General features: G+C 29.9%; 53 protein-coding genes (1 of these 53 running past the window's edge). 23 read left to right on the top strand and 30 right to left on the bottom strand.

Features of this window, described 5'->3' with window-relative positions:
* The 3 genes in view from Q1A46_RS18725 to Q1A46_RS18715 are tightly spaced (at most 19 nt apart) and all read right to left on the bottom strand, a layout consistent with a single transcriptional unit that may run on beyond the window.
* Positions 1 to 361, bottom strand: partial view of a sugar MFS transporter gene (locus tag Q1A46_RS18725; protein WP_299682693.1) — the start only. The gene continues 956 nt to the left of window position 1, outside the view; the window shows 361 of its 1,317 coding nt (coding positions 1-361); it begins with the start codon at positions 359 to 361; its stop codon lies off the left edge, out of view.
* A gap of 3 nt (positions 362 to 364) precedes the next feature.
* The gene (locus Q1A46_RS18720) at positions 365 to 1,360 is read right to left on the bottom strand and encodes an isoaspartyl peptidase/L-asparaginase family protein (protein WP_299682691.1); all 996 of its coding nucleotides are present in this window, start codon (positions 1,358 to 1,360) and stop codon (positions 365 to 367) included.
* A 19-nt stretch (positions 1,361 to 1,379) separates the two neighbouring features.
* Positions 1,380 to 4,328 (bottom strand): GH92 family glycosyl hydrolase, encoded by a 2,949-nt coding sequence (locus Q1A46_RS18715; protein ID WP_299682689.1) that lies wholly within the window; start codon positions 4,326 to 4,328, stop codon positions 1,380 to 1,382.
* A gap of 39 nt (positions 4,329 to 4,367) precedes the next feature.
* Here Q1A46_RS18715 and Q1A46_RS18710 point away from each other — a divergent pair, with 39 nt between their 5' ends.
* Both Q1A46_RS18710 and Q1A46_RS18705 read left to right on the top strand, forming a co-directional pair.
* The gene (locus tag Q1A46_RS18710; protein ID WP_299682687.1) at positions 4,368 to 6,653 is read left to right on the top strand and encodes a beta-N-acetylhexosaminidase; all 2,286 of its coding nucleotides are present in this window, start codon (positions 4,368 to 4,370) and stop codon (positions 6,651 to 6,653) included.
* Positions 6,653 to 7,360 (top strand): copper homeostasis protein CutC, encoded by a 708-nt coding sequence (locus tag Q1A46_RS18705; protein WP_299682684.1) that lies wholly within the window; start codon positions 6,653 to 6,655, stop codon positions 7,358 to 7,360. The genes Q1A46_RS18710 and Q1A46_RS18705 overlap by 1 nt, the downstream gene beginning before the upstream one ends.
* Before the next feature lie 161 nt (positions 7,361 to 7,521).
* On the opposite strand, the gene Q1A46_RS18700 is transcribed toward Q1A46_RS18705, so the two are convergent.
* The 12 genes from Q1A46_RS18700 to dapA form a co-directional block, all read right to left on the bottom strand.
* Entirely contained in the window at positions 7,522 to 8,457 is a 936-nt protein-coding gene (locus tag Q1A46_RS18700) for a UDP-glucuronic acid decarboxylase family protein (RefSeq protein WP_299682681.1), read from the bottom strand.
* Complete coding sequence (locus Q1A46_RS18695; protein ID WP_299682677.1) at positions 8,458 to 9,462, bottom strand: glycosyltransferase family 2 protein; 1,005 nt, start codon at positions 9,460 to 9,462, stop codon at positions 8,458 to 8,460.
* Positions 9,459 to 10,235, bottom strand: a complete 777-nt coding sequence (locus Q1A46_RS18690) for a DUF3050 domain-containing protein (protein ID WP_299682674.1) — start codon at positions 10,233 to 10,235, stop codon at positions 9,459 to 9,461. The genes Q1A46_RS18695 and Q1A46_RS18690 overlap by 4 nt, the downstream gene beginning before the upstream one ends.
* Before the next feature lie 69 nt (positions 10,236 to 10,304).
* Complete coding sequence (locus Q1A46_RS18685; protein WP_095071387.1) at positions 10,305 to 11,117, bottom strand: enoyl-ACP reductase; 813 nt, start codon at positions 11,115 to 11,117, stop codon at positions 10,305 to 10,307.
* 18 nt (positions 11,118 to 11,135) lie between these two features.
* Positions 11,136 to 11,651, bottom strand: coding sequence for a tetratricopeptide repeat protein (locus Q1A46_RS18680; protein WP_299682665.1), 516 nt, complete (start codon positions 11,649 to 11,651; stop codon positions 11,136 to 11,138).
* A gap of 6 nt (positions 11,652 to 11,657) precedes the next feature.
* The gene (recN, locus tag Q1A46_RS18675) at positions 11,658 to 13,310 is read right to left on the bottom strand and encodes a DNA repair protein RecN (protein ID WP_299682662.1); all 1,653 of its coding nucleotides are present in this window, start codon (positions 13,308 to 13,310) and stop codon (positions 11,658 to 11,660) included.
* A gap of 83 nt (positions 13,311 to 13,393) precedes the next feature.
* On the bottom strand, positions 13,394 to 14,299 hold the full coding sequence (locus tag Q1A46_RS18670; RefSeq protein ID WP_299682659.1) for a DUF4835 family protein: 906 nt from the start codon (positions 14,297 to 14,299) through the stop codon (positions 13,394 to 13,396).
* 48 nt (positions 14,300 to 14,347) lie between these two features.
* Positions 14,348 to 15,559, bottom strand: a complete 1,212-nt coding sequence (gene coaBC / locus Q1A46_RS18665) for a bifunctional phosphopantothenoylcysteine decarboxylase/phosphopantothenate--cysteine ligase CoaBC (protein WP_299682657.1) — start codon at positions 15,557 to 15,559, stop codon at positions 14,348 to 14,350.
* Positions 15,560 to 15,562: 3 nt separating this feature from the next.
* Positions 15,563 to 15,889 (bottom strand): DNA-directed RNA polymerase subunit omega, encoded by a 327-nt coding sequence (locus tag Q1A46_RS18660; RefSeq protein ID WP_095071373.1) that lies wholly within the window; start codon positions 15,887 to 15,889, stop codon positions 15,563 to 15,565.
* Between the two features lie 2 nt (positions 15,890 to 15,891).
* On the bottom strand, positions 15,892 to 16,716 hold the full coding sequence (locus Q1A46_RS18655) for an outer membrane protein assembly factor BamD (RefSeq protein WP_299682651.1): 825 nt from the start codon (positions 16,714 to 16,716) through the stop codon (positions 15,892 to 15,894).
* 154 nt (positions 16,717 to 16,870) lie between these two features.
* A complete protein-coding gene (locus Q1A46_RS18650; RefSeq protein WP_299682648.1) occupies positions 16,871 to 17,896 on the bottom strand; it encodes a hypothetical protein in 1,026 nt (341 codons plus the stop codon).
* Positions 17,897 to 18,016: 120 nt separating this feature from the next.
* Positions 18,017 to 18,892, bottom strand: a complete 876-nt coding sequence (dapA, locus tag Q1A46_RS18645; protein ID WP_299682645.1) for a 4-hydroxy-tetrahydrodipicolinate synthase — start codon at positions 18,890 to 18,892, stop codon at positions 18,017 to 18,019.
* Positions 18,893 to 19,111: 219 nt separating this feature from the next.
* On the opposite strand from dapA, the gene Q1A46_RS18640 reads away from it, so the two are divergent.
* Positions 19,112 to 19,495, top strand: a complete 384-nt coding sequence (locus Q1A46_RS18640; RefSeq protein ID WP_299682642.1) for a DoxX family protein — start codon at positions 19,112 to 19,114, stop codon at positions 19,493 to 19,495.
* Here the strand turns inward: Q1A46_RS18640 and Q1A46_RS18635 are convergent.
* The 6 genes from Q1A46_RS18635 to Q1A46_RS18610 all read right to left on the bottom strand — a co-directional run bounded on the left by Q1A46_RS18635 (position 19,484) and on the right by Q1A46_RS18610 (position 26,428).
* The gene (locus Q1A46_RS18635) at positions 19,484 to 20,143 is read right to left on the bottom strand and encodes a lysoplasmalogenase (protein ID WP_299682639.1); all 660 of its coding nucleotides are present in this window, start codon (positions 20,141 to 20,143) and stop codon (positions 19,484 to 19,486) included. The two genes, Q1A46_RS18640 and Q1A46_RS18635, sit on opposite strands and share 12 nt — an antisense overlap.
* 7 nt (positions 20,144 to 20,150) lie before the next feature.
* On the bottom strand, positions 20,151 to 20,801 hold the full coding sequence (locus Q1A46_RS18630; RefSeq protein WP_299682636.1) for a lysoplasmalogenase family protein: 651 nt from the start codon (positions 20,799 to 20,801) through the stop codon (positions 20,151 to 20,153).
* A 12-nt stretch (positions 20,802 to 20,813) separates the two neighbouring features.
* Positions 20,814 to 22,811, bottom strand: a complete 1,998-nt coding sequence (gene ligA, locus Q1A46_RS18625; protein WP_299682633.1) for an NAD-dependent DNA ligase LigA — start codon at positions 22,809 to 22,811, stop codon at positions 20,814 to 20,816.
* Entirely contained in the window at positions 22,812 to 23,372 is a 561-nt protein-coding gene (locus tag Q1A46_RS18620; RefSeq protein WP_299682629.1) for a DinB family protein, read from the bottom strand.
* 104 nt (positions 23,373 to 23,476) lie between these two features.
* Complete coding sequence (locus Q1A46_RS18615) at positions 23,477 to 24,919, bottom strand: glyceraldehyde-3-phosphate dehydrogenase (RefSeq protein WP_299682626.1); 1,443 nt, start codon at positions 24,917 to 24,919, stop codon at positions 23,477 to 23,479.
* Positions 24,920 to 25,042: 123 nt separating this feature from the next.
* Positions 25,043 to 26,428 carry a trypsin-like peptidase domain-containing protein gene (locus Q1A46_RS18610; protein ID WP_299682623.1) on the bottom strand — a complete coding sequence of 462 codons (1,386 nt, stop codon included), beginning with the start codon at positions 26,426 to 26,428 and terminating at the stop codon, positions 25,043 to 25,045.
* A 136-nt stretch (positions 26,429 to 26,564) separates the two neighbouring features.
* On the opposite strand from Q1A46_RS18610, the gene dapF reads away from it, so the two are divergent.
* The 4 genes from dapF to Q1A46_RS18590 all read left to right on the top strand — a co-directional run bounded on the left by dapF (position 26,565) and on the right by Q1A46_RS18590 (position 29,668).
* Complete coding sequence (gene dapF / locus Q1A46_RS18605; RefSeq protein WP_299682620.1) at positions 26,565 to 27,341, top strand: diaminopimelate epimerase; 777 nt, start codon at positions 26,565 to 26,567, stop codon at positions 27,339 to 27,341.
* Positions 27,341 to 27,868, top strand: a complete 528-nt coding sequence (locus Q1A46_RS18600) for a GNAT family N-acetyltransferase (protein WP_299682617.1) — start codon at positions 27,341 to 27,343, stop codon at positions 27,866 to 27,868. Before dapF ends, Q1A46_RS18600 begins: the two co-directional genes overlap by 1 nt.
* Positions 27,858 to 28,883, top strand: a complete 1,026-nt coding sequence (gene mltG, locus Q1A46_RS18595) for an endolytic transglycosylase MltG (RefSeq protein WP_299682614.1) — start codon at positions 27,858 to 27,860, stop codon at positions 28,881 to 28,883. Before Q1A46_RS18600 ends, mltG begins: the two co-directional genes overlap by 11 nt.
* Before the next feature lie 221 nt (positions 28,884 to 29,104).
* Positions 29,105 to 29,668 (top strand): peptidoglycan-binding protein LysM, encoded by a 564-nt coding sequence (locus Q1A46_RS18590; RefSeq protein ID WP_231970291.1) that lies wholly within the window; start codon positions 29,105 to 29,107, stop codon positions 29,666 to 29,668.
* Between the two features lie 36 nt (positions 29,669 to 29,704).
* Here the strand turns inward: Q1A46_RS18590 and Q1A46_RS18585 are convergent, their stop codons facing one another.
* Genes Q1A46_RS18585 through dnaA form a run of 3 tightly spaced genes read right to left on the bottom strand, consistent with a single transcriptional unit; the run spans position 29,705 to position 32,294 of the window.
* Positions 29,705 to 30,409: an SAM-dependent methyltransferase gene (locus Q1A46_RS18585; RefSeq protein ID WP_095071356.1), complete on the bottom strand. Its 705-nt coding sequence runs from the start codon at positions 30,407 to 30,409 to the stop codon at positions 29,705 to 29,707.
* Positions 30,410 to 30,411: 2 nt separating this feature from the next.
* The gene (locus Q1A46_RS18580; RefSeq protein WP_299682598.1) at positions 30,412 to 30,858 is read right to left on the bottom strand and encodes a low molecular weight protein-tyrosine-phosphatase; all 447 of its coding nucleotides are present in this window, start codon (positions 30,856 to 30,858) and stop codon (positions 30,412 to 30,414) included.
* 11 nt (positions 30,859 to 30,869) lie between these two features.
* The gene (dnaA, locus tag Q1A46_RS18575; RefSeq protein WP_299682595.1) at positions 30,870 to 32,294 is read right to left on the bottom strand and encodes a chromosomal replication initiator protein DnaA; all 1,425 of its coding nucleotides are present in this window, start codon (positions 32,292 to 32,294) and stop codon (positions 30,870 to 30,872) included.
* 180 nt (positions 32,295 to 32,474) lie between these two features.
* On the opposite strand from dnaA, the gene Q1A46_RS18570 reads away from it, so the two are divergent.
* The 6 genes from Q1A46_RS18570 to Q1A46_RS18545 all read left to right on the top strand — a co-directional run bounded on the left by Q1A46_RS18570 (position 32,475) and on the right by Q1A46_RS18545 (position 39,363).
* Positions 32,475 to 32,873 (top strand): thioesterase family protein, encoded by a 399-nt coding sequence (locus tag Q1A46_RS18570; protein ID WP_299682592.1) that lies wholly within the window; start codon positions 32,475 to 32,477, stop codon positions 32,871 to 32,873.
* A 19-nt stretch (positions 32,874 to 32,892) separates the two neighbouring features.
* On the top strand, positions 32,893 to 33,465 hold the full coding sequence (locus tag Q1A46_RS18565) for a cob(I)yrinic acid a,c-diamide adenosyltransferase (protein WP_299682589.1): 573 nt from the start codon (positions 32,893 to 32,895) through the stop codon (positions 33,463 to 33,465).
* Positions 33,466 to 33,563: 98 nt separating this feature from the next.
* Positions 33,564 to 33,785 carry a DUF2795 domain-containing protein gene (locus Q1A46_RS18560; RefSeq protein ID WP_075343250.1) on the top strand — a complete coding sequence of 74 codons (222 nt, stop codon included), beginning with the start codon at positions 33,564 to 33,566 and terminating at the stop codon, positions 33,783 to 33,785.
* A gap of 116 nt (positions 33,786 to 33,901) precedes the next feature.
* Complete coding sequence (gene secA / locus Q1A46_RS18555) at positions 33,902 to 37,252, top strand: preprotein translocase subunit SecA (RefSeq protein ID WP_299682583.1); 3,351 nt, start codon at positions 33,902 to 33,904, stop codon at positions 37,250 to 37,252.
* Positions 37,253 to 37,463: 211 nt separating this feature from the next.
* Positions 37,464 to 38,342, top strand: a complete 879-nt coding sequence (locus tag Q1A46_RS18550; RefSeq protein WP_299682580.1) for a UDP-2,3-diacylglucosamine diphosphatase — start codon at positions 37,464 to 37,466, stop codon at positions 38,340 to 38,342.
* 1 nt (position 38,343) lies between these two features.
* Positions 38,344 to 39,363 (top strand): glycosyltransferase family protein, encoded by a 1,020-nt coding sequence (locus Q1A46_RS18545; RefSeq protein WP_299682577.1) that lies wholly within the window; start codon positions 38,344 to 38,346, stop codon positions 39,361 to 39,363.
* Between the two features lie 12 nt (positions 39,364 to 39,375).
* Here the strand turns inward: Q1A46_RS18545 and Q1A46_RS18540 are convergent, their stop codons facing one another.
* Positions 39,376 to 40,041, bottom strand: coding sequence for a uracil-DNA glycosylase (locus Q1A46_RS18540; protein WP_299682575.1), 666 nt, complete (start codon positions 40,039 to 40,041; stop codon positions 39,376 to 39,378).
* A 34-nt stretch (positions 40,042 to 40,075) separates the two neighbouring features.
* Between Q1A46_RS18540 and Q1A46_RS18535 the strand changes: the two genes are divergently transcribed.
* Complete coding sequence (locus tag Q1A46_RS18535; protein ID WP_299682572.1) at positions 40,076 to 42,286, top strand: DNA mismatch repair protein MutS; 2,211 nt, start codon at positions 40,076 to 40,078, stop codon at positions 42,284 to 42,286.
* A gap of 10 nt (positions 42,287 to 42,296) precedes the next feature.
* Here the strand turns inward: Q1A46_RS18535 and Q1A46_RS18530 are convergent, their stop codons facing one another.
* From Q1A46_RS18530 to Q1A46_RS18520, 3 genes are all read right to left on the bottom strand, one after another.
* Positions 42,297 to 43,445, bottom strand: coding sequence for a hypothetical protein (locus Q1A46_RS18530; protein WP_299682569.1), 1,149 nt, complete (start codon positions 43,443 to 43,445; stop codon positions 42,297 to 42,299).
* A 170-nt stretch (positions 43,446 to 43,615) separates the two neighbouring features.
* Positions 43,616 to 46,330, bottom strand: a complete 2,715-nt coding sequence (locus tag Q1A46_RS18525) for a TonB-dependent receptor (protein WP_299682566.1) — start codon at positions 46,328 to 46,330, stop codon at positions 43,616 to 43,618.
* Between the two features lie 33 nt (positions 46,331 to 46,363).
* A complete protein-coding gene (locus Q1A46_RS18520; protein ID WP_299682563.1) occupies positions 46,364 to 47,191 on the bottom strand; it encodes a GLPGLI family protein in 828 nt (275 codons plus the stop codon).
* Positions 47,192 to 47,351: 160 nt separating this feature from the next.
* Here Q1A46_RS18520 and Q1A46_RS18515 point away from each other — a divergent pair, with 160 nt between their 5' ends.
* From Q1A46_RS18515 to Q1A46_RS18495, 5 genes are all read left to right on the top strand, one after another.
* A complete protein-coding gene (locus tag Q1A46_RS18515) occupies positions 47,352 to 48,611 on the top strand; it encodes a hypothetical protein (protein ID WP_299682560.1) in 1,260 nt (419 codons plus the stop codon).
* A 33-nt stretch (positions 48,612 to 48,644) separates the two neighbouring features.
* On the top strand, positions 48,645 to 49,202 hold the full coding sequence (locus Q1A46_RS18510) for a TetR/AcrR family transcriptional regulator (protein WP_197697497.1): 558 nt from the start codon (positions 48,645 to 48,647) through the stop codon (positions 49,200 to 49,202).
* A 63-nt stretch (positions 49,203 to 49,265) separates the two neighbouring features.
* Entirely contained in the window at positions 49,266 to 50,012 is a 747-nt protein-coding gene (locus Q1A46_RS18505) for an SDR family NAD(P)-dependent oxidoreductase (RefSeq protein ID WP_299682555.1), read from the top strand.
* A 10-nt stretch (positions 50,013 to 50,022) separates the two neighbouring features.
* On the top strand, positions 50,023 to 50,331 hold the full coding sequence (locus Q1A46_RS18500) for a carboxymuconolactone decarboxylase family protein (RefSeq protein ID WP_299682552.1): 309 nt from the start codon (positions 50,023 to 50,025) through the stop codon (positions 50,329 to 50,331).
* 50 nt (positions 50,332 to 50,381) lie between these two features.
* Positions 50,382 to 51,446: an NAD(P)/FAD-dependent oxidoreductase gene (locus Q1A46_RS18495; protein WP_299682549.1), complete on the top strand. Its 1,065-nt coding sequence runs from the start codon at positions 50,382 to 50,384 to the stop codon at positions 51,444 to 51,446.
* 330 nt (positions 51,447 to 51,776) lie between these two features.
* Here the strand turns inward: Q1A46_RS18495 and Q1A46_RS18490 are convergent, their stop codons facing one another.
* Together Q1A46_RS18490 and Q1A46_RS18485 are read right to left on the bottom strand one after the other, a co-directional pair.
* Positions 51,777 to 52,001 carry a hypothetical protein gene (locus Q1A46_RS18490; protein ID WP_299682546.1) on the bottom strand — a complete coding sequence of 75 codons (225 nt, stop codon included), beginning with the start codon at positions 51,999 to 52,001 and terminating at the stop codon, positions 51,777 to 51,779.
* A complete protein-coding gene (locus tag Q1A46_RS18485) occupies positions 51,988 to 53,376 on the bottom strand; it encodes an MATE family efflux transporter (RefSeq protein ID WP_299682543.1) in 1,389 nt (462 codons plus the stop codon). The genes Q1A46_RS18490 and Q1A46_RS18485 overlap by 14 nt, the downstream gene beginning before the upstream one ends.
* A gap of 90 nt (positions 53,377 to 53,466) precedes the next feature.
* Here Q1A46_RS18485 and tpx point away from each other — a divergent pair, with 90 nt between their 5' ends.
* The 4 genes from tpx (at position 53,467) to Q1A46_RS18465 (ending at position 57,536) form a co-directional block, all read left to right on the top strand.
* Entirely contained in the window at positions 53,467 to 53,964 is a 498-nt protein-coding gene (tpx, locus tag Q1A46_RS18480) for a thiol peroxidase (protein ID WP_299682540.1), read from the top strand.
* Positions 53,964 to 54,350: a diacylglycerol kinase gene (locus Q1A46_RS18475; protein ID WP_299682537.1), complete on the top strand. Its 387-nt coding sequence runs from the start codon at positions 53,964 to 53,966 to the stop codon at positions 54,348 to 54,350. The genes tpx and Q1A46_RS18475 overlap by 1 nt, the downstream gene beginning before the upstream one ends.
* A gap of 37 nt (positions 54,351 to 54,387) precedes the next feature.
* Positions 54,388 to 56,859 carry a DNA translocase FtsK gene (locus tag Q1A46_RS18470; RefSeq protein ID WP_299682534.1) on the top strand — a complete coding sequence of 824 codons (2,472 nt, stop codon included), beginning with the start codon at positions 54,388 to 54,390 and terminating at the stop codon, positions 56,857 to 56,859.
* A 74-nt stretch (positions 56,860 to 56,933) separates the two neighbouring features.
* Positions 56,934 to 57,536: an outer membrane lipoprotein carrier protein LolA gene (locus tag Q1A46_RS18465; protein ID WP_299682532.1), complete on the top strand. Its 603-nt coding sequence runs from the start codon at positions 56,934 to 56,936 to the stop codon at positions 57,534 to 57,536.
* Positions 57,537 to 57,671 lie beyond the last annotated feature (135 nt).

The raw sequence follows: 57,671 nt of genomic DNA, 5'->3' as shown, positions 1-57,671 counted from the left end.
CTACTTGTAAAACTGTAATTCCACCAGCTAATGTGAAATACCCCAATAAGAATACTGAAAAACTTCTGTAAGAAGAAGCCGGATAAAATAACAAACAACCTAAAGCCATTATTGTTAACCCTAAAACAATTCCTTTTTTGTAGCCAATTTTACTTAATAGTTTACCTGCAGGAACAGAAACGAAGAAGAAAGCTGCAAAAAATGCAAACTGAACTAATACTGTTTTTGCATAAGACATTTCGAACACATCTTTTAAACGAGGAACTAAAGAATCTACCAATACTGTGATAAATCCCCATAAAAAGAATAAAGTGGTTAAAAATATAAAAGCTGTTTTGTAAGATTTATTGGTTGTTGTCATAAATTATGGTTTGTCTTTTAAATAAAAATCTGATTTAATGTTTTTGTATCCGTTATTATCAAACTTGCTATAACTAAACCATTCGTGAATAGCATAACTTCCTATTTCTCCTTTCTTATTCATTGCGATGTAACAAACTTGAAAATTTTTAAAATCGCTATTAGGCTTTGTTACAATTCTTTTAATCGCTTCTTCACAAGCTTGTTGTGGTGACATTCCTTGTCGCATTAATTCTACAATTAAAAAACTTCCTACTGTTTTTAAAACTTCTTCACCTAAACCTGTAGCTACAGCTCCGCCAACTTCATTATCGATAAATAATCCAGATCCAATAATTGGTGAATCCCCTATTCTACCTCTTAGTTTATAAGCTAAACCACTTGTTGTACATGCTCCTGAAAGATTTCCTTCGGAATCCATTGCTAACATTCCAATGGTATCGTGATTTTCAATATTAATTATCGGTTTGTATTCTGATTTCACTTTCCATTCTTCCCAAGCTTTTTTAGAATCTTCTGTTAAAAGATCTTCTTTTGGAAAACCTTTTGAAACCGCAAATTGCTCAGCTCCTTTCCCTGATAATAATACGTGAGGTGTATCTTCCATAACCTTTCTAGCTACAGAAATTACATGCTTAATATTTTCTACGCCAACTACAGCTCCATAATCACCTTTTTCATTCATAATACAAGCATCTAAAGTCACAAAACCATCTCGGTCTGGTAAACCTCCAATTCCTACAGTTTGATTCTTAGGATTTGCTTCTTCTACTCTACATCCTTGTTCAACCGCATCTAGAGCTGTTCCTCCGTTTTGTAAAACTTTGGCTGCTGCGTTAACAGCTTCTGGTGTATTCCAAGTAGCTATTACTAAAGGTTTATTTACAGTGGTAACTGTTTGAACTTTTACTGGCTCTTCAGGTTTCTTTTCTGTTTTACAACCTGTGATTAAGACAGTAGCTAACAAACCTACACTAAATAACGTTGCTTTATTTATCATTTTTCTTCCTTTAGTTCTATTATTTTATCATTATTTCATCAATAAATATCCAAGACTTACCATTATGCTTGTATCCTAAATGCCATTCTGGTAAATCACCTAATTTTTTAGCTATAACTTTTACATATCTCACATTACTTCCTTTCAAATGCATTGTTACTTCTTTGATACTTGTATTTTCTTTAGGTTTTGCTGAATCAATTTTTAAATCAGCTACTTGCTTGTACGTTTTTCCATCTACAGAAGTATAATATGAAACTGATGTTGGTAAGAATATCCAACTACGTTGATCTTCTAAATAATTTGTACTAATACTTTCAACCCATTTTTCTTTTCCTAAATCGACAGTTGCAATTACATCAACATTAGAATATCCTTGCCAAGTTCCAGTTCTAAAATCTCTCGCTCCTTTTATTCCATCTATTAGTGCATTATCACCTCCAGCATTATATTGATTTGCATATGCTCTTTCTAAAGAAATTTTAATATTTGGATCAATTTTCACAAAGTTTGTTTCAATAACTGCACTTTTAGTATCGCCTATTTTTGCATAAGCTGATAACTTTGTTTTTTCTGAAAGTTGAATTGGTTGCTCGTATTTTTTAAATTCTCCATCATTTAATTTAAAATACACTTCAGCATTTGTATCAGCATTCGCTAATACAACTTGGGTATTTCCTTTAAATGCTACTTCTCCTTTTTCTATGAATGGAGCAGGAACAATTAAATGATCTTCTATACTACTCTTTGGTAAAGCATTTTCTTGAGTTCCCCAATTACTTGGTGAATTTGTCATTTCAAATTCTAAAGAACCTCCGTTTACAATTTCCTCATGTGTAATAAAAGTTCGATCTAAAGTTTTACCATTTAATCTTGCGTTTTTAATGTATTTATTTTCATCGCTGATTCCTTCAGCAACTACTGTAAATGTTTTACCGTTTTCTAAATGAATTGTAGCTTTTTTAAGTAATGGTGTACCAATGATATATTCATTAGAACCTGGCGTAACAGGATAAAATCCTAACGAACTAAAAATATACCAAGCACTCATTTGTCCGCAATCTTCATTTCCAGAAATACCATCTGGAGCATTGGTATACTGTTCTGTAAGAATTTGATATATCTTCTCTTGTGTTTTGCTTGGTTTCCCTACATAATTATATAAATAAGCCATATGATGACTTGGCTCATTTCCGTGTGCATACTGACCAATTAATCCGGTAATATCTTTTTGATGACGACCTGAAGTATTTGATTCAGCAGCAAAAAGTGTATCTAAATTCTTTTCTAAAACAGAAGCTCCGCCTAATAATTTAATATATCCTGAAATATCATGAGGAACATAATTACTGTATTGCCAAGCATTCGCTTCAGTATAATTAAAGTTTACTTCATACGGATCGAAAGGTGCAAACCAAGTATTTCTAAATCGTCCTCTCATAAATTGCGTTTTCGGATCGAAGATATTTTTGTAATACTGTGCTCGTTGAATATATTCTTTATAATCTTCTTCTTTTCCCATTTGTTTAGCCATCTGAGCGATTGTCCAATCGTCGTAAGCATATTCCAATGTTTTAGAAACCGATTCACTTTCTTCTTCCACAGGAATATATCCTAAAGACTTGTAAGACTTTAATCCTAACTTATCTCTTGTAGCAGAATGTTTCATTGCTAGCAACGCTTTTTCAGCGTCGTAATCTTTAATTCCTTTTAAATATGCATCCGCAATTACTGGAACGGCATGATAACCAATCATACAACCTGTGTAATTTGCAGATAGATCCCAAATTGGCATAATACCACCTTCGTCATACTTTGCTAAAAATGTATTGATGAAATCATTTGTTCTATCTTGCTCAATAATCGTATATAATGGATGCGTTGCTCGATAGGTATCCCAAAGAGAGAAAACTGTATAATAATCGAAATCTTTCGTTTCATGAATTTTTAAATCCATTCCTCTGTAACGACCGTCAACATCTTGATATAAATTCGGAGCAATCATTGTGTGATACATCGATGTATAGAAATTGACTTTATAATCTTCGTTATCACTTTCAACAACTATTTTTCTTAATTGCTTTTCCCAAGTTTCTTGAACTTCTTTTTTAACTATTGAAAAAGTTTTATTTCCTATTTCTTGTGCTAAATTCTTTTTCGCTCCCTCAATATCTACTGCAGAAATTCCTATTTTAACATAAACTGGTTCGTTATTTGGGTTAATAAATTTAAATGAGGAAATTCCTTTAACAACTTTAATATCCTCTATAGTTGATATTTTACTATCTATTTTAACAGGACTCAAAGAGTGCGAAAATTCTATGTAATAAAAAAGTTTTTGATTTGTAGCCCAAGCTTTCGAAAAGCGGTGTCCTTTTATAATTTTATTATTTTTAATCTCAAAATTTATGTTTCCTTCTAATAATTGATCACGATGTTCAATATCTACTGTGATAAATTGGTTTTCAGCAGAAGGAAATTGATACTTATGCATTCCACTACGTTTAGCAACAGTAAGTTCAACATCAATATTTGTATCATCTAAATGTACTTTGTAAAATCCTGGCTCTGCTTTTTCTTTATCATGTGAAAATTTAGAACGATAACCTTCTTTACCATCTGCTCCATTATTAAAAGTTACTTTATTTGTTGGCATCAATAAAATATCGCCATAATCAGAAACACCAGTTCCGCTTAAATGTGTGTGCGAAAATCCGTAAATATATTCATCAGAATAATGATAACCAGAACAACCATCCCAACCATCTAAGCGTGTATCTGGACTTAATTGCATCATTCCGAAAGGCATTGTTGCTCCTGGATATGTATGTCCGTGACCACCAGTTCCTATAAAAGGATTAACATAAGTTAATAACGATTTTGTATCTTGTGCAGGAGAAATTTCTCGCTTTTTACAACTAATAATTGAAAAAATAACTAGTATAAATAGCAGTTTACTAAAATTCATTTGGTTTTGTTGTTATTTTGAAAATTCTAAGATAATAAAATGAAATCGTATCTGTTTTTAGGAATCCTATGTTTTTGTCTTTTTAACTGTAAACAAGAAAACTCAAAGAAAACTCCTATTCCTCCTAATATTATCCCAATACCTTTAAAACAAGAACTAAAAGAAGGTACTTTTAATCTTACAAAAGACACATATGTTAATGGTGAAACCCAATTTAATAGTGTTATTCGCTACTTAAGATCTTATTTTGATGATCAATTGCAATTACATAGTAATACTCCTACAGCTCAAAATGAAATAAAATTTGTTACCAATACTAACATAACAGATGAAGAAGGTTATTCTCTTGATATAAATGAAAACTCAATAATAATTAGATCTAAAACAAGTAAAGGCGCTTTTTATGCTGTTCAAACTTTATTACAATTAATACCTGTGGTAAATAATGGGGAAGAAATTCCTATTCAGTGTATACATATAAAAGATAAACCTCGGTTTCAATATAGAGGAATGCATTTAGATGTAGCTAGACATTATTTTTCTGTAGCTTTTATAAAAAAATATATTGATTTAATCGCTTCATTAAAGTACAATACGTTTCATTGGCACTTAACTGAAGATCAAGGTTGGAGAATTGAAATAAAAAAATACCCTAAGTTGCAAGAAATTGCTGCTTATAGGGATGAAACTTTAATTGGACACTATAACGATCAACCACAAAAATTTGATGGTAAAAAATATGGTGGTTATTACACTCAAGAAGAAATTAAAGATATTGTTGCTTATGCTAGTGAACGTTTTGTCACTATTATTCCTGAAATTGAAATGCCAGGACATTCACAAGCTGCCATTGCTGCTTATCCGGAATTAGGTTGTACAGATACTCAAGTAAAAGTTGCTACAACTTGGGGAGTTTTTGATGAAGTATATTGCCCTACAGAAACTACATTTAAATTTTTAGAAGATGTTATCGATGAAGTAGTCACTTTGTTTCCTGGAAAATACATTCATATAGGTGGCGATGAAGCTCCAAAAACAAAATGGAAAACTTCAGAATTTTGTCAGCAATTCATCAAAGAAAAAAATTTGAAAGATGAACATGGCTTACAAAGTTACTTTATCACTCGAATGGAAAAATATATTAACAGTAAAGGAAAACAAATTATTGGCTGGGATGAAATCTTAGAAGGTGGTTTAGCTCCAAATGCAACTGTTATGTCTTGGAGAGGAATTGAAGGTGCTGTAAAAGCTGCAAAAGAAAAACATAATGTTATACTTACTCCAACTTCTCATTGTTATTTTGATTATTATCAATCAGAGAACGAAAATGAACCTTTGGCAATTGGCGGGTATTTACCTTTAGAAAAAGTGTATCATTTTAACCCAATTCCTAAAGATTTAACAAAAGAAGAAGAAAAATATGTTTTAGGCGCACAAGGAAATGTTTGGACTGAATACATGAAAACTCCTGAAAAAGTGGAATATATGGTTTTTCCTAGAGCAATTGCATTATCAGAAGTGCTTTGGAGTAGTGAAATTCAAAAAAAATATACTAATTTTATAGCGAGATTAACATATTTTCAACAAAGATTTAACCAAAAAGATATCAATTACGCAAATCATTTACATGAAATTAACGGTATATTGTTAGATAAAGAAGGTAAAATGATGTATCAACTTTCTACTTCTAATAATCGAAAAATTATGTATACAATTGATGGTAGTACACCTAACTCGAACCTATCAACAGTATATACAAATCCTATTGAAATAAATACTAGTACAGCACTAAAAGCATTAGTATTTGACAATGAAGGGAATACTATTAGTCCGCTTTTTTCAACTAATATTAATTTGCATAAAGCTGTAGGTAAAAAAATAACATTAGATACAAAACCACATCCATCTTACAATGCTGGTGGATCTAAAGCTTTAATTAATGGTATTTCTGGTAGTAACAAAAGATATGGTGACAAAGAATGGTTAGGCTTTTCTGGAAAAGATGTTAAAATCACAATAGATTTAGATACCCTTACCCCTATTAATGCTATAAAAATTCGTTTTCATAACGGAAATGGACAATGGATTTACGCTCCTAAGAAAATTAAATTTGACTTCGTTAATGCTGATAATATAAAGGAACAGCAAGATTTTATCCCCATAAAAAATCGAGATTCTTTATTGTGTAATGTACATGTGAAATTTAATAATGTAAAAGCTTCAAAAATTTATATTGACATCCCTAACTACGGAATTATTCCTGAAGGTAAGCAAGGTGCTGGATATAAAGCTTGGACTTTTATTGATGAAATAATTATCAACTAATGAAACTAGAAATTTGTGCTAATTCATATCAATCTGCTATTCATGCTCAAGAAGCTGGTGCTCATAGAATTGAATTGTGTTCTGAATTACAACTAGGAGGTATTACACCATCTTACGGATTATTAAAACTGGTAGCAGATAACTTAAATATTCCTTCTTTCGTTTTAATACGACCTAGAAGTGGAGATTTTAACTTTTCTCCAATAGAATATAAAATTATGAAGGAAAATATACTGCTATGCAAAGAGCTTGGTTTTTCTGGAATTGTCTCTGGTGTATTACATAGTGATAACACTATAAATATGGAACGTACAAAAGCATTAATAGAATTAAGTAGACCACTTCCTTTTACTTTTCATAGAGCTTTTGATATCACTCCTGATCCTTATGAAGCAATTGAACAACTTATTGATTTAGGTGTAGATCGTGTCTTAACATCTGGACAAAAAGATACTGCTGAGGAAGGTTTAACTCTAATTAAAGATTTACATGAGAAATACGGTGATAAAATTACCATTTTAGCAGGCAGTGGAATTAATCCTAACAATGTTGAATTATTTAAAGAAATAGGTTTGGAAGAAATTCATACTTCAGCTTCTAAAAAAGTAAAATCTGAAAATAAAAAAGCCCATTGTTTTGGAAAAGCTGATCAAACCATTTCTAATGATCAAATCATTAAGGATTTAATGAATAGGATTTTTAATTAAATCACTTAGATCTAATTCCACACATCTATAATTACTAAAGGCATATAATGATACATCAACCCCACTTTAAATTCACCTTAAATTATTGAATTACAAGAAAATAAAAAGAAAATTACTATTATCAGATACTTTTTAAACAAACTTAAAGTAATAGTTTAAATTTAAATCACACCTTTAAAATAATCTATAACCTTAAGTAATCCTTCATCTAATGGAATCCTAGGTTCCCAATCATTCAATGTCTTCTTGGCTAAAGAAATATCAGGTTTACGCTGCATTGGATCATCTTCTGGTAAAGGCTTGAAAATTAACTGCGATTTAGAATTGGTGATATCTATAATTTTTTTGGCTAAATCTAGAATAGAGAACTCTCCTGGATTACCAATGTTTATTGGACCAGTTACAGAATCATCAGTATTCATCATACGAATCATTCCTTCAACTAAATCATCTACATACTGGAAACTTCTAGTCTGACTTCCATCTCCATAAATAGTAATGTCTTCTCCTTTTAAAGCTTGTACAATGAAATTAGAAATTACTCTACCATCATTTGTATTCATTCGAGTTCCATAAGTATTAAAAATTCGAATAATTTTAATTCGAACATTATTTTGCTTATGGTAATTCACAAATAAAGATTCTGCGCATCTTTTCCCTTCATCATAACAAGATCTTAAACCAATAGGATTTACATTTCCCCAGTACGATTCTGGTTGTGGATGAATTTTAGGATCTCCATAAACCTCACTCGTTGAAGCTTGTAAAATTTTTGCATCAATTCTTTTTGCTAATCCTAACATATTTGTTGCTCCAACAACAGATGTTTTAATCGTTTTAATAGGATCATGTTGATAATGAATTGGTGAAGCAGGACAAGCTAAATTATATACTTCATCTACTTCTGCATAATAAGGTTCAGTAATATCGTGACGAACTACTTCAAAATAAGGATTGTTTAAAAGGTGAATTATATTTTTTTTACTTCCAGTAAAGTAATTATCTAAACTAATTACTTCATTACCTTCATTTAATAATCGCTCGCATAAATGTGAGCCAATAAAACCTGCTCCTCCTGTAACTAATATTCTTTTCACCTACTTAAAAAATAATTTTGGAAATTGTGTTTCCGGATTTCTATTTAATAAGCGAATGTAAAAAGTAGATTTCAAAAAAGCCAATCCGTAGCCAAAAAATTGAATAAATACTGCATAAATAGATAAAAATCCAACTTTAATACTTTTGTTTAAAATTGTAGAGTGTACGAATAGAAGTAATAAATAACTTCCTAAAGGTATTAAAGCAATAGGGCTTACAAATATTCCTCCTAGTAAAGATAAAGCTGTAAAAAGAACAAATAAAGTTGGAAACCAAAATGTTAATTTAGCTGTAACTGGATGCCATTTGGTTAAAATTGGACGCACTAGGCCAAATTTTTTGACTTGTGTATGAAATTTCTCCCAAGAAATTCTTCTTTTATGATATACATATGCATCTGGTAAAAAACCTGTAGTAAACCCTTTATTTACTATTCTTTGAGATAAATCTGGATCTTCACCAGGATGAATTTTAGAGAAACCTTTTGTTACTTCAAAAGCTTCTTTAGAAATTCCCATATTAAAACTTCTTGGTTCAAACTTTTGAACTTTTACTTTACCACCTCGTATTCCTCCAGTTGTAAAGAAAGAAGTCATTACATAATTTATTGCTTTTTGAAGATCTGTAAAACTTTCATGTGCAGCATCTGCTCCACCAAAACAATCTAAATAATTTTCGGAAAGAAATTTATCAATCGTAGATAAATAATGACTTGGTAATATTACATCAGAATCTAAAATGATGAAATAATTTCCCCAAGCTCTTTTCATACCATAATTTCTCGAATCACCTGGACCACTATTTGGTTTAAAAAAATAGCTAATATTTAATTGAGAAGTATATGTATTCACTATAGTCTCTGAAGATTCTGTTGAACCATCTTCAACAATTACTATTTCATACTTCTTTTTAAAATCTTGCTGAGTTAAGCTTTCTAGAAGTTCTTGTATTTCATCAGGACGATTATAAACTGGTACAACAAGTGATATCCTTATTTCACTCATACTAAAACAGATTTCTTAATTTTTTCTTCAATTCCATTCCATAAATTAATGCGCATTTGCATTGATTTTCTGGCATATTCTAAAACATCATTCCATTTTTGTTCATCATTTCCACATAACTCACTTATCATTTGTAAAGATAATGGTCCGTGCTCATCTCCATCTAATTCTATATGTCTTTCTAAGTAATATTTAAGTTTTGTAAACTTTTTATCACCATCTAACTCTGCCTTTTTGATGATTTCTAAAAACATATCTGGAATAATATCCTCTCTACCAAACGTAAAACATGCAGCAATAATATGTGGTTGATTAACTTTTATGACATCGAAAGTAAACGCTACAAATTTTTGAGTTGTTTCACTTATTTCGAGTTTTTTTAAAGTATTTATTACAGAATTGATATCAGTAATTTCTTCAACGAATGTATCTATTTCAGAAGTATTAGCTCCTACTTCATTCATAGCATCTAGATACATTTCAAAATGACTTTTAGGCTCACCTAATTCATTTATATCTGTTTCTTCTCCATGCACAATTTCATTTATAAATCTTGCCGTAACTGAATTTTTTACTGGTAACCAAGGGACATTTGTATTTGTTAAATGGTACTGTAATGCTTTTAGTAACGACATAAAATCCCAAACAGCAAATACATGCTCTTCCATAAAAGTTTTAATATCTTCTATATCCTTTAAAGTAGCATATAAAGCATGAACTTGTAATTCTTTTCTTAAATCTTCTAGTTGATTTTCTATAAATTCTATGCGCATTTTGTGGTAAGTTTTTACAAAAAATGCAAATCTAACGATTTGCATTTTGAGTATTTGATTTAAAGTACTTTATTCTTCAGTAAAACGCTCCATAACAGCATCACTAACACCTACATTAGAGAATCCTCCATCATGAAATAAGTTTTGCATAGTTACTTTTTTCGTTAAATCAGAGAATAATGAGATTGTATAATCAGCACATTCTAAAGCTGTAGCATTTCCTAATGGAGACATTTTTTCAGCATAACTGATAAAACCATCAAATCCTTTAACTCCTTGTCCAGCTGTAGTTGGTGTTGGAGATTGAGAAATCGTATTTACACGAACATTATGATCTCTTCCGAAGAAATATCCAAAGCTTCTAGCAATTGACTCTAAGAAAGCTTTATTATCTGCCATATCATTATAATCAGGAAATACTCTTTGCGCTGCCATGTAAGTTAAAGCTACAATACTTCCCCATTCATTCATTGCTTCTTTATTGTATAAAACGTTCATTGTTTTATGAAAAGAAACTGCAGAAACGTCCCAACCTTTAGTTGTAAAATCGTATTTAGGATCTGTATAAGCACGACCTTTACGTACATTAACAGACATTCCTATAGAGTGTAAAACAAAGTCTAATTTCCCTCCTAAAATTTCCATAGACTTTTCAACTAAATTCGTTAAATCTTCCATAGAAGTTGCATCTGCAGGAATAATTTCAGAACCAGTTTTTTCTGCTAATTCTTTTAATTGTCCCATACGTAATGCAATAGGTGCATTTGTTAAAACAAACTCTGCTCCTTCTTCATGAGCTCTCTCAGCTACTTTCCATGCTATAGAGTTTTGGTCTAACGCCCCAAAAATAATTCCTTTCTTACCTTTTAATAAGTTATACATAATTTAGTGTTTATTATCTTATTGGTTAATTAATTTCAATCTTTGTATTAGACTCATTTTTTTTCTTACTCTGTTTATTGAAGCATAAATAGAGTCTAATGTTTTATTATTTAGTGTTTCTTTAATTGCTAACTTATAATACTTATGAGCATTCATGATCTCTCCTTTTAACTCATAAGCTTGTGCCATTTTGTTAAAAACTGTAGACTTATCTGGTGTTAATAATTGTCTTACTTTGTTGCCAAATGTAATCATTTCATCATTAAGATTCATATCGATTAATAGATATGAATAATTACTATATGCTGCATGATAATCTGGGGCAAATTTAATAGCTAACTCTAAGTGTTTTTTAGCCTTAGGATAATTATTAAATTTCAAATTATATAACCAACCTAAATGATTGTGTGCTCTACCATAATCTGGGAATTCTGCCAAAAGATCAATAAGCATTTCTTTTGCTTCTATAATTCTATTTTCATCAATCAATTGATCGGCTTCAAAGAATAAATTTTCTGCTCTATTATCACTCATAACTTCTTAATTTAATAATTCTTTAGCATGAATTAAAGCGCTATCAGAGATATCTTTACCGCTTAACATTTCTGCTATTTCTACAATTCGTTCTTCTTTGGTTAATTGCTTTAAATTAGAAGATGTTACTCCATCTACTTCTTCTTTATATACTTTAAAATGTGATACTCCTTTTGAGGCAATTTGAGGTAAATGGGTAATAGCAATTACTTGCATATAATTCCCCATTTTTTGCATAATATCTGCTATTTTATTTGAAACTTCCCCAGAAACTCCTGTATCTATTTCGTCAAAAATAATAGTTGGTAATTTCGTGTTTTGAGATAAAATCTTTTTTACAGATAACATTATTCGAGACAACTCTCCTCCTGAAGCTACCTTTTTTAGTTCTCCATAATTACCACCTTTATTTGCAGAAAATAAAAACTGTAATTCATCTTTACCGTTAAACAAGTATTTTTCTGTAGGTTGTACAGCTATAGAAAAAGTTGCATTTGGCATTCCTAATTCAGAAAGTAAAAACTCTAATTCTTTTTTTAATTTAGGAATAGACTTTTCTCTAGCTTCTGTTATTAACTCAGCAACACTATCTAATTTAATAGCTACTTCATCAATCTCTTTTTGTTTACTGGTTATAATTTCTGAAGCATTTTCAACTGAATTTACTTTAACAGCCAAGCTTTCAAAAATGGTCAATAACTCATCAATAGTTGCTACTTGGTGTTTCTTTTGTAAACTATACAGTAATTGAAGTCTATCGTTTATAGTTTCTAATTCACCAGGATTAAATTCGACTGTTTCATTAGAATTTTCTAGCTCTGTAACAACATCATCTACTTCAATTTTTACACTAACAATTCTTTGATAAAGTGCTTCATACTCTTTAGAAAAACCACTTATTTTTTGTAAATTATTTTCTAAAGAACTTAATAAATTTTGAACTCCAAACTCCTCACCTGTTGTGATTTGAATTGCTTCAGATAGATTTAATTTAATATCCTCTACATTATTTAAAACATCTAGTTTTTTTTCTAACTCTTCCTGTTCATTAAGTTTAAAGTCAGCTTCTTCTAATTCTTTAAATAAGTGTAAATTATATTCGTATTGTTGCTGTTCTTGTTCTTGGTTTTCTTTAAGCTTCTTAAGTTCTGAAACTAATACATTGTATTGTTTTAAACCTCGTTTGTATGAAGCTATTTTTTTATCATTCTTTGCTAAGGCATCTAAAATCGAAAACTGAAAATCTACATCAGACAACTGTAAGGTTTGATGTTGAGAATGAATATCTATTAACTTAGATTTTAATTGACTTAAATTACTAAGATTAACTGGAGTGTCATTTACAAATGCTCTTGATTTCCCCGAAGGAAGAATTTCTCTTCTAATGATTGTATTTTCTTCATAATCTAGATCATTTTTTGAGAAAAAGCGTTCTAATTTATATGCTGCTAAATTAAATTCAGCTTCAATAATACACTTAGTATCGCCTTTTTTTAATGAAGATAAGTCTGCCCTGTTTCCTAAAACTAAACCTAAAGCTCCTAAGAGAATAGATTTACCAGAACCAGTTTCTCCTGTTATAATAGAAAGACCTTCAGTAAAATCAATAGATAACTTATCTATTAACGCATAATTTTGTATGAATAATTTTGCTAACAAATTCCAACATTTAGAGCCTATAAAAATACGGAATTTAAGTAAAAGAGAAGTGGGAAATTTCTTAGTATAATCTTAAAAGAAATCTAAGATTTAATTTCTTTCCACTGACTGCTTAAAGTTGGTGATATTCGTTGTAAAGTTTCCTTTATTTTATTCTCCATCCCAATAGTTTTTCCTTGAGAAAAAGTTTCTCTTATCTCATTCGATTTAGCATCAAGAAAAACTCTGATCATGTAATTACCAACAGTAATATTGAATAATTTATCTAATTGAAGAATACTATTTGCAATATTTTGTTTTGCTTCTCTCTCTTTATCTGCAAATAAATCGAAACCTTTTCTGTGATATTCATAATAAATAGAACGTAAAGTTCCGAATTTAGATGACAACAAACTATCTATTAAAGCAAAACGGTTTTGTTCTCCTATTTTATTTTCCCATCCAGATTCACCACCTTGTTGAGCCTGAAGCATTACGTTTTCAGCTTGTTTAAAATAATTTTCTCCTCCTCTTAAAGCAAACGTATCAGCATCTACACCCAATATAACATAAACATAAAATACGATTGTAGAAACTAAATTAGAATCAAAAGAATTCGGATTGAATAACAATTGCTCAAACTCGTTATATTGAAAGTTTAAATTCGTATCATTAATATTTAATAAAGGAGTTTCATAAGAAGAATTATAAACTGGTCTTGAAGATTGAACTTGTAATGTAGCGGTAAAATTATTTGAATTTTGCTCATTAATAATAATCGTAAATGCACAATTGATTCTTTCTTGAGAAGAGAACTTCTTATTCGTCCATTTTGTTTGATTAATAAATTCCGTTAATGATTGCTCTAAGGTACTAAATATTTGTTTGTTTGTACTTTGAACTCTATCTGCATTAACAACAACTACAGCATTTAGTTCTTCTTGAGCTATTATTGTTATAGATGACAATAATGCTACGAATAAAAAAACAAGTCTTTTTTTTGCAATCATAATACTAGGTAAATATTAAATTAATATCGTTTGAAATAACAAAAAACTTTAATTACTTAGCTTTTCAATGATTTCATTTATGATATCTTTGGCTACTTCTTTTTTAGATTTTAGAGGAAATGTTTTCTCGTTAAAATCTGTATCAATAATAGTGATTTTATTTGTATCTCCTGCAAATCCAGCTCCTTTATCCCTTAAAGAATTTAAAATGATTAAATCTAAATTCTTCTTTTGTATCTTCTTCTGTGCATTTGACACTTCATCATTAGTTTCTAAAGCGAAACCAACTAATAGTTGACCTTTCTTTATTTCACCTAAAGATTTTAATATATCTTTTGTAGGTTCTAACTCAATTACTAACGAAGCATCTTTCTTTTTTATTTTTTGAGAAGCTACATTTTTTGGTCGATAATCTGCAACTGCTGCAGAAAGAATAGCTATATCAACGTCATTAAAATGTGTATGACAAGCTTCATACATATCTTGAGCTGATGTTACATCTATTCTATGTACTAGAGAATGTTTTATTGTTTGATGAGATGGTCCAGAAACTAGAAATACTTCTGCTCCTAAATTCGCTGCAGCATTAGCAATAGCGAATCCCATTTTACCAGAAGAATGATTTCCTATAAAACGAACTGGATCTATCGCTTCATAAGTTGGTCCTGCAGTTAATAATAGTTTTTTTCCTTTTAAAGGTAACTTCGCTAATATATCATTCTCAATAAAACTAACTATATCTTCTGGCTCTGCCATTCTTCCTTCACCAACTAAACCACTAGCTAATTCACCTGAAGTTGCTGGAATCATTATATTTCCAAAACTCTGTAAATTATCTAAGCTAGATTTTGTTGAAGGATGTTTATACATATCTAAATCCATTGCAGGAGCAAAATACACTGGGCATTTTGCTGACAAATATGTTCCTAACAATAAATTATCACAACTTCCATTTGCCATTTTAGATAATGTATTGGCTGTAGCAGGTGCTATGACCATAATGTCTGCCCATAATCCTAAATCGACATGATTATTCCATAATTCATTCTCATCTTCTTTGTCATAAAACGTAGAATGAACTGGATTTTTAGATAGGGTAGATAAAGTTAAAGGTGTTATAAAATCTTTAGACGCAGGAGTCATTACTACTTTGACTTCTGCGCCTGATTTTATAAACAAACGGACTAAACTAGCCGTTTTATATGCTGCTATACCAGCGGTAATACCAAGTAATACCTTCTTACCTTGAAGTATAGACATTAATTATTTCTTTTTATCAGTAGTAGAACGGTGATAAATTTTGTCGCTTAACCATTCCTCAACAGCAATAGCAGTTGGTTTTGGTAATCTTTCGTAAAATTTAGAAACTTCGATTTGCTCTTTATTTTCGAAAACTTCTTCTAAGCTATCGTTATAAGTTGCAAACTCATCTAACTTATCAACTAACTCTTTCTTTAAATCAGAATTAATTTGAGTTGCTCTTTTAGCTATGATAGAAATAGCCTCATAAATGTTATCAGTAGATGCTTCAATAGCTTCTCTATCATAAGTCACTGTACTAACTGGGGCTTTAGTTTCTTTGTAATTCATATTTAACTTTTAACTAATTGTTTTTGTAAATCTTGTTCTATCTCTTTTAACGTAGCATACATTTCTTCAGACTCTTTCTCGAATTTAGTCTTTGGGAAATTACGTTTTAACTTTTCATAAGCTTTAATTGCTGCTTTTGTACGTTCAGATTTTTTTCTTAACCTACTTTTCACAGCTAAATCGTGAGCTGCTTTTAATCTATAAAATAATGCTTCTTCTTTGTAAGAAGTTCCTAAGAAATCAGATAATAAATTATCAAAAGCGACAATTGCAGCTCTATAATTTCTAGGATCTGTTTCTGCTGTATTATAATAATTTTTAGCTATTTCAAAAGCCTTACTCTCTAACATATATCTTAACTCCTGATAGTACTTATTTGCTTCAGTTAATCTAGGAGAATCTGGATATTTGTCAATAAAAGACTGAAAAGCATCAATCGCTTTATTAATGTTAGTTGGATCTTTCGTGTATGTTGGTGCTGCTTTGTAGTAACTTAATGCTGAAAGAAAATCAGCTTCTTCTCTCTTTGAACTCTTTGGATAGTTATCTGAAAAACGGCTAAAATGATACCCTGCTATTCCGTAAGTTTTTTCATTAAAATTAGAATTAGCGACCATATATTGAATACGCTCCATTTGAGGTTTTCCTCTGTATGAAGGTATTATTTTTTCAAACAAACGTAAAGCCTTGCTATATTTTTCGGCTTCATACATTTTAATTGCCATCTTATACTGCTCCTCTGTAGTACCTCTGTTAAGAGCTCTATTATACTCTCCACATGAAGTTAACATTAAAAATGTAGTAACTACGTAAACTATTCTCTTCATTTTTTGCATTTTGCAAAATTACTAATTAATTATGTATTATTAAAATTGAATTTCTATTGAAAATCTAAAGCAATAACGGACAAAGTAATTGAAAAAGCTACTAAACGTATGTTAAATTTAAATTGATACTATTTTGAACGAGTTAAAAACTATTTTATTTATTACAAGAAGTTGGGTACTTTGCTTTACTTTTACATGGCCTGTACCAACGAACAGGCTCTCTTGCTAATTCAGATATTATAGGATTAATAACTTCTGCCCCACCTTTAAAAGGTTTATAAATACCTACAACTCTTGGTGAAATTACAATATCACCTTTATTCTCTCCGCTTTCGTCATCTTTTGGATCAGATGTATATAATTGAGCTTTTATAGTTCCTATTGAAAGAATTGCATTTTGAATTGTTGTTTCATTAATTTCACTAGGTAATGGCAATGCCGAAGAAACACTTTTCCCTGTAATACCTAATGTTTGTACACTTAAACTCCCTTTTAATTTTCCTGCTTTTGCTTCACTTCCAATTACTCCTAATCCCGATAAATTAACATCTGCATCTAAAACAGTAACTCTAGCTACAACCCTCAATCCTACTCCTATGTATACAGGAACTACTTTTTCTTGCCAATCTTTTTTATCGTCAGGTAAAGAAGCTACAAGTTGTTGCTTTTTTGTTTCATAATTATGAACTGTATTATTTGCTACAGAATTACCTTTTAAATAATCATACCTTACGCTTGGTTTTAACTCATAATCTATCTTTTTTTCTTTTTTACCTTTTGAATTTGTTTCATAGTATTCCTTTTCTCTATAGAAAAATGGAATTTGAGTTACATCAACATTTACATAATCTAATGTAACTTCATAAGTTTCATTTTTAGCTGTAGCTTTTACTACACTTCCATAAGTAATAGAACCATCTACATTCAATTTTGCTATTGATAATCGAACTGTTTGATCTGGAAATGAATTTAATAATGGTTTATAAGGAATATTTTGACCAGGTTGACAAGGTTCACAACTATTGCCCATTACTGTTGATACTGGAAAAGGATCTATGGGAACGTATGAATATGAAGAATTTTCCTCTCCTAATGTTTCTGCTTGTGGTAATTTCCCCGTACCGCAACTGCTTAAAAATAAGCTTAACACAAAACATAGTAATGCTTTAATAAGTTTCATATTTGTATAGTTTAATCATTTTAAACTTAGCAAATATTAATATGTAGAATCTTAAAGAAACCACAAAACCATACTCTTAAGGTATAAGCGTATGGTTTTTAAACTTTATTTATTAGAATTTTATAAACTATCTATAAAATCTGAAATTTGAGTTTGTAACTCTTCCGAAGCTTTAACTAAAGGTAAGCGAACTTCATCTAAACAAATTCCTTTTTTCTGTAATAGAGATTTAATTCCTGCAGGATTTCCTTCAGCAAATATTAAATCAATACTATCCATAACTTTATAATGTAATTCATATGCCTCTTTAGTTTTTCCTTCTAAACCTAATTGAATCATAGAAGAAAACTCTTTTGGTAATCCTTCACCTATTACACTAATAACACCAGATCCTCCGGCCAAAGTCATAGGTAAAGCAATCATATCATCTCCAGAGATGACTAAAAAATCTTCAGGAGCATGTTGTATAATTCGCATCGCTTGAACCATATCTCCTTTTGCTTCTTTAACGGCTACAACGTTTTCGAAATCATTTGCTAAACGTACTACAACTTCTGGTGACATATTAGAAGACGTTCTACCAGGAACGTTATATAATATGATAGGTTTTTCTGTAGCTTCTGCAACTGCTTTAAAATGTAAATATATACCTTCTTGTGTTGGTTTATTATAATAAGGAGAAACTGATAAAATCCCATCAAAATGAGTTAAATCAGTGTTTTTAATTTCCTCTACTACTGCAGCTGTATTATTTCCTCCAATACCGATAACCAAAGGTAATCTTCCTTTATTTACTTCAATAATTTTAGATTTTACTGCTTCTTTTTCTTCCTGTGTTAAAGTAGCTGGTTCTCCTGTAGTTCCTAAAACAACTAAATAGTTTACACCATTGTCTATTTGATAATTTACTAATCTTTCTAAACCATCAAAATCAACACTTTTATCTTCATTAAAAGGAGTTACTAATGCTACTCCTGTACCTATAAATTGTTGCATGTTAAGTGATCAAATTTTAGGTAAAATTAATGCTTTATTTGATTTAAAAAGGGCTTTTGATAAGAATACACAAATTTTTATTTCATGTTTAATTTTATTTATCACTAATAAACTAAGCTGAATTATACTGATAATAAAATTAAGTTGAGAAAAAAATCTATTTTCTTGAAAAGATATGAAACTTTAAACGTCTAAGTTGAAAAACAAATTTCATTTACCATGAAAAAACATTTACCATTGATACTTAAGATCGTAGCAGGAATAATTATGCTTCAAACTTTATTTTTCAAGTTTACTGCTAACGAAGCTAGTGTTGATTTATTTACTAAAGTAGCTGGTGAAAATGAAGCTTTAATGCGAATTGGAACCGGAATTATCGAATTAATTGCTACAATTTTACTTTTTATTCCAAAAAGAACTTGGCTAGGTGCATTAATAACTGTTGGTGTAATGTCTGGAGCTATTTTTTCTCACATCACTAAAATAGGTATTGTTCATAATAATGATGGCGGATCATTATTTATAATGGCTATTATTACCTTTATAAGTGGAGGAATATTATTATTACTTCATAAAAAAGAAATTCCTTTTTTAAATCTTTAGATTGTTTTTTGCAATCATTCCCTTGCAAATATAAAACTGAGCTACAATATAAGTTATCATAATTGCATTTGAGAATATTGGTTGTGCACTGTAAAATTTATTTAAAGCCAAAACACTATCTGATAGTATAAAAATTAAAGCCCCAATTAACAACCATAAGTTTTCTGATGCTTTATTACTAATATAATTTAATAGCGCCGTTGTACCGAACATAGAAATTACTAATCCATATATTATCACTGGTATAAAAAGTTCTCCAAGATTATCTTTAATCAAAAAGATGATAGCAGAGAAATATATCAAAAATGCAAAAAAAGAAAGAACCTTAGTACTTAACTTTATTTTACTAAAGAAACCTGATATAATTTTAATATAAATTATATGTGTAATTAAAAAAGATAATAGTCCTAAAACAAAATAATCTTTAGGAAATAATAATAAAACATCTCCCCAAAAAGAGAAAAAAAGTGCAGATACAAACCAAAAGTTTGGTTTTGAAACACTGACTAAATACAATAAAACTAGAACTGTAGTTATTAAAGGTTTAAAAATTAACTCTAAAATTTTGTCATTATATATTGCTGCATAAATTTCAATGCATGAAACCACTAAAAACAGTGTAGAGAAAATTATCTTTTTATTTGGCATGATAGTATTAAATGTATTTTAAAGAAAACCCTTTATAGAATAAATAGTTTGACACAAAGTAAATAACATGTGCAATTACAGAATAGTATATATTGTATTCATTAAATAAAACTATTGTTAAAATTGAATCTGATACAATTCTAGTTGCTATAGCTAAAAACAACATATAATTAGCTGGTATCATCATTTTTAAATAATTGGTAAACAATAGTGATGTTGCTAAACAAATTGAGATTCCATAAGTAAATATCGAACTGTAAGCATCTCCTTTATCGTTAATCGTGAAGAAAAAAATGATTAAAAATAAAATTAAAAAAGTTATAAAGTGTTTAATAAATTCTTTCCTTGTTTTCTTTTTGAAAAAACTCCAACTTAAATATGATAATATAAAAAAACTTAAGCTGTGAAAGTATAGACCAAATTTGAAATTTTCAAAATTGACTATTACAGTATCTCCAGCAATTAGACATAAGAAGAAAATTAAAACTCGCTTATCTATTTTTTTTTGAGTAAAAAAAGAAACAACTACCAACATAATAGCTGGTAGCGTTTTAAAACTATATTTTTGATCATGATAAATTAGCATATATATTGCTAATACACTTGACAAAGCATAGCTCAATAAGATTGTATTTTTTAAACTTTCTTTTTTATTCAATAGAATTAAGACTTAATTAATCATAGTTATAAAATCTTCTTCAGAAATAATTGGAATACTTAAAGCTTCTGCTTTCGCTAATTTACTAGGTCCCATATTATCCCCTGCAACAATGTAGTTTGTTTTTTTAGAAATTGAACTACTCACCTTTCCTCCATTATCTTCAATTGCTTTTTTAAGTTCATTTCTACTCATTTGATGAAAAACACCAGAAACCACAAAGATTTTGCTCTCTAATTTATTAGTTTGATTCGCTAAAGCTTCTTGAGAGACTTCCAATTGCACACCATAGATTTTTAATCTATTGATAATTTCGATATTATTTTCATCGGATAAGAAACTAATAACACTTTCTGCAATCCTATCTCCTATTTCATCTACAGCAACTAAATCTTCAAAAGTAGCAGAAGACAAGTTATCAATAGATTTAAAATGTTTTGCTAACTTTTTTGCTACTGTTTCTCCTACAAATCGGATTCCTAAGGCAAATAATACTTTTTCAAAAGGTATTTCTTTTGATTTTTTAATTCCTTCTACCATATTCATAGCAGATTTTTCTGCCATTCTTTCTAAAGGAATAATTTGCTCAGCAGTTAACTCATAAAGATCTGCATAATTCTTAATTAACCCTTCTTTATGTAACAAATCAACAGTTTCTGACCCTAAACCATCTATATCCATCGCTTTTCTACTGATATAATGTTGGATTTTCCCTGTAATTTGAGGTGTACAACCAAATTCATTTGGACAATAATGCTTTGCATCTCCATCTGTTCTTACTAATGGAGTATGGCAAACCGGACAATGTTCCGCATATCTTGTTGGTAAAGAATCTTCTGCTCTTTTTAACAAATCTACTCCCATTATTTTAGGAATAATCTCACCTCCTTTTTCAACAAAAACTGTATCACCTATACGAACATCTAGCTTTTCAATCTGATCTGCATTATGTAAAGAAGCTCTTTTAACAATTGTTCCCGCTAAATGAACAGGCTCTAAATTTGCTACTGGTGTAATTGCTCCAGTACGACCAACTTGATATGTAATTTCATTTAAAACTGTAGTAACCTGTTCTGCTTTAAATTTATAAGCTATCGCCCATCTTGGAGATTTAGATGTATATCCTAATTCTTCTTGTTGAATTAAAGAATTTACTTTAATAACCACACCATCTGTTTCATAAGGTAAATTATGACGTTCTACATCCCAGTGATTTACAAATGCTAAAACTTCATCTATGGATTTTGCAAGTGCAATAGTATCTGGAACTTTAAATCCACAATTACGAGCTGCATTTAAACTCTCGTAATGAGTTTTATATTTTCTTTCATTAGTAACCACCTGATATAAAAGGCAATCTAAAGGTCTTTTCGCTACTTCTCCACTATCTTGAAGTTTCAAACTTCCACTTGCCGTATTTCTTGGGTTTCTGTAAGGATCTTCACCATTAGCAACACGCTCTTCGTTCATCTTATTAAAACCATCTAAGGGTAAAATAATTTCACCTCTCATTTCAAAATTAGAAACAAAATCATTTGATAATGTTAATGGAATAGATCTAATGGTACGAATATTAGTTGTTACTTCATCTCCTTGAAAACCGTCTCCTCTTGTTACAGCACTAGTAAACACACCATTTTCATAAGTTAAATTGATAGACGCTCCATCATATTTTAACTCGCATGTATACTCTATATTTTCAGTTCCTAAATTCTTTTGAATACGCTTTTCCCAATCTAATAAATCTTCTTTAGAATATGAGTTATCTAAAGAATACATTCTATTTTTATGGGTAATAGTCTCGAAATTCTTTGTGATTTCTCCTCCAACACGTTGTGTTGGAGAATTTGAATCAAAAAATTCTGGATTTTCTTCTTCTAACTTTTCTAATTCTTTTAGTTTAATGTCAAACTCATAATCAGAAATTGTAGCATTATCTAAAACATAATAATTATAATTATGCTCATTTAATTCTTTTCTAAGCGATTCTATTTTATCTTTTATTGTCATTTATTTTCTAACTTTTCCTGTAAATACACTAATTCCTTTAGGGAAAGGGTTACCTGACGACCTTCTGAATGTAACAACCTGACCTACATGCCACATTGCATCAGCTATTGGACCATTAATTGCATTCCAAAACGGATATTCATTTTCTCCAAAAATTACTTTAAACTCAGTTAGATCCTTTTCATTTTTAAGAATATCACTTGCTCTCTTAAGATTATTTAATGTTTTTTCTCTTTTTTCTTTAAAACTCATTTCTGGTTGTTTACCTCCATTTGGCTTTTTTAAAGCTGCATTTAAAACTACTTGAGATAATCCTAAAATATGATCTATTGTTTCTCCTGAAGTTCTAGATTCTGGAGTTGGTTTAAAAGTTAAATCTTTTTCAGTTAAACCTTCTGTTGCCCAATAATAACGAAAACCTAAACCATCTATCATTCTACTTGCAACAGAACCTGCTGTGTAGGAATCTGAAGCTTTTGGAATTTCATAATAAGGTAAATCTTGTGCTTGAATTTGAATTGACATCATTAAAAAAATAAGTCCTAAAATAAGTTGTTTCATTTTAAAAAAAGGAATAATTAAGAGATGCAATTTACTATTTTTAATTAAAAAAGTTCGAAGCAATCACTTCGAACTTTTTAACATTTATTATATATTATCGTCTACTAATAGTAAGTATATCTACGAACTTTAGCAATGTGTTTAGCTAAACGCATAACTTGATGAGAATACCCATATTCGTTATCATACCAAACATAAATTACAATTGTATTTCCATCTACTATTGTAGCTTTACTATCGAAAATCGATGGTGCAGTTGTTCCTACAATATCTGAAGAAACTAATTCGTTACTTAAAGAATATTTAATTTGTTCTACTAAATCTCCTTCTAAAGCATACTGTTTCATGATTGCATTAATAGCGTCTACAGTTGTTTCAGAATTTAATTGTAGATTTAAAATAGCTAAAGACCCGTTTGGAACTGGTACTCTAATAGCATTAGAAGTTAACTTTCCTTCTAAAGCTGGTAATGCTTTAGAAACCGCTTTTCCTGCTCCAGTTTCAGTGATTACCATGTTTAAAGCAGCAGCTCTACCTCTCCTGTATTTTTTATGCATATTATCTACTAAATTTTGATCATTAGTATATGCATGAATTGTTTCTAGATGTCCTTTTTTAATTCCGTAGTTATCTTCTAAAACTTTTAAAACAGGAGTAATAGCATTAGTTGTACAAGATGCAGCAGAGAAAATATCGATATTATCAGGATTATTTTCTAAATGATTTACTCCATGAACGATATTTGGAATTCCTTTACCTGGTGCAGTTAATAAAACTTTTCCTGCTCCTTTAGCTTGTAAATGTCTACTTAAAGCTTCTTTATCTCTAAATGCTCCAGTATTATCAATAATTAAAGCATCGTTAATACCATAAGCTGTATAGTCAATATCTTCTGGTGCAACAGCTGAAATCATTTGAACTGAAGTTCCATTAATGATTAACGCATTGTTTTCTGCATCTACTCTTACAGTTCCTAAGAAATCACCATGAACAGAATCAATACTTAACAATGAAGCTCTTTTTTCTAAGACACTTTGATCAATCTTTCCACGAGTAACAATAGCTCTTAATCGTAATTGAGAACCTTTACCCATTTTACTGCTTAATTCTCTGGCTAATAAACGCCCAATACGACCGAATCCATATAAAACAACGTCTTTTGGTTGAATACCATTAGCTTGATTAGCATCTTTTAATTGATTCTTTACAAAATCAACTTTTTCTAAACTAGCATCATCTATTAAGTGATATTCGTAAGCTAATTTTCCTATATCTAATTTTGAAGCAGGTAATTCAATAGATTGAATTGCTCTAGCAATATCTAATGCATCTTGAATAGAAATTGGTTTTGCAACAAATTCTTTAGCATAATCAATTAAATTTAAAACTTCACTAGCTCTTTTATCTACTAATGGGTTTCTAAATAATACTAATTCAATTGATTTATCGTACCATAAATCGTTTACAATATTGATAAATTCAGTTGTTGCTCTTCTAATTTGAGCTTGACTAGCAACTTCTTCCTCGTAATTTGTTATTATTGACATAGTTGTGTGAACTAATTTTTTTAAAATTTGGTGCAAAAGTAGTTATTTCAAACGATTTCGTAACTTTTTTTCAAATAAAAAACTCGATATTTTTCATATCGAGTTTTTTTATTTATTTAGCTTTTAAAATCTATATCTCTGTAATTCGCCTTCAGGACTTATAATTTCAATATCTAATCTCTTATCAGATCTTGGTGGGTGCAAATCCAAAATTTTAGCAGCTTCCTCTGCATTGTTAATTTGCTTTCCATTTATTCTGATAATAATATAGCCCTTTCCAACTTTATATTTAACAAATCCCATTCTTCGTGTTTGAACTATTTTAGCACCTCCTTTGATATTAAATTTTTTCTTATCAAGATCATTTATATCTCTTAAATGTATTCCAAAATTATTAGCTTCATAAATATCCCTTTTTGATAATTTTACTGTTTTGGTTAATTCCACACCATTTCTATCAACAGTAACATCTACTAATTCTCCTGGTCTTTTAGCGGTTAATTGTCCTTTTAAATCTGAAAACTTAGATATCTTAATATTATTAACCTTAATAATAATATCTCCTGCTCTTAATCCAGCTTTTGTAGCTTCACTGCCCTCTTCAATAGCACTAATTTTAGCACCTTCAATTTCACTTGTAGAATTATCTATACTAACACCTATAATAGCTTCTTGTACATTACCAAATTCTAAAAGATCATCAATTATTTTTTTAGTAATATTAGATGGAACAGCAAAAGAATACCCAATAAACGAACCTGTTCTAGAAGTAATTGCTGTATTAATACCTATTAATTCTCCTCTTGTATTTACTAAAGCTCCTCCACTATTTCCTGGATTAACTGCCGCATCTGTTTGGATGAAGGATTCGATATTAGAGTTTCCTTCTAAATCACGTCCTTTGGCACTAACAATTCCTGCTGTTACCGTAGAATTTAAGTTATATGGATTTCCAACTGCTAAAACCCATTCTCCAATTTTAGCATTATCAGAATTACCAAAAGTGATAAATGGTAACTCCATATCAGCTTCTATCTTTAGTAAAGCAATATCGTTTTTTGGATCAGTCCCAATTAAATTTGCCTTTAATTTTTTTCTATTATTTAATGTAATTTCAATATCTGTGGCGCCATCTATAACATGATTATTTGTTACAATATATCCATCTGAAGAAATAATTACTCCACTTCCTGTTCCTACTTGTTCACGCTTGCTTCTTCCGTCTCCACGACCAAAAAATTCTTCAAAAGGATTATACACCTCTTTTACAGCTGTATTTTTAACGTGTACTACTGTATTCACTGTTTTTTCAGCAGCATCTGTAAAATCTGTAGGCACAGAAGATGTATTTAAAACTGCAGGTGTATAACTTGCTTTAACAGTTTGTAATTGTGGCTCTACTGATTTTTCAATAATCACCTGAGGTTGTTCAACAAATAATTTATAACCTCCTAGAGCAGTTGCACCTCCTAAAAATGCAATACCTATTATTCCTAAAACTCTCTTCATATTGTTTTAAAATTTTTGTTACTCAAATATACAATTTTAACATTTTAAGCTTTTCTGTTTAACTTCATTTTAACGCACTTTAACCAGCGTTTAACATCTATATTTTCCTAAGTAAATACATATATTTGTAATTCATATGGAAATTACTTTTTACAAATATCAAGGAACAGGAAACGACTTTGTTATGGTCGATAATAGAGCAAAAACCTTTCCAAAAAATAACACTAAGATTATTTCACAACTATGTAATAGGAACTTTGGTATTGGTGCAGATGGATTAATCTTATTAGAAAACGATGATAATACCGATTTTAGAATGGTTTATTATAATGCTGATGGTAATGAAAGTACAATGTGCGGAAATGGAGGTAGATGTATTGTCGCTTTTGCCAATAAGCTTGGAGTTATTAATAATAAAACTACATTTATAGCTATAGATGGTTTACATGTTGCTGAAGTTAATAATGATATTGTGAAATTGCAAATGATCAATGTTGATACTGTAACGATTCATGAGAATTATGCCTTTGCTAATACTGGTTCTCCTCATCATGTAGAATTAGTTGAAAACATTGGAGATTACGATGTTTTTTCAAATGGAAGAAAACTAAGAAATTCTATTTATGGAAAAGAAGGAAGCAATATCAATTTTGTAGAACAGACAAATACAAATTCTTTCCGTGTTAGAACATATGAAAGAGGTGTTGAAAATGAAACTTTAGCCTGTGGAACCGGTGTAACTGCTGTTGCTTTAGCCATGCATAAGTTAAATAAAATAGAAAGTAAGACCGTAGACTTACAAGTAGAAGGTGGAAATTTAGCGGTTACCTTTGATTATACTGATAATAGTTATAAGAACATTCATTTAATAGGGCCTGCTACTTTTGTCTTTAAAGGAAGTATTGAGATTTAATGAAGTCTTTAGAAAGTAAACATATTGTCTTAAGAGCAATTGAGCCCGAAGATTTAGGTTTTCTATTTACTATCGAAAACGATGAATCCTTCTGGGAAGTAAGTCATACCCAAACTCCATTTTCACGTTTTTTACTAAAACAATATATTGAAAATTGCCATTTAGATATATATGAAGCTAAACAACTTCGTTTAGTTATTATTGAAAAGAGTTCAAATAAAAGAGTTGGGTTAATCGACTTATTTGATTTTAACCCACAACACCGAAGAGCTGGAATCGGAATAATTATTCATAAAGACTTTCAAAACCAGGGATATGCTTCTGAAGCTTTAAAAATTTTAATCAACTATAGTTTTTTAACCTTACATTTACATCAATTGTACGCCAATATTACAGAAGATAATCATAATAGTTTATCACTATTTAAAAAACATCATTTTAAAAACGTTGGAATTAAAAAGGATTGGATATTGGTTAATGGAAAATATAAAAACGAAATTTTATTTCAATTAATTCATGAAGAATAAAATCATATACATAACTCTTGGTTTATTTATAATATTAGGAATTGTAGGATTTACGTATTATCAAAAAATTTTTGCTCCTGCTGTTACTAAAAATGGAGATATTTTTATTCCTTCTAAAACTACAATGACAGAACTTAAAGAGTTACTTAGTGATTTTGTAAAAAATACTGATGATTTTAATTGGGTTGCAGAAAAGAAAAAATTCACAAAACCCAAGAGTGGTAAATATTCTTTAAAAGAACAAATGAGTTTGAATGATCTCGTTAACTTACTTCGTTCTGGTAATCAAACACCAGTAAAAGTTTCATTCAACAATCAAGATACTTTAGAAAAATTAGCGAGTAGAATTGCGCAACAATTAGAAACAGATAGTATTACTCTTTTAAACTCTTTTAAGGATAGTGATTTCTTGAAAAAACAAAATTTTACTGAAGCTTCTGCTCTTGCTATGTACATTCCTAATCAATATGAATTCTATTGGAATACTTCAGCAGATAAGTTTAGAAACAAAATGCTTTCCTATTATAATAAGTTTTGGAATGCCTCAAGATTAGCAAAAGCTAAAAAACAAGGTTTAACAAAAGATCAAGTAATTGCTTTGGCGTCTATAGTTCAAAAAGAAACAGCAAAAATTCCTGAGCGTCCGAAAGTAGCTGGATTGTATTTAAACCGTTATAAGAATAAATGGCCATTAGAAGCTGATCCTACTATTATATATGCTTTAAAACAAAAACATGGTCAAGATTTTGTAGTTAAAAGAGTACTTTTTAAAGATTTAGAAATAAAATCACCATATAACACTTACAAGAATATTGGGCTTCCTCCTACTTTAATAGCTATGCCTGATATATCATCTATTGAAGCAGTATTAAATCCTGCACAACACGATTACTTTTTTATGTGTGCTAGTGTAGATAATATTGGCTTTCATGAGTTTGCTAAAACATTATCTCAACACAACAGAAATGCCAAGAAATATCAGTTTTGGATTAATAATCAAGGAATTAAGCGATAATTTAACAAAAAATTATTTCAAGATAATTAACTCATTTTAAAAGAATTTAACACTGAATTTATATCGTTATTTATATATTCTTTAAAATAAAAACGAATTTTTACGAATAATTGAAAACCACTAAATCTACAAAATTCAGAGATTTGTTTTAATCCTTTTTTTTGTCATATATTTGCGCCCGCCAAATAGAAAGTATATTAATTATCAGAAAATTAGGGATATTGTTAGTTAGTATTACGCTTATAAGTTTTACTACAAAAAAATTAGAAAAGAAAGACGAAAAAGGTGTAACAACACCTGTAAACTACGAAACGACTAAAGACATTCTTAAACTTGAGAAAAACTTTGTTGGATTCAAAGAAGCTTTAGCTTTTAAAGAATCTCAAGGAAGATACTATGTGGTTAATACACATGGATTTTTAGGTAAATATCAGTTTGGGAAAGGTACTTTAAAGAGATTTAAAATTTACGACACTAAAAAATTCCTGAAAAACCCTGAACTACAAGAGAGGGCTTTCACTGCTCTTTGTAGGGTGAATAAATGGATTTTAAGAAGGGATATTTCCCGCTTTGTTGGTAAAAGAATAAATGGAATACTTATTACTGAGTCTGGAATAATAGCTTCTGCTCATTTAGCTGGACCTGGTAATGTAAAAAAATTCTTACGTTCTTATGGAAATTACCAATTTAAAGATGCATATGGAACATCTATTAAAAGCTATATGAAAAAATTTGCTGGATATGATTTATCACATATTAAGGCAGATAAAAAAGCAACTGTATAAGAAACAACATTATTACTTTATAACTTTTTAAGTTACTTACGCTTGAATAATAAAGATCGCTGGTCTTTTGTGTAAATCAACATTTTCAGTTTTCCATTTTTGAATTGGAAAAGTCTTAATGTATTCTGTAGGTAAAGAAATATCACAAGCTACACACAATTGAGTATTTGATTGTAGTGTAGCTTTTAAGTCATCAAGCATTTTATTATTTCTATAAGGAGTTTCAATAAATAATTGTGACTGTTCTTTATCTCTTGATAATTTTTCTAACTCCTTTATTTTTCTTTTTCTATCAGATTTATCAATAGGTAAATATCCATTGAATGCGAAATTCTGTCCATTTAAACCAGAAGACATCATTGCCATTAAAATAGAAGAAGGTCCAACTAACGGGATTACTTGTATTCCTTTTTCATGTGCTTGTTTAATTACTGTGGCACCTGGATCAGCAACTCCAGGTACACCAGCTTCCGAAAGAATACCTACAGAAATACCTTCATCACAAACATCTAAATAATTTCTAGTTTCTAGTTCGTGTGAATACTTATCAATCATCATAAAGTTTAAAGATGATTGTGGTTTATTTGGCGTTATTTTTTTTATATACCTTCTTGCTGTTTTTTCATTTTCAACAATGAAATAATCTAAACGTTCAATAACTTTTTTTACAGAAATAGGCATAACCTCTAAAGGCTCTGTATCTCCAAGTGTAGTAGGAATTAAATATAACTTACCAATCATAATTATTGAATTTTAGATGCTATTACTTCACATGCTTCATCAAGCATATTATATACATTAACAAATCCTTGATCTCCTCCATAGTAAGGATCTGGAACATTCAAATTATCTCCAGGAGAAGATTCATTTAATATCATTTTCACTTTATCAACATCTTCTTCATTTCTTGAAAGCTGAATAATATTATGATAATTACTAGAATCCATAGCATAAATCATGTCAAAATTATCAAAATCATTTACTGTAAATTTTCTTGATTTTTGATCCGTAATATCTAAACCATTTAATCTTGCTATTTCAATAGATCTTCTATCTGGTAATTCTCCACTGTGGTGACCAGAGGTTCCTGCCGAATCAACAAAATGCTCGGCATCTAGTTTTGATTTTAAAATCCCCTCTGCTAATGGTGAACGGCAAATATTACCTAAACAAACCATTAGTATTTTCATTATGAATTAAATTAGAATGTTAATTTCTTCGTTAAGTCTTCTACGTACTTTCTAAATTGTTTATCTGTTTCTGTTAAGTTATCTACAGTTTTACAAGCATGGAGTACAGTAGCATGGTCTCGTTGCCCTATTTGACTACCAATACTTGCTAAAGAAGATTTTGTCATACGTTTAGCAAAATACATGGCTAATTGTCTCGCTTGTACAACATGTCTCTTTCTTGTTTTAGACTGTAAAGTTGCTACATCCATATCAAAGTATTTTGAAACTACTTTTTGAATGTAATCTATAGACACCTCTTTCTTGGTATTCTTAACAAATTTATCAACAATTTGTCTTGCTAAATCTAAAGTAAACTCTCTTCTATTAAATGAAGCTTGAGCAATCATAGAAATAATAACCCCTTCTAGCTCTCTTACATTTGTTTTTACATTTTTAGCTATGTATTCAACTATATCTTCAGGCATCTCTACACCGTCTCTAAATAGTTTTTTCTGTAAGATAGAAATACGAGTTTCATAATCAGGATTCTGAAGCTCAGCTGAAAGTCCCCATTTAAAACGAGACAATAAACGTTGTTCAATATCTTGCATATCAACAGGTGCTTTATCAGAAGTAAGAATCACCTGTTTTCCATTTTGATGTAAATGGTTAAAAATATGGAAGAAAACATCCTGAGTACCAGCTTTCCCTGATAAAAACTGAACATCGTCTATAATTAACACATCTATCATTTGATAGAAGTGGATAAAATCATTTCTTGTATTTGATTTTACAGAATCAATAAATTGTTGAGTAAATTTCTCTGAAGAAATATATAAAACAGTTTTATCTGGATATTTATCTTTAATATCAACACCTATAGCATGGGCTAAATGTGTTTTTCCTAAACCTACTCCACCATAAATCAATAAAGGATTAAAAGATGTTCCTCCAGGTTTATTAGCTACAGCCATGCCAGCAGATCTAGCTAATCTGTTTGAATCTCCTTCTACAAAATTATCAAAATTGTAATTTGGATTTAACTGAGATTCAATCTTAACTTTCTGTAAACCAGGAATAACAAAAGGGTTTTTCAACTCTCTTTTTGTCTCTAAAGGAACTGTAACTTTTTGTGGTTTAAGTGGATTTCTGTTTGCACTTGGAATTTTAACAATTTTAGGATTGTTACTACTATATGTATTTTCCATACGAACATCATAAATTAACTTAGCATGTTCACCAAGTTCTCTCACTAAAGCAACACGTAATAATTTAATGTAATGTTCTTCCAACCATTCATAAAAGAATTTACTAGGTACCTGAATTGTTAATGCCTCTCCGGATAATTTCACAGGTGTTATAGGCTCAAACCATGTTTTATAGGCTTGAGGCTTAATATTGTCCTTAATGAAAGACAGGCAATTTAACCATACTAATTCAGCAGTTTTATTCATCTAAGCTCTTCACAAATTTTCTATTTTCACCACAATAAAAGCAGTAAAAAATAACGTTAAAAATCCCTCCGTTTTGGACGAACAAAAGTGTGAATAAAATTCAGTAAAAAAAAATCAAAATGGTATTGATTATTATTTTTTTTTTATGTAAGATTTGATTTAATCAATCACATTACAATTTTGCCTGAACATTATTCAAACATTAGAGTCCGATATGCCGAAACAGATCAAATGGGGGTCGTTTATCACGGTAATTATGCGCAATATTTTGAAATTGGTAGAACAGAGTGGCTTCGTTCCTTAGGGGTGAATTACAAAGATATGGAAAAAAATGGAGTTATGCTTCCCGTAATTTCCTTAAATTGTAGCTTCAAAAAATCAGCTTTGTATGATGATCAACTCACTATAAAAACGATTTTGAAAAAAAAGCCATCTGTTAAAATCGAATTCGACTATGAAATAACGAATCAAAATCAAGAATTATTATGTTCTGGAAAAACTACTTTGGCTTTTATTGATATTAAAACTAAAAGACCTACTCGTTGTCCAGATTATATTTTGAATAAACTTGAATTTTAAATAAAAAACAAACAACCTAATGAAAATATATACTAAAACCGGAGACAAAGGTACCACTGCTCTATTTGGTGGAACTCGGGTTCCTAAAAATCACTTACGAATAGAAAGCTACGGTACAGTTGATGAACTTAATTCATATATAGGATTAATAAGAGATCAAGAAATTGATGATTTAACAAAAAGTTCTTTAATCAAGATACAAGATGAACTCTTCACTGTAGGAGCTATGTTAGCTACTCCTCCGGAAAAAGAAACACTTAAAAATGGTAAAGAGCGTTTAAATATTCCTAAAATTGATGATGAGGCTATTCAGTTTCTAGAAACAGAAATGGATAGAATGAATGATACTCTTCCTCAGATGACACATTTCATTTTACCTGGAGGTCACCAAACAGTGTCATTCTGTCATATAGCACGCTGTGTATGTAGAAGAGCTGAGCGTTTATCTGTTGCTTTAAACAATGAAGATGATGTTAATTCTAACGTTTTAATGTATTTAAACCGACTATCTGACTACCTTTTTGTATTGGCACGGAAGTTGTCCAAAGACTTACAAGCAGACGAGGTTAAATGGATACCTACCAAGCTTTAGAAAAAGTTCTTTATTTATTGAATTCAGATTTTTAAGAAAAAACTTGACTTTTTCAGTTTAAATTTTATTTTTGCAGAAAACTAAAAACAGATTTAGAAATGTATTGGACACTTGAATTAGCATCTTATTTAGCAGATGCACCATGGCCTGCCACTAAAGACGAATTAATTGATTATGCAATTCGTACTGGTGCTCCTCTAGAAGTGGTAGAAAACTTACAAGATATTGAAGATGAAGGAGAAGTCTACGACTCTATTATAGAGATATGGCCAGATTACCCAACCGAAGAAGATTATCTTTGGAATGAAGATGAATATTAACACGAAAACAATAAAACTTAAAAGTCTCATACGAGGCTTTTTTTTTGCTTATTTTTAAGCAACTCATAATCAACGACATAAATAAGAAGTGATACTTCTTTTTAAAACCACATAGAATGAGCATTTTAAACTCAATTATAAAAATATTTGTTGGTGACAAACAACAAAAAGATTTAAAGAAACTACAGCCTATTATAGATAATATAAAAGCTTTTAATGATGACTTAACTAAATTAAGCCATGACGAATTAAGAGCTAAGACCGTAGAATTTAAATCTAAAATAACTGCTGCAACAAAATCTTTTGAAGATCAAATACTTCAATTAGAAGAAGAAGCTAAAACAGCAGATATAGACAGACAAGAAGATATCTACACTCAAATTGATAAACTTAAAGATGAAGCTTATGAAGCTTCAGAACAAGTTTTAAAAGATATCATGTCTGAAGCTTTTGCTGTTGTTAAAGAAACAGCTAGACGTTTCGCTACAAATGAAAATATTGAGGTTAATGCTACTCCTTTCGACAGAGAACTTTCTGCTACAAGAGAACATATTGAATTAGATGGAGATAAAGCGCTTTGGGCAAATACTTGGGATGCTTCTGGTAAAGAAGTAACTTGGGATATGATTCATTATGATGTGCAGCTAATTGGAGGTTCTGTATTACATAATGGAAAAATTGCTGAAATGATGACTGGTGAAGGAAAAACTTTAGTTTCTACATTACCAGTTTATCTAAATGCACTTACAGGAAAAGGAGTTCACGTAGTAACTGTTAATGATTATTTAGCAAAACGTGACCGCGCTTGGATGGCTCCTATCTTCGAATTCCATGGTTTATCTACAGATTGTATTGATTTCCATCAACCAAATTCAGAAGAAAGAAGAAAAGCTTATAACGCTGATATCACCTACGGAACAAACAATGAGTTTGGTTTCGATTATTTACGTGATAACATGGCTTCATCTAAAGAAGATTTAGTACAACGTGCTCCTAACTACGCTATTATTGATGAGGTTGATTCTGTTTTAATTGATGATGCAAGAACTCCATTAATTATTTCTGGTCCAATTCCTCAAGGAGATATTCATGAATTCAACGAATTAAAACCTTTAGTTGCTGATTTAGTTTCTTTACAAAGTAAATATTTAGTAGGTGTTTTATCAGAAGCCAAAAAATTACTTAAAGAAGGTGACACTAAGGAAGGCGGATTTTTACTATTGAGAGTTTATAGAGGGTTACCTAAAAACAAAGCTTTAATTAAATTCTTATCTCAAGAAGGAATCAGACAAATTCTTCAAAAAACTGAAAACTTCTACATGCAGGATAATAATAAATTAATGCCTGAAGTTGATGCTGAACTATGGTTTACTATTGAAGAAAAAAACAACCAAATTAACTTAACAGATAAAGGAGTTGGTCATCTTTCAGAAAGAACACAAAATGATACATTTTTCGTTTTACCAGATATCAGTATTAAAATAGCTGAAATTGATGGTAACGAAGGTACTCCAGAACAGAAAGCAGAATTAAAAGAAGAATTATATAGAGATTTTAGTGTGAAGAGTGAACGCATTCATACTATGAATCAACTTTTAAAAGCCTATACTTTATTTGAGAAAGATGTTGAATATGTAGTCGTAGATAATAAAGTAATGATTGTAGATGAGCAAACAGGTCGTATTATGGACGGTCGTCGTTACTCAGATGGTTTACACCAAGCAATTGAAGCTAAAGAAAGTGTAAAAATTGAAGATGCTACACAAACGTTTGCTACAGTAACTTTACAGAATTACTTTAGAATGTATCGTAAATTATCTGGAATGACAGGTACTGCTGTTACTGAAGCTGGTGAATTCTGGGAAATTTATAAACTAGACGTTGTAGAAATTCCTACAAATAAACCAATTGCTCGTGACGATAGAGAAGATTTATTATATAAAACTACTCGTGAAAAATATAACGCTGTAATTGAAGAAATTGTAAAACTAGTTGGAGAAAACAGACCTGTATTAGTAGGTACAACTTCTGTAGAAATTTCTGAATTGTTAGGTAGAATGCTTAAAATGCGTAAAATACCTCACAACATCTTAAATGCAAAATTACATAAAAAAGAAGCAGATATTGTTGCTGAAGCTGGTAAACCTGGACAAGTAACTATCGCTACAAACATGGCTGGTCGTGGTACCGATATCAAACTATCGGATGAAGTTAAAGCTGCTGGTGGTTTAGCTATTATTGGTACAGAACGTCATGATTCACGTCGTGTAGATCGTCAGTTACGTGGTCGTGCTGGTCGTCAAGGAGATGTTGGTTCTTCGCAATTCTTTGTTGCTTTAGATGATAACTTAATGCGTTTATTTGGTTCTGACCGTATTGCTAAAGTTATGGATAGATTAGGATTAAAAGAAGGTGAAGTTATTCAAGATAGAATGGTAACTAGATCTATCGAAAGAGCGCAGAAGAAAGTAGAAGAAAATAACTTTGGTATTCGTAAACGTTTATTAGAATATGATGATGTAATGAATGCTCAACGTGAATTCGTTTACAAACGTCGTCGTCATGCTTTAGATGGAAAGCGTTTACAGATCGATATCGCAAACATGATTTATGATACTTGTGATGCTGTTGTTCGTCAGAATAAATTAACGAAAGACTTTCAAAATTTCGAATTTGAATTGATTCGTTTCTCATCAATGACTTCTCCTTTTACTGAAGATGAATTTAACGCTAAACCAGAACAAGAATTAATTGATCAGCTTTATAAATTAGTTACTGAAAACTATAAAGCAGATGCAGATAGAAATGCTTCTCAAGTTTATCCAGTAATCAAAGGAGTTTTTGAAAACGAAGGAGATCGTTACGAAAGAATCGTGGTTCCTTTTACTGATGGAACTAAAACGTTACGTGTAGTTACCAACTTAAAAGAGGCATACGAATCTGAAGGTAAATCATTAGTAAGCGATTTTGAAAAGAATATCACATTAGCAATAATTGATGAAAACTGGAAAGATCATTTACGTAAAATGGATGAATTAAAGCAAACTGTGCAAAATGCAACATATGAGCAAAAAGATCCATTATTAGTATATAAGTTCGAAGCTTTCGAATTATTCCAAAAAACAATCGATAAAGTAAACAAAGAAGTATTATCTTTCTTATTTAAAGGTAAACTTCCGCAAGAAGATGAATCTCAAATTTCTGAAGCTCAAGAGCAAAAAAGAGAGCAATTAGACTTACGTAAAGACGAAGTTCAAAACTCTACTCAACAAGCTATCAGTAATGCTCGTCAACAACAAACTCAAGAACAACAAGCTATTGAAACTGTAGTTCGTGAGCAACCAAAAATAGGTAGAAACGAAAGAGTTACTATTAAAAACGTAATGTCTGGCGAAGAGAAAGAAGTTAAGTATAAACAAGCAATTCCTTTATTAGAACAAGGAACTTGGGTTTTATACAATAAATAAAAACATACTTTTTTTAAAAGAAAGCACTGAAGGAAACTTCGGTGCTTTTTTATTTACACAAAATTTACAATGTTTACTTTAAATTGAATTTTCACTAACAATCAATTAATTAAAGGTTTACGATTACACTGCACTTAAACTATAATTTAGTACAAATTATTTTAACCTCTTTCTTCTAAAACTATTAAGAAGAAAAACTATCAAACTTAAAATGAAAAAAAGTAAACGTCGTAAACTAGACATCGCTGTGATATCAGATGTACATTTAGGAACTTTTGGATGTAGAGCTACGGAACTGAATAATTACTTAAAAACAATAAATCCAAAAATATTAATCTTAAATGGAGATATTGTAGATATATGGCAGTTTAAAAAGAGGTATTTTCCTAAAGCTCATATGAAAGTTATTCGTCAACTAATGAGTTTTATTACTTCTGGTACAAAAGTTTATTATATCACGGGAAACCATGATGAGATGCTTCGTAAATTCAAAGGATTTCAATTAGGTAGTTTCGAAATTGTAAACAAGGTTGTTTTAGATATTGATGGGAAAAAAGGGTGGTTTTTTCATGGAGATGTTTTTGATGTTACCATGCAACATTCTAAATGGCTTGCTAAACTAGGTAGTGTTGGGTACGATTTCTTAATCATGTTAAATACTGCTGTAAACTGGATTAGTGAAACTTTAGGATATAACAGATTATCTTTTAGTAAAAAGATAAAAAACGGTGTAAAAAGTGCAGTAAAATTCATTAATAACTTTGAAACTACAGCTGCTGAAATTGCTATTGATAATCAGTATGATTATGTTGTATGTGGACATATTCATCAACCAGAAATGCGTAGCATAGAAAATGATAAAGGAAAAACAATGTATTTAAATTCTGGAGATTGGATTGAAAACCTAACAGCATTAGAATACAGTAATAAAGAATGGAAATTATACGAATATGAAAAAGATAATTTAGCTAAAAAATTACCAAATAACATCGAGGTATCTGATGTAGAATTAATACAAGCTGAACAAAGTAGTAGTCAGCTTTTTGAAGGATTATTAGAAGAGTTTAACATTCAAAAATTTTCAAAATAGTATGAAGATTTTATACGCAATTCAAGGTACAGGAAACGGACATGCAAGTAGAGCTTTAGAAATAGTTCCGCACTTACAAAAAAGAGCTGAAGTAGATATTTTAGTTAGTGGATACCAATGTGAATTACAATTTCCTTTTGAAATTAAGTACAAGATGTATGGACTTAGTTTTATTTTCGGAAAAAAAGGTGGAGTAGACTTGTTAGAAACATTAAAAAAATCAAAATTTCGTAATCTTTGGAAAGAAGTAAAATCTTTGCCAGTTAAAGATTATGATTTGGTTATAAATGATTTTGAACCTGTTTCAGCTTGGGCTTGTAAATTAAGAAATGTTCCTATTATTTCTCTTAGTCATCAAAATGCAGTTGCAGACGAAAATGCGCCTAAATACGGAAGCAAGTTTAAACTAGAACGCTTTATTTTAAAATATTACGCACCTGCTAAAAACAGATTTGGTTTTCATTTTAAAACCTATTCTTCTGCGACATTCTTACCTATAATAAGAAAAGAAATTCGTTATAAAAATATTACAAATAAAGGACATTATACTGTTTATCTTCCTGCTTATGGCGATAAAAAGTTAATCAAAATGCTATCGCAGTTTAAAACAACGAAATGGGAAATTTTTTCAAAACACACGAATCAATTTCAATTGCATAATAATATTATTATCAGGCCAATTGATGGTAAAGAATTTATTAAAAGTATTGCTTCTTCTAGTGGTATTTTATGTGGTGCTGGATTTGAAACACCTGCCGAAGCTTTATATTTAAGAAAAAAGCTAATGGTAATTCCTATGAAAAATCAGTACGAACAACAATGTAATGCACTTGCTTTAAAAGAGATGGGAATTCCTGTTCTTAAAAAGTTAAGCAAAAAACAGCTTCCAAAAATTGAAAAGTGGTTAAAATCAAAATCGATAGTTGAAGTTAGATATCCAGATGTAACGGAAGATATTTTAGATGCAATAACGTTACCTTACTACAACGAAACTGTATTGTCTGAAATTAGTATTGTCTAAATAATATTCTAATTACCAATCAATCGTAAAAATACCTTTCTCTTTTAAAATTGTATTGGTTTGTGAAAAATGTTTATTCCCAAACCAATACCCGCGATTGGCACTTAGCGGAGATGGATGTCCGGATTCTAAAACATGATGCTTCGCTTTATCAATCTTCTTCCCTTTTTTCTTTGCAAAACCTCCCCAAAGTAGAAATATTACATCAGATTTTTTTTCTGAAATTTTACTAATAACGGCATCTGTGAATTCTTCCCATCCTTTCTTTTGATGACTTCCTGCTTCGTGAGCTCTAACAGTTAGCGTTGCATTTAACAGTAATACACCTTGTTTTGCCCATCTAGATAAATCGCCTGATTTTGGATATGGAATATTTACATCGGCTTCTATTTCTTTAAAAATATTGATCAAAGAAGGAGGATGTGCAATTCCATCATGAACAGAAAAACATAATCCGTTCGCCTGCCCTACTCCATGATATGGATCTTGACCAATAATTACAACTTTTATATCTTCAAATGCACAATAATCAAATGCAGCAAAAATATCTGAACCTTTAGGAAAACAAGTATGATTTTCATATTCATTTTTAACAAAACTTGTTAATTCATTGAAATATGGCTTATCAAATTCCTCTTTTAAAATATGTTTCCAGCTTTCAGTGATATTTACTTGCATTCTTATTATTTTTGTGCTCTCAAAAATAGCGATTTTGAAACATAATATTTCAGAAAAAACATTGCAAGATTTAGAATTCAACACTGTTTTACAACAAGTGGCTGAATTTAGTATTACATCTTTAGGAAAAGAAAATGTATTAAAAATAACTCCAATTCAATCTCAAGAAGAATTACTTTTTGAATTACAATTGGTTAATGAATATTTAAGCTCTTTTGAAAACGAAAATCGAATTCCAAATCATGGATTCGATAATATCACAGAGTTTATCAAACGTTTGGCTATAGAAAATAGTTATTTAGAAACAGAAGCTTATTTAAAAATTGCTACTGTAGCCTCTATCGTTAATGAACAAAAGAAGTTTTTAAAAAAATTTAAAGAATACTACCCTAGTCTTTTTCAGCTTAGCGAAGAAATAGAATACACTACCTATGTTTCTGATGCAATACAGAAAATTATATTGCCACATGGAGAAATAGTAAATAACGCCTCTCCTACATTGAAACAATTACGAAAAGACATTAACCATGTTCGCGGAAAAATATCAGAAAGTTTCTCTAAAGCTTTAAGCAGTAGTATTGCTAATGGATATTTAGATGATATTAAAGAAACTATTATAGATAATCAACGTGTTTTAGCTGTTATAGCTATGCACAGAAGAAAGGTTAAAGGTAGTTTATTAGGTTCTTCTAAATCAGGGAATATTGTATATATAGCTCCACAGGCAACATTATCTTACAGTAGAGAATTACAGAACCTTTTGTATGAAGAAAAACAAGAAATTGTAAAAATCCTACGTGCATTAGCTGAAGAAATAAGACCTTTTACACCTTTATTAGAAGCATATCTTACTTTTTTAATTCATTTAGATGTAATTGCTTCAAAAGCTAAATATGCCCGAGAAATAAACGGATTATTACCTAAAATTTCTACTAACAAAAGAGTATTTTTAAGAGATGCTTATCACCCAGTTTTATGGAGAAAAAATAAAGAAAAAGGAATAGCAACTATTTCTCAAACTATAGAGCTGAATACAAAACAGCAAATTATAGTTATTTCTGGTCCGAATGCTGGTGGTAAAAGTATTACATTAAAAACCATAGGTTTATTACAAGCCATGTTACAAAGTGGAATGTTAATACCTGTTCATGAGCGAAGTGAAACCTGTATTTTTGGTACTATTTTAACTGATATTGGAGATAATCAATCTATAGAAAATCAATTAAGTACATACAGTTATCGCTTAAAGAATATGCGTTATTTCCTACGAAAATGTAATGACAATACATTATTCTTAATAGATGAATTTGGAACTGGATCTGATCCTGAATTAGGTGGTGCATTAGCTGAAATTTTCTTAGAAGAGTTTTACGAAAAAAAATCCTTTGGAATTATTACTACGCATTATGCAAATTTGAAAGTATTAGCTAATGAACTTGAAAATGTTACGAATGCTAATATGCAATTTAATGAGCGTACTTTAGAACCAATGTATAAACTCTTTGTTGGTCAGGCTGGAAGTTCTTTTACGTTTGAGGTAGCTCAGAAAAACGGAATTCCTTATAGTTTAATTAACAGAGCTAAAAAGCGTGTAGAAAGTGAAAAGGTTCGTTTAGACAAAACCATTTCAAAACTTCAGAAAGAACGTAATAGACTTCAAAAAACGTCTGATAACTTAGAAAAACAAAAATCTAAAGGACAAGAACACATTGAAAGTCTACAGGAAAAAGAGCAACGTATTCAAGAAAAATTAGAAGGGTTTCAGGAATTATATGATAACAATCAACGTATGTTATCTTTAGGAAGAAAACTGAATGAATTATTGAATAAATACTTTCAAACCAATAATAAGAAAGAATTATCTGCTAACTTTTTTAAATGGGTAGCTTCAGAAAAAACAAAATACACAAAGAAAAATCCACCTAAAAAACAAAGTAAACAGCAAAAAGCTAAAGAAAAGGAAACTGAAGCAAAACAAAAAGAAGCAATAAAAAAAGTAGAACAAGAAGTACTTAAGAAAGTAGTTGAAGTTCGAAAAGAAAAGAGAGTTGAAGCCCAAAAAGAAGCAAAAGCTAGAGCTGAATATATATATAAAGTTGGAGATAGAGTACGCTTAATTGACGGAAACTCTGTTGGAACTATTGATAAAATTGAAAAGAAAAATGCATTTATCAATTACGGACTTTTCACCACCAAGACATCTTTAGAGAAAATAGAATTAGTAGAAAAAGCGAAGAAAAAATAATTTCTTCGCTTTATTTTTTTGTTGATTTCTCTTTTTCCTGATTCTCCTCTAGTAATCCGAATTTTCTGGAAATAATATTAGTAAAATTATAAAAATTTTGGGCGGTCATTCTGCGGTATCCTTCCTCTATACTTTGAATATTTTGAATATTATCTAATGCATTTGTTTTTTGATCAAAATCAAACTTCTGAGCACTATCAGGAATATTCATTTCAAAAGAAAAATTTATAGCAACACCAATAAGATAAGAAGCAAACTCTTTTTCACCATTTATGGTATTCCCTTTTGAATATACCCAAATGACTGGATGATTTTTATCTTTCATAAAAATTCGATCTTCTTGATTCTTTATTTGATATTTAATCGAAATATGTAATGGTGTTTTAGTGTATTGAGATGCTGTAACCTTTATAAAATTATGTGAAAGAATATTCTCAAAACTTCCCTCTAAAGCATCTATAATAATATCTTCATATTGTCGAATATAACCTTGACTATAATTACTGGTAATATCAATAATATTTTCAGATATTTTTCTTTTATCAAGAACTTGAAAATATTCGTCTAATGTATTTTGAACAGAGAGATCATAATCTTGAAAATTTTTAACATCTGTATTACCTGTTAACTCTAATCCTATTGTAGCAACATTATGATCTCTCATATAGCGTAAAAGACTTCGAAAAAAATTAACAGCATCTGCATCAAAATTTTCTTTATTCTCAACTAATTTATCATAACGTTTTATCTCTTCTTCCCAAATATTTCCATTAATTCGAAGTACTTCCTCTTTTTTTTCACTGTTAGGGTGTGCATTTAAAAACTCACGAACCACTTCAATATCTTCTGTTACCTCTACTTCTATAAAACGTACTTCTTCTGTAAAATTTCCTTTAGGATGTGCGTTATAATAGCTAGTACAAGCTTCTCGAGTTCTTTTATTCTTTACTCCCAAATAGGCAAAATAATCATCAAAAAAACCAAAATAAGCTATAATTACAGCTATTATGACCAAACCAATATAAAATGGTTTTTTATTTAATCTTCCATCATAATGTACTTTATTTTGACATTTCGGACAGGTAAATAGTATATTTTTATTTTTGGGTACGCGAACTCTATAATTACAACTGGGACAATTAATAATCTCTTTTTTCATGTTTTTTTGAATTCTAATGATAAGTTGAAATTATCTCAGCAACTAATATATTAAAAAATAGCCCTAGTTATGAAAATCAACATGCACTCAAAATGCAAATTAATTCTCATCACATAACGTTAAACTTCGATTTTTTTAAAATCTTAATGATCAAGTATAGTACTATCTTTTTATAAATTATATACAAACCTAAATGTCACAAAACGTGGCTGTATAAAAGTCTCTGAACTAAATACAGAGAAGTTATTTGCGTTATTTCGAATCTGAGAATCGATATTTAACAAGTTCGTGGCTTTTATCTCATATTCCCATTTTGCATCATTATTTTTTCTGTATGAAAATGTTGCATTCCAATTTTGAAAAGATTGAGAATTCCCATCATTAGAACTCTGATTTGTATAGGAATAATCTGTTCTAAAAGTTACTGATTTCCATATGTAAGCATCAAATTCAATAGATGGTCTATTTGTTGTAAAAGTTGTTTTTCTACTACCTTGAATATTGGTAGACACACTGTAACGATATCTTAAATTAATGTTTGGAGCTTTTAAATAATTCGTTCTAATCCCTGGAGTGTATGTTTGAATATAACGCTCGTTTAACGATTGAATTCCTTGGATAAATTGATTGATCTTACTGTAATTTAAACCTGTTCCAAAACTAGCTCTAATTTTACCGAATGTCTTTTGAATTCTTCCAAAAACATTAGCATTTTCATCTGCAAAATTGGAATTGAAAAATGTACTCGTTCGTATCACATTTTCAAAGTTTGTTAAACTCCTAATTTGATCTATATTTTTAGAATATGATGCTCTTGCAAATATATTTGTGTAGTTGAATAAATTAAAACTACTGTAAAATAAACTCAAATTATGTGATAAAGCATTCTGTAATTCTGGCTCTCCAAATTGAATATTATTAAAGTTATTCAACACTAACCCTTCTGCTAATCGAGTAACATCTGTAAATTGATTTCTCATTTCATAACGAAAAGTAAGTGCTTCACTTTTCTTGAATTGTACTCGTGTTTCAAAATCTGGTAGAATTCTAAAAAAACCTTCATCATAATTTACTCCAAATTGTGTATTGCTATTTCCATAAGCATGTAACGAAAAACCAGGTGTGATTGTGAAAATTCCCTTTTTTACTCTATAGTGAACTCCTAAATAAACATCACTAAAATTATATGTAATGTTATTTCCTAACTTACCATCATTTATTGTTGGAGTAGGATTAAATTCTGATCCATCATTTAAAAACTGAAATACATTAGAATCAAAATCTTGAGAACTTAAAATAGTTCCGAAAGTTAAATTGATATTACTTTTCGAGTTAATTAAATTGTAGTAATCTAGCTTAGCATCTAATTGATTCGATTTTATCCTTCTATTTTGATTGATATTATAATTATCTTGAGTTGTATCTAACCCTAAAGCTCCAGCTGTTGTATCAAAAGGATCTGTAGTACTATTTGTATTCGCTAATACAGCATTATAAAAAGGATCTTCATTTTTAATTAAATGTTGTGCTTCTAAGGCAAAAATATTAGTGTCATCTAAAGTATAATAGTAATTCAAATTTTGATTAATACTGTAAGGAGAAACTTCATCAAATTGTGTTGTTGTTCCGATTACTGAAGAAAACGAATTTTGATCTTGTTGATCTTTTGAAACTCGAGCTATTACATCATAATCTACCTGATTATTTACATTAGGCTTGTAAGATGCACTTAACTTTAATAATCCTTGATCTGAACGTTCTGTCGTAGATTGATCAGTTGCTTCATCTGGTATACCTAATTCTTGATTTGTATACTGAACAAAACTTGTTTCTCTAGATAATATTTTACTATTGTTATAAATTAAAAAACCACTTAAATCTAAAGTAGATTTTGGCGAATAATTAAAATTCATAGTCGCCAGTTTGTTTTCTATTTTAAGTGCGTTACTCTGGTTGGTTAGAAAATTTAAACTATTATTTCCTAAATTTATACTCGTTCCACTACTCCTACTTGGAGCTCTAAATCCACCTCCAAAACCTCGAATATCCCTTCTGTTTAAAGCTACTTCTCCAATATTATTAATATCTCCAATGAAATTGATGCTGTATTTTGGACTGTAATAAAATAATTTTGGTTGTAATAAATACAAACCTTCGTCTGGAGATTTTCCTCCTCCTGCTGTTACGCTTCCAAACCAAAAATTCTCTTTTCCTTTTTTAAGTTTGATATTTAAAGCAACATTATCTTGATTATTTCTTACACTTCTTAACTGACCAACTTCTGCATAATTTCTCAATACCTGAATTTTATCTACAGCTTTAGAAGGAATATTCTTTGTGGCTAATTTCGTATCGCCATCAAAGAAATCTTTACCATTCACCATGAGTTTATTTACCACCTTCCCTTCTACTTCTATTTGTCCGTCTTCATTAATTTCAACTCCAGGAAGTTTTTCTAAAACATCTTCAAGTTTTCGTTCTGTACCATTTTTAAAAGAATCTGCATTATAAATTAATGTATCACCTTTTATAGTTACGGGCATTTCGTAAGTAATTTCAACTTCATCTAAAGAATTATCAGGTTTTAAAATGAAATCTTTTTTAAGATTTACTTCTTTTACCTGAATAACTTCTTCATAGGTTTTCATACCTATATAACTGATTTGAATTTTATAGGATTTATTTTTCGATAACTTAAGCTCGAACTTTCCTTTTGAATCAGTAATTCCGTAAGATTCTAAGACTTTAGTTGTTTGGTTTATAGCAATAATATTTGCTAAGTCTAACGGAGTATTCAAAGTATCTTTAACTACTCCAGAAATAGTAACTTGGGAAAATGAATTACTGATTATCGAAAAGAAAAAAAGAAATATTATTTTCTTCATAAGAATACAATTAAGGTATTTATTATTAGTTTTTTATCTTCTCCTTCTACCTCTATTGTTTCTCATTTCAATCATTTTACCTTTTATGGTTTCTTGATATGCCATTTTAGTAATCTCTTTTCCTTTTTCAGGAGCTTCTATTTCTATCTTATCTTTAGGATTCATAATTACTTTAGAACATAACATGATTTGATTTCCTGCACTTACTTCTAAAATTAACCCTGGTAAACCCCAATATTCTGCTGGACCATGACTTACAGGAATTTGTGGTGTGTACCAAGCTTCTACTTCAGTCATTTCTATTTTTGGTTCAACTGTGTTTCCTAAAGAATCTTTTTTCTGTTCAGTTTTTCTTAAATCACTCCAAGAAAAATTATACCAGGTTAATTCTTTTGTAGGAATAGAAGCTGTAGCTTTCATGCATAAATAATTTCCTATTTTTTTTGATTCGCTTCCTATTTTCCATTGAATTTTTTGCAATTGATCTTTTACTAAAAAACGTTTACCATAAAATTCTTGACTCTGAATTAACTCATTAGATTGAATATTTTTATACTGATCACCTGGTGAGAAATTTTTCCCCCAAGAATCTGTTGCACCAGATATTGCATCAATCTTTTCTTCTTCTTTAAAGAAAGATTCTTTTCTATTAAATGTTAGTACATATTCTTTTTCTAATCTATTTTTTAATCTAGCTTTTATCTGTTTTTTTTGCATTTCGCTCATTTTAGCTCCCCATCTTCCTAATTCCAACTTTGCTTTAGAAAAGTAAATAGCTTTTCCTTGAAAAGTTTCATATTCAGGTTTGGTAAAACCTAAAACTAAGATTATAGCCAATAATTTAAAAAGTACTGATTTCATGATGTTTGATTAGTTTTGTTTAACAAATATACAAAAAGAGTGAACGAAATAAATTTATTTTATTAAAGATTTAACAATCTTTATGTTAAATCTGAGAGAATTGTATAATCTATTGATGATCAATTTAAATACTTTATATTAGTAAAAACTACTTCTAGAAATGGAAAAATCAACCGAAAACTTTTCAAAACAATGGTTACAAAGATTAAAGGATGAAAGTTGGGAAGCCGAACTTTTAGTCTCTGCTGTAGCAATATTTGGTACATTTAAGCTTTTTGGTATTATCGGTTGGCTAACGAACAAGTTTATAGATATTATAAGTCCCGATTTATATTTTTCTGCTTATATGGTTGTATTCTTTGGTTTGTTTGCCATTAGCATTTTAGCTTCTATGTTTGTTATTCATTTCTCTTTAAGAGCCTATTGGATTGGACTGGTTGGATTAAATTCTGTTTTTCCTGATTACAGTATAAAGGATAGTGCATACTCTAAAATATACACGGAAAAAATGTTAAAAATTCTTCCTAAACTAAAAGATTCTATCGAAAAAGTAGATGAGTTGTGTAGTGTTATTTTTTCTGTGGCATTTACATTCTTACTTATATATTCTTATTTTTCTTTCTTAGCGAGCATTTATATCTTAACCTATAATGCATTTTCAGATACTATTCCTTCTATTTATTTACTAATACCTCTTTTTATATTAGGAATACTATTTGTATTACAAATGTTTCTTTCCATCTACGCCAATTTAAAAAACAACAAGGAAAAAAGTGAACTTCAAATTTTTACTTTCAAAGTAAATAAGTTTGTTTCTATGGTTACTTTCGGACCGTTATATAAATCGATTTTGCAAGTAAGTATGATTTTTGGTTCTAACTTTAAAAAGAAAAAAAGACTAGCGCTTTTAATGTTAGTTTTCATATTTAGTGGCGCATTTACAGCAATATATCAAATTTCAGAAACCAATATTTTATATTTAATTAACCCTAAAAAATATTATAATAACAATTTAATTCGCCCTGTTTTTTATAGTGATACTAATTCAGAAAATACATATTTAATTGGACCAGAAATTGAGTCTGAAAAAATAGATACTAAATTATTCAAAATCTTTATTCCTCTATTTACTTATGAAAATAGATTACGTAGAAAACTTTGTAGTTATAATGATGAAGATTTAGATAATGATAAAAAAAGTGAAATTTTACAAAATTGCTACAAAACTTATGTTACTTTAAAAATAGATGACAAAAAAATCTTAGTTCCTAATTACATCAGACAAATGCATCATAGAACTGATCAATTTGGTATTGTAACCTACATAAATACTGAAGAATTAGCTATGGGACAGCATTACATTTCTGTAAAAAAAGGAGAACATAAAGAATGGAAAATTCCGTTTTTTTTAGAAAAATAGACAGACTTGTCTATTTTTTTATATCTTTGTCATGTGAAACGAGATGTAAGACAACATATTATTGCAACAGCTTCTGATTTATTTTACAGAAATGGCTACAATTCTACAGGAATAAATGAGATTATTTCTGAATCTGGAATTGCAAAGGCAACTTTATACAATCATTTTAAATCAAAAGAAGATATTTGTTTGGCTTACTTGCAACACAAACACAATAAATTTACTCATGATATCAAAGCATTTTGTAGTTCTAAATCTTCTGGTGAAGATCAAGTTCTTGCAGTGTTTGATTTTTTAAGTTTATTCTTTAAAGAAAAAGACTTTAATGGTTGCTGGTGTATTAAAACGGTTTCTGAAATTCCAAAAGATAACGAGAGAATTAGAAATGAAATTCAAAGTCAAAAAAAACAATTAATAGCTTTCATTTCTGAATTAATTACCAAAAACTTAACTATTGTATCTGAAAAGGAGTCAGAAAGTTTAGCTAAACAAATTTATTTATTATACGAAAGTGCTGTTGCAGAAAGTCATTTACATCAAGAAAACTGGCCTATCATGCAGGCTAAAAATATATGTCAAAAAATAGTTTAAAAAATTTTACAATAAAAAAGACAGACCTGTCTGTTCATTAATAAATATTTAAAATTAAATAAAATGGGAAATTTTAACAAGAAAGTAGCTATCGTAGTAGGTGGTACAAGTGGAATTGGTTATGCAACTACACAACAACTTTTAAACGAAGGTGCAACTGTTCATATCGTAGGTAGAAGTATTGATAAAGTAGGTAATCAAGAAAACTTAGTAAAACATAAAATCGACATTACAAACAAAGATGAAGTATCTAATTTAATCGATACTATTGGTGGATTAGACAATGTGGATTACTTAGTAAACGCTTCAGGTATTTTTGGACCTAAACCTTTCTTAGACCATACTGTAGCAGATTATGATTCTTATTTAGACTTAAACAGAGGATTCTTTTTCATTACACAAGCAGCAGCTAAAAAAATGAAAGAAACTAATGGTGGATCTATTGTTAATGTTGGTTCAATGTGGGCTAAACAAGCAGTAAAAGCTACACCTTCTTCTGCTTATTCAATGCAAAAAGCTGGTTTACATTCTTTAACTCAACACTTAGCTATGGAATTAGCTGATCATAAAATTAGAGTAAATGCGGTTTCTCCTGCCGTTGTACAAACACCTGTTTATCATGGAGTTTTTGGTAGTAAAGATGCAGCAGATGAAGCTTTAGAAGGATTTAATGCTTTTCACCCGATTGGAAGAAATGGATTAGCAGATGATGTTGCTAACAGTATTACATTTTTATTATCAGATAAATCTTCTTGGGTTACTGGTGCTGTTTGGGATGTTGATGGTGGTGTAATTGCAGGTAGAAACTAATATTAAAAAAATGCATTTAACGATAAAAGAACTTTTTTCAAAACTAGGAAGTTTAGGAAAAAAATCTCCAAAATCAATGGAAGCTTTTCAACAGTTTGATAAAGTAGCCATGGAAGATGGAGCAATTCCAGCAAAGTATAAAGAATTAATAGCTTTAGGTGTAGCATTGACAACACAGTGTGTCTATTGCTTAGAAATCCACAGAGAAAAAGCTAAAAAAGCTGGTGCAACTCAAGAGGAAATTGCTGAAGTAACTTTTGTCGCTGCTGCATTAAGAGCAGGTGCGGCTGTTACTCACGGTACACATACAATAGATTAATTTTTTAAGGTTAAGCTAAATTTATTAGCTTAACCTTTTTTTATAGGTTCATGGAAAAAAACATCGTTATTCTTGGTGCTGGATTATCTGGCTTAACAACTGCCTATTTATTACAAAAAGAGGGGTTTTCAGTAAAAATTTTAGAAGCTAATACAAGATTAGGTGGAAGAATTTACACGAAGAAAACAAACAATGCCAATATTGAATTAGGCGCAACTTGGTTATGGAAATATAACACAGCATTAATTCAATTATGTAAGGAATTAGGCATTCAACTTTTTAAACAGAAAATGGATGGTGATGCTTTATTTGAAGCCATGAGTGCTCATCCTACACAAAGATTTAACCTACCTCCCAATCAAGAAATAAGTTATAGAATTGTAGATGGTACGCATACTATTATTGAAAAATTAGCTTTTAAAATTGGAAGAAAAAATATTCATCTTAATGAAAAAGTTACACACATAAATCAGTTTGAAAACCAATTAACAGTTACATCAAAAAATAAAACAGATGAAGTTGATTATGTAATTTCTACTGTTCCTCCAAGATTATTAATGCAATCTATTACTTTTTCTCCTGAATTACCTAAAGAGGTAATTACTATAGCAAATCAAACACATACTTGGATGAAAGATTCAATAAAATTTGCTGTTGTATTTGATACTCCTTTCTGGAGAAAAAACGGACTTTCTGGTGTTGGTTTTAGCAATGTTGGTCCTTTTACCGAATTATACGATCATTGTACTGTACAAGAAAATGGTTTTGCGCTAATGGGATTTTTAAATGGTGCGTTAGCTGAGCTAACTAAAGAACAACGAGAAGCTAAAGTTATTCTACAATTAAAAAAGTTTTTTGGTGAACAAGTAAACAATTATTTAGTTTACGATGAGAAAATATGGAAAAAAGAAAAGCTTACTTGTATTCATGATAATCAATTTATTTTTCCGCATCAAAATAATGGACATGAAGTATATCAAAATGCTTTTATGGATGGTAAGTTTTATGTTTCTGGTACAGAAACTTCAAAAGTTTATGGTGGATATATGGAAGGAGCAATAAGAAGAGCAATTGAAATAGTTCAACAAATAACAAAAACTGATTTAAAAATTTAAACCAGTCTTTCTTTTGTAATAAATAAATTACTACTTCACTATTAACTTATGTGTTTGTGTTTAGTCAAGAGTAATAAAATAAATACCTGCAGATAATTCTGAAGTACTTAGTATACTTTCTTCTTTATTTATTATTAGCTTCACAATTATTAACTTAGATTTAGATATAAGGCTTTGTAAATTATATTAACTCTAGTCAATATTTAATCAAGTTAAAATACAATAGAAATCATCCTAAATTAACATGTAAGATTATAATTGTTGGTTAATAAAACTACCTGAAATCAAAAATGAATAAAAAAAGGTTAGACTTTTGGCCTAATCTTTTTTCTATTCGTATTGTTTCATTTCTTGATCGTAAAATGCCCCTGCTTGCTCAATTAAGCCTTCAAGCTCGTTTGCTAATTCTTGCTCATTTTCATCACAAATATCTTCAAACCATTCTACAGAATCATCTTTTAAATTGATTAAGAATCTTGGATATTCTGTGTGTAAAACAAAAATATCTTCTTCGAAATCACTATTATCTGCTAATAAAAATTTAGGTAAGTTCATTATGTTTTGTTTGTATCAATTTTTGAGTTAGATAATTAAAGCGTAAAAATAATAATATTGAAGCAGAAGTTAATCCAGCTAATAGTCCAAGCCAAATTCCAAAACTCCCATACATCTCCTCTTTTCCTAAAAAATAACTTACAGGAAAACCAATTAACCAATATGCAATGAAAGTAATTAGTGTAGGTATAGCAACATCTTGCAAACCTCTTAGTGCTCCTAAAACCATTACTTGAATACTATCACTTATTTGAAAAAATGCAGCCGCAATTAATAACGTAGAAGCTATTTTAATTACTTCCATATTATCTGTATAATTCTGAGCATCATTTAAATCGACATATACATTTGGTAAAATTTTATGAAAAGAGAAAAAGATAATTGCAAATCCGACAGCTAAAATTACACCTAAAAAGAAAATTGAAAAAGCAATTCTTCTTAACTCAATATAATTTTGCAATCCTTTCTGATTACCAACTCGTATCATTGCAGCAACACTTAATCCCATTGCCACCATAAATGTCATAGATGATAAATTTAAAGCAATTTGATTTGCTGCTTGCGGGTTTTTACCCAACAATCCACTTAACCAAATAGCAGCGGTGAAAATAGCTACTTCAAAAAACATTTGCATTGCACTTGGCGCCCCCAAACTAATTATCTTTTTCAACATTAATTTATCTAACACAAAGAATTTTATGTTGGTTACCAATCGTTTTGTTCGCTCTTTTTGAGTTAATAACCACCATAAATACAAGACCATAACAAAACGAGATAATAAAGTCCCATAAGCAGCACCAACAATTCCCATTTCGGGAAAACCAAATTTCCCAAAAATTAACAAGTAATTTAATATTACGTTAGCAACATTCGCAATAATTGTTGCATACATTGGATAGCGTGTCATAGACATTCCATCACTAAACTGTTTAAATGCCTGAAAAACAATTAGGGGAATTAAAGAAAACGCTACTAAATTCAAATAAGGAATCGCTAACTCAACAACTTCATTAGGTTGTTTCATTAAGTATAATAATGGTTTAGAGAAAAAAACCATTAAAAACATTAAAATCCCAAGAGTTGTACACAAAAATAGTCCATGCTTAAATGTAGCTTTAGCTTTATCAAAATTTTCAGCAGCATCAGCTTCAGCAATTAGTGGTGTAATTGCTGTAGAAAAACCAATTCCTAAAGACATCGCAATAAACATAAAGCTATTTCCTAAAGAAACTGCTGCTAATTCAGCTGTTCCTAATTGTCCAACCATAATGTTATCGATAAAACTCACAAAAGTGTGTCCTAACATTCCTAACATTACAGGAGCAGCCAATTGCCAATTATATTTAAATTCAGATGTATATTTTGCTAAATTCACCAAATAAATCTTTCTTTTGAATAAGTACGCGAAGATACTTCAAATTGATAGATTTTAGTTATTTTTGATAGGAATAAAAACAAAAAACAAATGGCTACAGTAACGCTTAAAGGAAACGAAATACAAACTAATGGAAACTTACCAGAAGTAAATTCTAAAGCTCCTAACTTTAAATTAGTTGGCGGTGATTTATCTGTAAAATCTTTAGAAGATTATGCAGGTCAAAAATTAGTATTAAACATTTTTCCTAGTGTAGATACAGGAACTTGTGCTACTTCTGTGAGAAACTTTAATAAAGAAGCTTCTCAGTTAGAAAACACAAAAGTGTTATGTATTTCAAGAGATTTACCTTTTGCTCAGAGTCGTTTTTGCGGTGCCGAAGGTATAGAAAACGTAGAAATGCTTTCTGATTATGTAAATGGTGATTTTGGTAAAAATTATGGTTTAGAGTTTACAAACGGACCTTTAAATGGTTTACACTCTCGTTGTATTGTTGTTATTAACGAAAACGGAGAAGTAACCTATACTGAACAAGTTTCTGAGATTGTTGATGAGCCAAATTATTCTGAAGCTTTAAAAGCATTATAATGGAAACATCATCTAAAGATGGATTCATAAAGCGGCGAATAAAAGGTGTTAGTTATGCTTTTAAAGGCATGAGAATACTAACAACAACCGAAGATAGTATCAAAGCCCAATTTATTATTGGGCTTTTTGCTGTTGTATTAGGTTTTGTTTTTAATATTTCAGCTACAGAATGGATGATTCAACTTACCGTTTCTGGTTTAGTATTGGTTGCTGAAGCATTAAATACAGCTGTTGAAAAAGTTGCCGATTTTATTCATCCTGAGTTTAATAACAAAATAGGAATTATAAAAGATGTTGCTGCAGGTGCTGCTGGTTTTGCGGCAATAATTTCTATAATTGTGGGTTGTATTATATACATTCCAAAAATTACAAGCTTATTCTTGTAATATTTCTATATTTACAGGTCGAAATTTTTACTAGTTAATGGCAAAAAAAACAGTTTCAAAAAAAACAAAAAAAGTAGAGAAGCCTACTAAACCTTCTTTCTTTAAACAAGCTAACGAATTCTTTAAAAACAGGCAAACACAAACGATTTTAGGCGTTTTTCTAGTGCTTTTTGCCATTTTTTTATGTGTTGCTTTTATTTCATTTTTCTTTTCTTGGGAATATGATCAAAGTATTTTAACCGAATTCGGTAATAAACAACTAAAAGCTAAAAACTTATTAGGAAAAATAGGTTCTAGTCTAAGTCATGTATTAGTTTACAACGGTTTTGGATTAGCTGCTTTTATTCTTCCATTTCTAATTCTTTTAACAGGAATTAGCTTTTTACTACAAACTCGATTAAAAAGTATGGTTGCCAGGTGGAATTGGGGATTATTTAATATGTTATGGGTTTCTGTTGCTTTAGGTTTTGTAGAAAAGAAATTAGCTTTGTTATCTGGAACGGTTGGTTACGAGTTAAATGAATATTTACAAACATTTATTGGTAAAACAGGTCTAGCGATAGTACTTATGTTTTTTCTTCTTTCATATATAGTTGTTCGATTTAGAATGACTCCTGAAATGATTAGTGAAAAAATGAAAAAACATGAAAAAGCAAATGATACTGTAGTTGATAATGCTGTTGAAGCTATTCAAGATACTAATCCTTCTTCTACAAAAGAAGCAGAAAAACCTACAGAAGAAACAAAAACAAATGAAAATAAATCTGACTTTGAACTTTCAGTAGACAACTTACAACCTACCATTGGAAATCATTCCACAATTGAAAAGAAAAAAGAAGATAACTTAAATTTAGAAATAAATACTCCTACTCCAACATCTAAAGATGGAAGTGAAACTATAATTTCTGATTCAAACAATGAAGTAGAAATAGCTATAGAAAAAGTAGAAGAAGAAAAAAGTGTAACCGAAAATTTATCTGATCAGTTAGTTCAAGATTTTGGTGAATTTGATCCTACTTTAGAGTTAGGTCAATATCGCTTTCCTACTTTTAACTTATTAAAAGAATACAACGAAATTATTTCTATCGATCCTGAAGAATTAGAAGCTAATAAAAATCAGATTGTAGAAACATTAAAGAATTATAAAATTGGAATTGCACAAATAAAGGCAACAGTTGGACCTACAATTACTTTATATGAAATTGTACCGGAGGCTGGAGTTCGTATTTCAAAAATTAAAAACCTAGAAGATGATATCGCTTTATCTCTTTCTGCTTTAGGAATCCGTATTATTGCTCCGATTCCAGGAAAAGGAACTATTGGTATAGAAGTTCCTAATAAAAAGGCCACAATTGTATCGATGCATTCTGTAATTACTTCTAAAAAGTTTCAAGAAAGCCAAATGGAATTACCTCTTGCATTAGGTAAAACAATTTCTAACGAAACTTTAGTTGTAGATTTAGCTAAAATGCCTCACTTACTTATGGCAGGAGCAACCGGTCAGGGTAAATCTGTTGGATTAAATGCAATACTAACTTCATTATTATATAGAAAACATCCTGCGGAAGTTAAATTCGTTCTTGTAGATCCTAAAAAGGTGGAACTTACTTTATTTAACAAGATAGAGCGTCATTATTTAGCTAAGCTTCCAGATGCAGAAGAAGCAATTATTACAGATACATCTAAAGTTGTAAATACTTTGAATTCTCTTTGTATAGAAATGGATAATCGTTACGATTTATTGAAAAATGCAATGGTTCGTAACATTAAAGAATACAACACTAAGTTTAGAGCTCGTAAATTAAATCCAGAAAACGGACACCAGTTTTTACCTTACATTGTGTTAGTCATTGATGAATTTGCTGATTTGATTATGACGGCAGGTAAAGAAGTAGAAACTCCTATTGCTCGTTTAGCTCAGTTAGCCAGAGCAATTGGAATCCATTTAATTGTAGCAACTCAGCGTCCATCTGTAAACGTAATTACAGGTATTATTAAAGCAAACTTCCCTTCTAGAATTGCTTTTAGAGTAACTTCTAAAATTGATAGTAGAACTATCTTAGATGCACCTGGAGCAGATCAATTAATTGGTCGTGGAGATATGCTTTATTCTGGTGGAAATGACATTACTCGTATACAATGTGCCTTTGTTGATACTCCTGAAGTAGAAAAAATAACAGATTTTATTGGATCGCAACGTGCTTACCCTGAAGCACATCTATTACCAGAGTATGTTGGTGAGGAAGCTGGCACAACTATTGATAATAATATTGCAGATAGAGATAAACTGTTTAAAGATGCAGCTGAAGTTATTGTAACTGCACAACAAGGTTCGGCATCATTATTGCAAAGAAAGCTGAAACTCGGTTATAATAGAGCGGGAAGATTAATAGACCAGTTAGAAGCAGCTGGTATTGTTGGTCCTTTTGAAGGTAGTAAAGCTCGACAAGTTTTAGTTCCAGATTTAATTGCTCTAGAACAGTTATTAGAAAACGAAAAAAATATTTAATTTTGAATAATTTTAAGATCAATATGAAAAAATTAGGAATATTTATATTAGGACTATGTCTTTCACTAAATGTAATGGCACAAAACACATCTGAAAAGGCAAAGAATCTTTTAGATGAAGTTTCTACTAAAATGGGAGCTTATAAAAATATGAATATAGGCTTTACTTCTACCCTAGTTAATAAAGAAGCAGGAATTACAAACGATCCACCTATTCGTGGAAACATTACTTTAGCTGGTGAAAAATATAATTTAAACTATTTAGGGAATAATTTTGTTTTCAACGGAAAGCGTTTAGTTGTAATTAACGCTGATGAAAAAGAGGTTACTATTACTGATGGTGATTTAGAGGAAGAAGATGGATTTATTTACCCTTCAAAATTATTAACTTTTTATAAGGAAGGTTATAATTATGAAATGGGAGACTTAAAAAACAATAAAGGACGAAAAGTTCAGTATGTAGATTTAACTCCTATTGATAGTAATTCTGATATTATAAAAGTTAGATTAGGAATAGATGCTAAAACGAAGCACATCTATAAATTAATCCAAATAGGTTCTAATGGAGCTGAAACTACTTTTACAATTACTAAATTTAAAAGTAACCAAGCTATTTCGGAGAATTTATTTTCTTTTGACAAAGCGAAATATGAAAAATTAGGTTATTTAATAGATTAACCTTAAAAATAAAATAGTAAAAAGCCTCATAGTATTCTATGAGGCTTTTTTATTTATGATGTCCCGTCCTGAAATAAGTTTACACAATTTAGACTTATTTTATGAATAACAATGAATCCAAGAAAAAGCGAACTC

Source organism: uncultured Tenacibaculum sp. (genome assembly GCF_947502995.1).
GTDB lineage: Bacteria > Bacteroidota > Bacteroidia > Flavobacteriales > Flavobacteriaceae > Polaribacter.
Note: the sequence above shows the minus strand (reverse complement) of the source record. Positions and strands in the feature narration are given on the sequence as shown.

Excerpts from the sequence above, each read along its gene's own strand:
- Q1A46_RS18655 (WP_299682651.1), bottom strand. The coding sequence starts at position 16,716 with ATGAAGAGAATAGTTTACGTAGTTACTACATTTTTAATGTTAACTTCA.
- Q1A46_RS18660 (WP_095071373.1), bottom strand. The coding sequence starts at position 15,889 with ATGAATTACAAAGAAACTAAAGCCCCAGTTAGTACAGTGACTTATGAT.
- mltG (WP_299682614.1), top strand. The coding sequence starts at position 27,858 with ATGAAGAATAAAATCATATACATAACTCTTGGTTTATTTATAATATTA.
- Q1A46_RS18520 (WP_299682563.1), bottom strand. The coding sequence starts at position 47,191 with ATGAAATCAGTACTTTTTAAATTATTGGCTATAATCTTAGTTTTAGGT.
- Q1A46_RS18690 (WP_299682674.1), bottom strand. The coding sequence starts at position 10,235 with ATGCGCATAGAATTTATAGAAAATCAACTAGAAGATTTAAGAAAAGAA.
- Q1A46_RS18640 (WP_299682642.1), top strand. The coding sequence starts at position 19,112 with ATGAAAAAACATTTACCATTGATACTTAAGATCGTAGCAGGAATAATT.
- dapF (WP_299682620.1), top strand. The coding sequence starts at position 26,565 with ATGGAAATTACTTTTTACAAATATCAAGGAACAGGAAACGACTTTGTT.
- Q1A46_RS18600 (WP_299682617.1), top strand. The coding sequence starts at position 27,341 with ATGAAGTCTTTAGAAAGTAAACATATTGTCTTAAGAGCAATTGAGCCC.
- dnaA (WP_299682595.1), bottom strand. The coding sequence starts at position 32,294 with ATGAATAAAACTGCTGAATTAGTATGGTTAAATTGCCTGTCTTTCATT.
- Q1A46_RS18530 (WP_299682569.1), bottom strand. The coding sequence starts at position 43,445 with ATGAAAAAAGAGATTATTAATTGTCCCAGTTGTAATTATAGAGTTCGC.
- Q1A46_RS18490 (WP_299682546.1), bottom strand. The coding sequence starts at position 52,001 with ATGAACTTACCTAAATTTTTATTAGCAGATAATAGTGATTTCGAAGAA.
- Q1A46_RS18695 (WP_299682677.1), bottom strand. The coding sequence starts at position 9,462 with ATGAGTGAAATAAGGATATCACTTGTTGTACCAGTTTATAATCGTCCT.
- Q1A46_RS18580 (WP_299682598.1), bottom strand. The coding sequence starts at position 30,858 with ATGAAAATACTAATGGTTTGTTTAGGTAATATTTGCCGTTCACCATTA.
- Q1A46_RS18495 (WP_299682549.1), top strand. The coding sequence starts at position 50,382 with ATGGAAAAAAACATCGTTATTCTTGGTGCTGGATTATCTGGCTTAACA.
- Q1A46_RS18685 (WP_095071387.1), bottom strand. The coding sequence starts at position 11,117 with ATGTATAACTTATTAAAAGGTAAGAAAGGAATTATTTTTGGGGCGTTA.
- dapA (WP_299682645.1), bottom strand. The coding sequence starts at position 18,892 with ATGCAACAATTTATAGGTACAGGAGTAGCATTAGTAACTCCTTTTAAT.
- Q1A46_RS18615 (WP_299682626.1), bottom strand. The coding sequence starts at position 24,919 with ATGTCAATAATAACAAATTACGAGGAAGAAGTTGCTAGTCAAGCTCAA.
- Q1A46_RS18470 (WP_299682534.1), top strand. The coding sequence starts at position 54,388 with ATGGCAAAAAAAACAGTTTCAAAAAAAACAAAAAAAGTAGAGAAGCCT.
- Q1A46_RS18540 (WP_299682575.1), bottom strand. The coding sequence starts at position 40,041 with ATGCAAGTAAATATCACTGAAAGCTGGAAACATATTTTAAAAGAGGAA.
- Q1A46_RS18500 (WP_299682552.1), top strand. The coding sequence starts at position 50,023 with ATGCATTTAACGATAAAAGAACTTTTTTCAAAACTAGGAAGTTTAGGA.
- Q1A46_RS18715 (WP_299682689.1), bottom strand. The coding sequence starts at position 4,328 with ATGAATTTTAGTAAACTGCTATTTATACTAGTTATTTTTTCAATTATT.
- Q1A46_RS18635 (WP_299682639.1), bottom strand. The coding sequence starts at position 20,143 with ATGCCAAATAAAAAGATAATTTTCTCTACACTGTTTTTAGTGGTTTCA.
- Q1A46_RS18550 (WP_299682580.1), top strand. The coding sequence starts at position 37,464 with ATGAAAAAAAGTAAACGTCGTAAACTAGACATCGCTGTGATATCAGAT.
- Q1A46_RS18705 (WP_299682684.1), top strand. The coding sequence starts at position 6,653 with ATGAAACTAGAAATTTGTGCTAATTCATATCAATCTGCTATTCATGCT.
- Q1A46_RS18565 (WP_299682589.1), top strand. The coding sequence starts at position 32,893 with ATGAAAATATATACTAAAACCGGAGACAAAGGTACCACTGCTCTATTT.
- Q1A46_RS18680 (WP_299682665.1), bottom strand. The coding sequence starts at position 11,651 with ATGAGTGATAATAGAGCAGAAAATTTATTCTTTGAAGCCGATCAATTG.
- Q1A46_RS18710 (WP_299682687.1), top strand. The coding sequence starts at position 4,368 with ATGAAATCGTATCTGTTTTTAGGAATCCTATGTTTTTGTCTTTTTAAC.
- Q1A46_RS18585 (WP_095071356.1), bottom strand. The coding sequence starts at position 30,409 with ATGATTGGTAAGTTATATTTAATTCCTACTACACTTGGAGATACAGAG.
- secA (WP_299682583.1), top strand. The coding sequence starts at position 33,902 with ATGAGCATTTTAAACTCAATTATAAAAATATTTGTTGGTGACAAACAA.
- coaBC (WP_299682657.1), bottom strand. The coding sequence starts at position 15,559 with ATGTCTATACTTCAAGGTAAGAAGGTATTACTTGGTATTACCGCTGGT.
- Q1A46_RS18720 (WP_299682691.1), bottom strand. The coding sequence starts at position 1,360 with ATGATAAATAAAGCAACGTTATTTAGTGTAGGTTTGTTAGCTACTGTC.
- Q1A46_RS18505 (WP_299682555.1), top strand. The coding sequence starts at position 49,266 with ATGGGAAATTTTAACAAGAAAGTAGCTATCGTAGTAGGTGGTACAAGT.
- Q1A46_RS18610 (WP_299682623.1), bottom strand. The coding sequence starts at position 26,428 with ATGAAGAGAGTTTTAGGAATAATAGGTATTGCATTTTTAGGAGGTGCA.
- Q1A46_RS18525 (WP_299682566.1), bottom strand. The coding sequence starts at position 46,330 with ATGAAGAAAATAATATTTCTTTTTTTCTTTTCGATAATCAGTAATTCA.
- Q1A46_RS18620 (WP_299682629.1), bottom strand. The coding sequence starts at position 23,372 with ATGAAACAACTTATTTTAGGACTTATTTTTTTAATGATGTCAATTCAA.
- Q1A46_RS18650 (WP_299682648.1), bottom strand. The coding sequence starts at position 17,896 with ATGAAACTTATTAAAGCATTACTATGTTTTGTGTTAAGCTTATTTTTA.
- Q1A46_RS18465 (WP_299682532.1), top strand. The coding sequence starts at position 56,934 with ATGGCACAAAACACATCTGAAAAGGCAAAGAATCTTTTAGATGAAGTT.
- tpx (WP_299682540.1), top strand. The coding sequence starts at position 53,467 with ATGGCTACAGTAACGCTTAAAGGAAACGAAATACAAACTAATGGAAAC.
- Q1A46_RS18545 (WP_299682577.1), top strand. The coding sequence starts at position 38,344 with ATGAAGATTTTATACGCAATTCAAGGTACAGGAAACGGACATGCAAGT.
- Q1A46_RS18670 (WP_299682659.1), bottom strand. The coding sequence starts at position 14,299 with ATGATTGCAAAAAAAAGACTTGTTTTTTTATTCGTAGCATTATTGTCA.
- Q1A46_RS18515 (WP_299682560.1), top strand. The coding sequence starts at position 47,352 with ATGGAAAAATCAACCGAAAACTTTTCAAAACAATGGTTACAAAGATTA.
- ligA (WP_299682633.1), bottom strand. The coding sequence starts at position 22,811 with ATGACAATAAAAGATAAAATAGAATCGCTTAGAAAAGAATTAAATGAG.
- Q1A46_RS18475 (WP_299682537.1), top strand. The coding sequence starts at position 53,964 with ATGGAAACATCATCTAAAGATGGATTCATAAAGCGGCGAATAAAAGGT.
- Q1A46_RS18560 (WP_075343250.1), top strand. The coding sequence starts at position 33,564 with ATGTATTGGACACTTGAATTAGCATCTTATTTAGCAGATGCACCATGG.